At 65.4% G+C, this 55,620-nt stretch carries 50 protein-coding genes and 4 pseudogenes (2 of these 54 only partly in view); 27 read left to right on the top strand and 27 right to left on the bottom strand.

Translation table 11 applies throughout. The features are described from left to right. Nucleotides 1–32, bottom strand: a pseudogene (locus tag FOM02_RS23375) (NAD(P)/FAD-dependent oxidoreductase); it reaches 1,073 nt to the left of the window's first position. Nucleotides 33–234: 202 nt separating this feature from the next. Between FOM02_RS23375 and FOM02_RS23370 the strand changes: the two are divergent. The 7 genes and pseudogenes from FOM02_RS23370 to FOM02_RS23340 all read left to right on the top strand — a co-directional run bounded on the left by FOM02_RS23370 (nt 235) and on the right by FOM02_RS23340 (nt 10,616). Beyond that, complete coding sequence (locus FOM02_RS23370) at nt 235–2,922, top strand: EAL and GGDEF domain-containing protein (RefSeq protein WP_027561022.1); 2,688 nt, start codon at nt 235–237, stop codon at nt 2,920–2,922. 135 nt (nt 2,923–3,057) lie between these two features. Further along, the gene (locus tag FOM02_RS23365; protein WP_027561021.1) at nt 3,058–4,518 is read left to right on the top strand and encodes a glycerol-3-phosphate dehydrogenase; all 1,461 of its coding nucleotides are present in this window, start codon (nt 3,058–3,060) and stop codon (nt 4,516–4,518) included. 74 nt (nt 4,519–4,592) lie between these two features. Next, entirely contained in the window at nt 4,593–5,762 is a 1,170-nt protein-coding gene (locus FOM02_RS23360) for an ABC transporter ATP-binding protein (RefSeq protein ID WP_027561020.1), read from the top strand. Beyond that, nucleotides 5,759–6,673 (top strand): ABC transporter permease, encoded by a 915-nt coding sequence (locus FOM02_RS23355; RefSeq protein WP_027561019.1) that lies wholly within the window; start codon nt 5,759–5,761, stop codon nt 6,671–6,673. Before FOM02_RS23360 ends, FOM02_RS23355 begins: the two co-directional genes overlap by 4 nt. A 3-nt stretch (nt 6,674–6,676) precedes the next feature. Further along, complete coding sequence (locus FOM02_RS23350; RefSeq protein WP_092216839.1) at nt 6,677–7,489, top strand: ABC transporter permease; 813 nt, start codon at nt 6,677–6,679, stop codon at nt 7,487–7,489. Between the two features lie 100 nt (nt 7,490–7,589). Further along, nucleotides 7,590–8,573, top strand: a complete 984-nt coding sequence (locus FOM02_RS23345; RefSeq protein ID WP_027561017.1) for a TRAP transporter substrate-binding protein — start codon at nt 7,590–7,592, stop codon at nt 8,571–8,573. Between the two features lie 16 nt (nt 8,574–8,589). Continuing rightward, a pseudogene (locus FOM02_RS23340) lies at nt 8,590–10,616 on the top strand (methyl-accepting chemotaxis protein). Between the two features lie 59 nt (nt 10,617–10,675). Here FOM02_RS23340 and FOM02_RS23335 read toward each other — a convergent pair. The 4 genes and pseudogenes from FOM02_RS23335 to FOM02_RS23320 all read right to left on the bottom strand — a co-directional run bounded on the left by FOM02_RS23335 (nt 10,676) and on the right by FOM02_RS23320 (nt 16,006). Then, a complete protein-coding gene (locus FOM02_RS23335) occupies nt 10,676–11,527 on the bottom strand; it encodes a carbohydrate ABC transporter permease (RefSeq protein WP_027561015.1) in 852 nt (283 codons plus the stop codon). Then, a complete protein-coding gene (locus FOM02_RS23330; RefSeq protein WP_027561014.1) occupies nt 11,524–12,396 on the bottom strand; it encodes a carbohydrate ABC transporter permease in 873 nt (290 codons plus the stop codon). Before FOM02_RS23330 ends, FOM02_RS23335 begins: the two co-directional genes overlap by 4 nt. Before the next feature lie 94 nt (nt 12,397–12,490). After that, on the bottom strand, nt 12,491–13,876 hold the full coding sequence (locus FOM02_RS23325) for an ABC transporter substrate-binding protein (protein WP_027561013.1): 1,386 nt from the start codon (nt 13,874–13,876) through the stop codon (nt 12,491–12,493). A 207-nt stretch (nt 13,877–14,083) separates the two neighbouring features. Further along, nucleotides 14,084–16,006: pseudogene (locus FOM02_RS23320) on the bottom strand (AsmA family protein). Between the two features lie 272 nt (nt 16,007–16,278). Between FOM02_RS23320 and FOM02_RS23315 the strand changes: the two are divergent. From FOM02_RS23315 to FOM02_RS23300, 4 genes are read left to right on the top strand one after another with little or no spacing between them, the layout of a single operon-like run. After that, nucleotides 16,279–16,986, top strand: a complete 708-nt coding sequence (locus FOM02_RS23315; protein ID WP_027561011.1) for a CoA transferase subunit A — start codon at nt 16,279–16,281, stop codon at nt 16,984–16,986. 15 nt (nt 16,987–17,001) lie between these two features. Then, entirely contained in the window at nt 17,002–17,652 is a 651-nt protein-coding gene (locus FOM02_RS23310; protein ID WP_027561010.1) for a CoA transferase subunit B, read from the top strand. Nucleotides 17,653–17,674: 22 nt separating this feature from the next. After that, nucleotides 17,675–18,055 (top strand): hypothetical protein, encoded by a 381-nt coding sequence (locus tag FOM02_RS23305; RefSeq protein WP_265442152.1) that lies wholly within the window; start codon nt 17,675–17,677, stop codon nt 18,053–18,055. An 18-nt stretch (nt 18,056–18,073) separates the two neighbouring features. Then, entirely contained in the window at nt 18,074–18,325 is a 252-nt protein-coding gene (locus tag FOM02_RS23300; RefSeq protein WP_231164213.1) for a GNAT family N-acetyltransferase, read from the top strand. Between the two features lie 166 nt (nt 18,326–18,491). Here the strand turns inward: FOM02_RS23300 and FOM02_RS23295 are convergent, their stop codons facing one another. The 3 genes from FOM02_RS23295 to FOM02_RS23285 all read right to left on the bottom strand — a co-directional run bounded on the left by FOM02_RS23295 (nt 18,492) and on the right by FOM02_RS23285 (nt 20,990). Then, nucleotides 18,492–19,388, bottom strand: a complete 897-nt coding sequence (locus FOM02_RS23295; RefSeq protein WP_265442151.1) for an SUMF1/EgtB/PvdO family nonheme iron enzyme — start codon at nt 19,386–19,388, stop codon at nt 18,492–18,494. Between the two features lie 53 nt (nt 19,389–19,441). Then, nucleotides 19,442–20,539, bottom strand: coding sequence for a copper-containing nitrite reductase (nirK, locus tag FOM02_RS23290; protein WP_027561008.1), 1,098 nt, complete (start codon nt 20,537–20,539; stop codon nt 19,442–19,444). A 244-nt stretch (nt 20,540–20,783) separates the two neighbouring features. Continuing rightward, nucleotides 20,784–20,990 carry a hypothetical protein gene (locus FOM02_RS23285; RefSeq protein WP_027561007.1) on the bottom strand — a complete coding sequence of 69 codons (207 nt, stop codon included), beginning with the start codon at nt 20,988–20,990 and terminating at the stop codon, nt 20,784–20,786. A 159-nt stretch (nt 20,991–21,149) separates the two neighbouring features. On the opposite strand from FOM02_RS23285, the gene hemN reads away from it, so the two are divergent. Both hemN and FOM02_RS23275 read left to right on the top strand, forming a co-directional pair. Then, the gene (hemN, locus tag FOM02_RS23280) at nt 21,150–22,502 is read left to right on the top strand and encodes an oxygen-independent coproporphyrinogen III oxidase (RefSeq protein WP_027561006.1); all 1,353 of its coding nucleotides are present in this window, start codon (nt 21,150–21,152) and stop codon (nt 22,500–22,502) included. Between the two features lie 178 nt (nt 22,503–22,680). Next, the gene (locus FOM02_RS23275; RefSeq protein WP_027561005.1) at nt 22,681–22,878 is read left to right on the top strand and encodes a DUF1858 domain-containing protein; all 198 of its coding nucleotides are present in this window, start codon (nt 22,681–22,683) and stop codon (nt 22,876–22,878) included. A 293-nt stretch (nt 22,879–23,171) separates the two neighbouring features. Here FOM02_RS23275 and FOM02_RS23270 read toward each other — a convergent pair whose 3' ends face one another. After that, a complete protein-coding gene (locus tag FOM02_RS23270) occupies nt 23,172–23,882 on the bottom strand; it encodes a Crp/Fnr family transcriptional regulator (RefSeq protein ID WP_027561004.1) in 711 nt (236 codons plus the stop codon). Nucleotides 23,883–24,009: 127 nt separating this feature from the next. Here FOM02_RS23270 and FOM02_RS23265 point away from each other — a divergent pair, with 127 nt between their 5' ends. After that, on the top strand, nt 24,010–25,221 hold the full coding sequence (locus FOM02_RS23265; protein WP_027561003.1) for an NnrS family protein: 1,212 nt from the start codon (nt 24,010–24,012) through the stop codon (nt 25,219–25,221). A 1-nt stretch (nt 25,222) separates the two neighbouring features. Here FOM02_RS23265 and FOM02_RS23260 read toward each other — a convergent pair whose 3' ends face one another. Next, on the bottom strand, nt 25,223–26,239 hold the full coding sequence (locus tag FOM02_RS23260) for an AraC family transcriptional regulator (RefSeq protein ID WP_027561002.1): 1,017 nt from the start codon (nt 26,237–26,239) through the stop codon (nt 25,223–25,225). A 206-nt stretch (nt 26,240–26,445) separates the two neighbouring features. On the opposite strand from FOM02_RS23260, the gene FOM02_RS23255 reads away from it, so the two are divergent. The 3 genes from FOM02_RS23255 to FOM02_RS23250 all read left to right on the top strand — a co-directional run bounded on the left by FOM02_RS23255 (nt 26,446) and on the right by FOM02_RS23250 (nt 28,925). After that, on the top strand, nt 26,446–27,066 hold the full coding sequence (locus FOM02_RS23255) for a response regulator transcription factor (protein WP_027561001.1): 621 nt from the start codon (nt 26,446–26,448) through the stop codon (nt 27,064–27,066). A 174-nt stretch (nt 27,067–27,240) separates the two neighbouring features. Continuing rightward, a complete protein-coding gene (locus tag FOM02_RS47170; protein ID WP_416207779.1) occupies nt 27,241–27,417 on the top strand; it encodes a hypothetical protein in 177 nt (58 codons plus the stop codon). Further along, nucleotides 27,414–28,925: a mucoidy inhibitor MuiA family protein gene (locus FOM02_RS23250; protein ID WP_416207778.1), complete on the top strand. Its 1,512-nt coding sequence runs from the start codon at nt 27,414–27,416 to the stop codon at nt 28,923–28,925. The genes FOM02_RS47170 and FOM02_RS23250 overlap by 4 nt, the downstream gene beginning before the upstream one ends. 36 nt (nt 28,926–28,961) lie before the next feature. Here the strand turns inward: FOM02_RS23250 and FOM02_RS23245 are convergent, their stop codons facing one another. Genes FOM02_RS23245 through FOM02_RS23230 form a run of 4 tightly spaced genes read right to left on the bottom strand, consistent with a single transcriptional unit; the run spans nt 28,962 to nt 32,118 of the window. Next, nucleotides 28,962–29,867, bottom strand: coding sequence for a heme ABC transporter ATP-binding protein (locus FOM02_RS23245; protein ID WP_265442150.1), 906 nt, complete (start codon nt 29,865–29,867; stop codon nt 28,962–28,964). After that, entirely contained in the window at nt 29,864–30,958 is a 1,095-nt protein-coding gene (locus FOM02_RS23240; RefSeq protein WP_027560998.1) for a FecCD family ABC transporter permease, read from the bottom strand. The genes FOM02_RS23245 and FOM02_RS23240 overlap by 4 nt, the downstream gene beginning before the upstream one ends. Then, nucleotides 30,955–31,905 carry a heme/hemin ABC transporter substrate-binding protein gene (locus tag FOM02_RS23235; RefSeq protein ID WP_027560997.1) on the bottom strand — a complete coding sequence of 317 codons (951 nt, stop codon included), beginning with the start codon at nt 31,903–31,905 and terminating at the stop codon, nt 30,955–30,957. The genes FOM02_RS23240 and FOM02_RS23235 overlap by 4 nt, the downstream gene beginning before the upstream one ends. Before the next feature lie 6 nt (nt 31,906–31,911). Continuing rightward, on the bottom strand, nt 31,912–32,118 hold the full coding sequence (locus FOM02_RS23230) for a hemin uptake protein HemP (RefSeq protein ID WP_092216878.1): 207 nt from the start codon (nt 32,116–32,118) through the stop codon (nt 31,912–31,914). Nucleotides 32,119–32,378: 260 nt separating this feature from the next. On the opposite strand from FOM02_RS23230, the gene FOM02_RS23225 reads away from it, so the two are divergent. From FOM02_RS23225 to FOM02_RS23200, 6 genes are all read left to right on the top strand, one after another. Continuing rightward, entirely contained in the window at nt 32,379–34,721 is a 2,343-nt protein-coding gene (locus tag FOM02_RS23225) for a TonB-dependent hemoglobin/transferrin/lactoferrin family receptor (protein ID WP_027560995.1), read from the top strand. Between the two features lie 98 nt (nt 34,722–34,819). Beyond that, complete coding sequence (locus FOM02_RS23220; protein WP_027560994.1) at nt 34,820–35,155, top strand: antibiotic biosynthesis monooxygenase family protein; 336 nt, start codon at nt 34,820–34,822, stop codon at nt 35,153–35,155. A gap of 29 nt (nt 35,156–35,184) precedes the next feature. Continuing rightward, a complete protein-coding gene (gene hutX, locus FOM02_RS23215; RefSeq protein WP_027560993.1) occupies nt 35,185–35,688 on the top strand; it encodes a heme utilization cystosolic carrier protein HutX in 504 nt (167 codons plus the stop codon). Nucleotides 35,689–35,714: 26 nt separating this feature from the next. Continuing rightward, nucleotides 35,715–36,491, top strand: coding sequence for a tonB-system energizer ExbB (gene exbB, locus FOM02_RS23210; RefSeq protein WP_027560992.1), 777 nt, complete (start codon nt 35,715–35,717; stop codon nt 36,489–36,491). Nucleotides 36,492–36,495: 4 nt separating this feature from the next. Next, nucleotides 36,496–36,942, top strand: a complete 447-nt coding sequence (exbD, locus tag FOM02_RS23205) for a TonB system transport protein ExbD (protein WP_027560991.1) — start codon at nt 36,496–36,498, stop codon at nt 36,940–36,942. Further along, on the top strand, nt 36,942–37,769 hold the full coding sequence (locus FOM02_RS23200) for an energy transducer TonB (RefSeq protein WP_027560990.1): 828 nt from the start codon (nt 36,942–36,944) through the stop codon (nt 37,767–37,769). The genes exbD and FOM02_RS23200 overlap by 1 nt, the downstream gene beginning before the upstream one ends. 56 nt (nt 37,770–37,825) lie before the next feature. Here the strand turns inward: FOM02_RS23200 and FOM02_RS23195 are convergent, their stop codons facing one another. The 6 genes from FOM02_RS23195 to FOM02_RS23170 form a co-directional block, all read right to left on the bottom strand. Then, a complete protein-coding gene (locus FOM02_RS23195) occupies nt 37,826–39,181 on the bottom strand; it encodes an esterase-like activity of phytase family protein (RefSeq protein WP_027560989.1) in 1,356 nt (451 codons plus the stop codon). 163 nt (nt 39,182–39,344) lie between these two features. After that, nucleotides 39,345–40,316, bottom strand: coding sequence for an MBL fold metallo-hydrolase (locus FOM02_RS23190; protein ID WP_027560988.1), 972 nt, complete (start codon nt 40,314–40,316; stop codon nt 39,345–39,347). A gap of 99 nt (nt 40,317–40,415) precedes the next feature. After that, the gene (locus tag FOM02_RS23185) at nt 40,416–41,312 is read right to left on the bottom strand and encodes a carbohydrate ABC transporter permease (protein ID WP_027560987.1); all 897 of its coding nucleotides are present in this window, start codon (nt 41,310–41,312) and stop codon (nt 40,416–40,418) included. Then, nucleotides 41,305–42,261 carry a carbohydrate ABC transporter permease gene (locus tag FOM02_RS23180; RefSeq protein ID WP_027560986.1) on the bottom strand — a complete coding sequence of 319 codons (957 nt, stop codon included), beginning with the start codon at nt 42,259–42,261 and terminating at the stop codon, nt 41,305–41,307. Before FOM02_RS23180 ends, FOM02_RS23185 begins: the two co-directional genes overlap by 8 nt. Before the next feature lie 139 nt (nt 42,262–42,400). Then, nucleotides 42,401–43,750 (bottom strand): ABC transporter substrate-binding protein, encoded by a 1,350-nt coding sequence (locus FOM02_RS23175; RefSeq protein ID WP_027560985.1) that lies wholly within the window; start codon nt 43,748–43,750, stop codon nt 42,401–42,403. A gap of 86 nt (nt 43,751–43,836) precedes the next feature. Continuing rightward, nucleotides 43,837–44,880 (bottom strand): C-terminal binding protein, encoded by a 1,044-nt coding sequence (locus tag FOM02_RS23170; protein WP_027560984.1) that lies wholly within the window; start codon nt 44,878–44,880, stop codon nt 43,837–43,839. 260 nt (nt 44,881–45,140) lie between these two features. Between FOM02_RS23170 and FOM02_RS23165 the strand changes: the two genes are divergently transcribed. Beyond that, nucleotides 45,141–46,826, top strand: a complete 1,686-nt coding sequence (locus FOM02_RS23165) for a methyl-accepting chemotaxis protein (RefSeq protein ID WP_027560983.1) — start codon at nt 45,141–45,143, stop codon at nt 46,824–46,826. 191 nt (nt 46,827–47,017) lie between these two features. Here FOM02_RS23165 and FOM02_RS23160 read toward each other — a convergent pair whose 3' ends face one another. Beyond that, complete coding sequence (locus FOM02_RS23160; RefSeq protein ID WP_027560982.1) at nt 47,018–47,995, bottom strand: Bug family tripartite tricarboxylate transporter substrate binding protein; 978 nt, start codon at nt 47,993–47,995, stop codon at nt 47,018–47,020. A gap of 97 nt (nt 47,996–48,092) precedes the next feature. Next, entirely contained in the window at nt 48,093–49,028 is a 936-nt protein-coding gene (locus FOM02_RS23155; RefSeq protein ID WP_027560981.1) for a DMT family transporter, read from the bottom strand. A 105-nt stretch (nt 49,029–49,133) separates the two neighbouring features. Here FOM02_RS23155 and FOM02_RS23150 point away from each other — a divergent pair, with 105 nt between their 5' ends. Next, on the top strand, nt 49,134–49,523 hold the full coding sequence (locus FOM02_RS23150) for a DUF1330 domain-containing protein (RefSeq protein WP_181411704.1): 390 nt from the start codon (nt 49,134–49,136) through the stop codon (nt 49,521–49,523). A 135-nt stretch (nt 49,524–49,658) separates the two neighbouring features. On the opposite strand, the gene FOM02_RS23145 is transcribed toward FOM02_RS23150, so the two are convergent. From FOM02_RS23145 to FOM02_RS23135, 3 genes are all read right to left on the bottom strand, one after another. After that, on the bottom strand, nt 49,659–50,276 hold the full coding sequence (locus tag FOM02_RS23145; protein ID WP_027560979.1) for a TetR/AcrR family transcriptional regulator: 618 nt from the start codon (nt 50,274–50,276) through the stop codon (nt 49,659–49,661). Nucleotides 50,277–50,405: 129 nt separating this feature from the next. Beyond that, nucleotides 50,406–50,642: a hypothetical protein gene (locus FOM02_RS23140; protein WP_265442149.1), complete on the bottom strand. Its 237-nt coding sequence runs from the start codon at nt 50,640–50,642 to the stop codon at nt 50,406–50,408. 114 nt (nt 50,643–50,756) lie between these two features. After that, nucleotides 50,757–51,689, bottom strand: coding sequence for a DMT family transporter (locus FOM02_RS23135; protein WP_027560977.1), 933 nt, complete (start codon nt 51,687–51,689; stop codon nt 50,757–50,759). 426 nt (nt 51,690–52,115) lie between these two features. Between FOM02_RS23135 and FOM02_RS23130 the strand changes: the two genes are divergently transcribed. After that, entirely contained in the window at nt 52,116–53,408 is a 1,293-nt protein-coding gene (locus FOM02_RS23130; RefSeq protein WP_027560976.1) for an adenylosuccinate synthase, read from the top strand. A gap of 37 nt (nt 53,409–53,445) precedes the next feature. Next, nucleotides 53,446–54,718: pseudogene (locus FOM02_RS23125) on the top strand (hypothetical protein). Nucleotides 54,719–54,722: 4 nt separating this feature from the next. Here FOM02_RS23125 and FOM02_RS23120 read toward each other — a convergent pair. Next, a complete protein-coding gene (locus FOM02_RS23120; RefSeq protein WP_027560974.1) occupies nt 54,723–55,271 on the bottom strand; it encodes a hypothetical protein in 549 nt (182 codons plus the stop codon). A 129-nt stretch (nt 55,272–55,400) separates the two neighbouring features. Further along, on the bottom strand, nt 55,401–55,620 hold the 3' portion of the coding sequence (locus FOM02_RS23115) for a hypothetical protein (protein ID WP_231164214.1). The gene runs 53 nt beyond the window's last position; 220 of the gene's 273 nt are visible here — the last part of the coding sequence; its start codon lies beyond the right edge, outside the window; it ends in the stop codon at nt 55,401–55,403.

Below are 55,620 nucleotides of genomic sequence, written 5' to 3'. Positions count from 1 at the left end.
GCTCCGATGACGACACAGTCGACCCTATCCATGGTTGTGCAGCATGTCCGCTGGAAGCGCTGGTGGTATCAAACCCGGCTGCAACGGCGCGGGGCCGTTGTCCGTTAAGGAAGCATTTATCATGTCAGGGCAATTGCCGTATTTCACGTCACATTTTTCTGTTGCGCGTACAGGCGTTTACCCGATCCAAACCCGCGAGGCCAGACAATCCGACGTTGAAATCGCGGGTGGCTGATGGCTGAGAAGAACTGGCACGTGGGCAGCACGCTTCCGATTGCTGTGCAGGCCGTGCTGTGCCTGGCCGGCGCGGTGGCGCCCGCGCGCGCCTATGCGCTCTCGGACAGCTTCGCCCCGCCGAGCTATCTCGGCCAGCTCGATCCGAGCGTGGTCTGGGAGGCCCTGATCGCGGGCATCGCGATCTGCGCGTTCCTCGCCGCCATTGTGCTGTGGATCCATTCCTCGCTGCGGCGGACCAGGCGCCTGCAACTGCGGCGCAATGCCTTCGTCTCCTCCGCCATGAACAATCTCAACCAGGGCGTGGTGATGACGGATGCGCAGCGGCGCATCATCTTCTGCAACGACCGCTATCTGGAGATCTACGGCCTGACCCGGTCGGATCTCCGCGCCGGCATGACCGGCTACGACATCCTCGAGCTCAGGCGCAAGCGCGGCGTGCTCGGCGGCGTCTCCGACGAGGAGTTCTACGAAAAGGCGGCGAGCCCCAACGGCCTGGTCACCGAGCTGCCTGACAACCGAGCCATCCTGGTCAAATATTTCATCCTGCCGAACGGCGGGTCGGTGGCGACCCATCTCGATGTCAGCGAGCAGCGCAAGCTGTCGCGGCAGCTCGCCTCCACCAAGCAATTCCTGGAGACGGTGCTCGACAACGTGCCGGCCTGCGTCGCCGCCAAGAGCATCGAGGACGGCCGCTACATCTTCGCCAACAGCGCCTATGAACGCTTCTGGGGCTTTTCGCGCGACCACGTCGTCGGCAAGAACGCGCGCGAGCTGTTCGCGCCGAAATCGGCCGCGAGCATCGAGGCGACCGACCGGACCGCGCTGCTGGCGCCGGACGGGCAGTATCGCAACGAGTTCGAGGTCGAGCGCGGCGGCGAACGCCGCATGGTGGCCTCGATCCGGATCGTGGTCCGCAACGAAAGCAACAAGCCCGAATTCCTGATGCTGGTGTTCGAGGACATCACCGACCGCCGCTCGCTGTCGCAGGAGCTGGAGAGCACCAAGAAGTTCCTTGAGCTCGTGGTCGACAACATCCCGGTGGCGCTGATCGTCGAGCAGGTCAAGGATGGCCGCTATCTGCTCGCCAACCGCAGCGCCGAGACGATCCTCAACCGCAGGCGCGAGGAAGCCACGGGCCTGACCGCATCCGACATCTTCAATCCCAAGGAAGCCAAGCTGATCATCGCGCGCGACGAGGCCGCGATCAAGAAGCGCGGCATGATCACGGAAGAGCACCCGATCTCCACCAAGGACGGCCTGCGGCTGTTCCTGACCCGCCGCGCCACCGTGCTCAGCGATGCCGGCGAGCCGCAATACCTGATCAAGACCCACGAGGACGTCACCGACCGCCGGCAGACCGAGTCGCGCATGGCGCATATGGCCTATCACGACGGCCTGACGGACTTGCCGAACCGCGCCGCCTTCCTGCAGGCGCTGACCCAGATGATCGAGGCCTGCGAAGGTACCGGCGAGGAGTTCGCCGTCCTCTGCGTCGATCTCGACGGCCTCAAGGAGGTCAATGACGTCTTCGGCCATGCGCTCGGCGACAAGCTCCTGATCGAGGTGGCCCAGCGGCTCCAGGACTCCGCGCGCGGCGGCGTGGTGGCACGCCTGTCCGGCGACGAGTTCGGCCTCATCATCGACGGCAAGCAGCCGGAGGCGGGCCTCGCGCTGGCGCGGCAGATCGGCGAGGCCGTCGCCCAGGAATTCCAGATCGACGGCCGGCCGGTTCGCGCCGGCGTCACCACGGGCATGTCGATTTTCCCGCACAATGGCGCTGACGCGGCCTCGCTGCTCGCCAATGCCGGTGCGGCGCTGTTCCGCGCCAAGCAGAAGTCGCGCGGCACGATCAGCCTCTACCAGCCGGAGATGGACCAGCAGATCCGCGACCGCCGCGTGCTGCACCAGGACCTGTCGATGGCGATCAAGAACGGCGAGCTCTCACTCGCCTTCCAGCCGCAGGGCGTCGCGCGTCACAGCGTCGCCGAAAGCGACATCATCGGCTTCGAGGCGTTGGCGCGCTGGCAGCATCCGGTGCGCGGCCAGGTCTCGCCGGCCGAATTCATCCCGATCGCGGAAGAGAGCGGCCTGATCGTCGAGATGGGCGAGTGGATCCTGCGCGAGGCCTGCCGCGAGGCGGCATCCTGGCCGAATCCGCTCCAGGTCGCAGTCAACCTGTCGCCGGCGCAGTTCATGCACGGCGACGTGGTCGGCCTCGTCCATTCGATCCTGATCGAGACGGGCCTTGCGCCCGGCCGGCTCGAGCTCGAAATCACCGAGGGCGTGCTGATCGAGGACTTCGATCGCGGCCTGGCGCTGCTCCGCCGGCTGAAGGCGCTCGGAGTGCGCATCTCCATGGACGATTTCGGCAGCGGCTATTCCTCGCTGAGCTATCTCCAGGCGTTCCCGTTCGACAAGATCAAGATCGACCGCGCCTTCATCATCAATCTTGGTCGCAATCCGCAATCGGCCGCAATCGTGCGCGCCGTGATCGATCTCGGCCACGGCCTCGAAATGTCGATCATCGCCGAGGGCGTCGAAACCGTCGAGCAGCTCGCCTTCCTCGCCAAGGAAGGCTGCGACGGCGTGCAGGGTTATCTGCTCGGCAAGCCGCTGCCGATCGAGAAATATGCCGGCCTCGTCGGCCGCGCCGAGGCCATGGAGCTTGCGCTCAAGACCGGCTAGAGCGTTTTCGAGCGAAGTGGCCGCCGGTTCGCGTCAAGAAAACGCGTCAAAATAAGAATCTAGAGCCCCGTTCTGATTTCATCGGAACGGAAATGGCTCTAGTGATGGTGAGCTTCGCTCCCACCCGACGGCTTCATGGCGGATTACGACCTTGCGATCATCGGCGGCGGCCTGAACGGTGTCAGCCTCGCCCGCGATGCGGCCGGCCGCGGCCTGCGCGTCATTCTGCTGGAGCAGGGCGATCTCGGCGGCGCAGCCTCGTCGGCGACGCCGCGGCTGGTCCATGGCGATCTGTCGGTGCTGGAGCGCCGCGGGTTCTGGCGGGTGCGCCGGGCGCTCGCCGAGCGCGGGATCTGGCTTCGGATTGCGCCGCATCTGGTGCGGCCGATGCGTTTCGTCATCCCCGCCCATTCCGAGGAGCGCCCGCCCTGGCTGCTGCGTGCCGGCCTGTATGTCTATGACGGACTCACGAAGCGAGGCGGCCTGCCGCCGTCAGCGACCCTCGACATCACACATCATCCCGTCGGTAACGCGCTGAAACGTCCGTTCGGCATGGCGTTCGAATATTCGGACTGCGTGGTCGACGATTCCCGCCTGGTGGTGCTCACGGCGCTGGACGCCGCCGAACGCGGCGCCGCGATCTGTACCGGGGCGCGCTGCGTGCGCGCCGACAGGACCGACACCTGGCGGCTCGCGGTGGTCGATCGCGGCCACCGCCGCATCATTACGTCGCGCGCTCTCGCCAACACCACCGGCGCCTGGACCTCGATGGTCGCGGACACCGTGCTGCGGCAGCCGCAGCCTGCGATGGCGGCCACGCAGATGAGCCAGATCATCGTGTCGAGGCTGTTCGAGTCAGACAATGTCTACGTCTTCCAGAACAGCGATGGACGGCTGATCTTCGCACAGCCCTTCGAGCGCGACTTCACGCTGGTCGGCACGGTCACGCACGCGTTCACCGGCGATCCCGCCATCGTGGCGATGCCGGGTGCCGATGTCAGCTATCTCTGCGAGGCGGCGAGCCGCTATTTCCGTGAGCGTGTTGCCCCGACCGACGTGGTCCGGACGGTCTCGGGCGTCAACCTGACGCTGGCGTCCGCACGCGGGCGCGACGGCACCACGCTGTTCCACGCACGCCGGCGCAAGGCGCCGCTGATCACGATGTTCGGCGGCGACGTCACCACCTCGCGCCTGCGCGCCGAGCGCGCGGTGACGCGGCTGACGCCGTTCTATCCGATGTCGCGACCCTGGACGGCAGGTGCACCGCTGCCCGGCGGCGATTTCGCCTGGGATCGTTTCGACACCGAGGTCGACCTCGCGCGTGATCGCTGGCGCTTTCTTACCGAGCCGCAGGCCCAGCGTCTCGTTGCGGCCTATGGCTCGCGCCTATCGACGGTACTCGGCGAGGCGCACACCGGCGACGATCTCGGCCCCGCGTTCGGACCCGAGCTGACCGGCGCCGAAGTGCGCTATCTCATGACCCACGAATGGGCGCGCTTCCCGGAGGACATCCTGTGGCGTCGCTCCAAGCTTGGCCTGACCATGCCTCAGGCGGACCGCGATGCGCTGGCGGCGTTCATGGCGAACGTGATGTGAGGATCCATCCCGAACCGGTTGAGCAAAGGCCAATCGGCCGCTAGCGTGCAGCGGAATCGGGGTTGGCAGGGACCATGACGGACGAGTTGCCCAGAAGGGATGCCGCGGCGGCGGCCGGCGGAAATGCGCTTCCTGGGGCGGGCCAGCCGCTATTGCGCATTGAGAACGTCGCCAAGACCTTTGGGACGTTCCGGGCCGTGGACGGCGTCTCGCTGGATATCAAGGCCGGCGAATTCTTTGCGCTGCTCGGGCCGAGCGGCTGCGGCAAGACCACGCTCTTGCGCATGCTCGCCGGCTTCGAGGCACCGGACGAGGGCCGCATTTTGCTCGGCGGCAAGGACATCGCGCAGGCGCTGCCGCATGAGCGTCCCATCAACATGATGTTCCAGAACTACGCGCTGTTCCCGCACCTCTCCGTGCGCGACAACATCGCCTTCGGCCTGAAACGCGCCGGCATGGCGCGCGCCGAGATCGCGACGCGCGTTGCGGAGATGGTCGCGCTGGTGAAGCTTGGGGGTCTTGAGAAGCGCAAGCCCGACCAGCTCTCCGGCGGCCAGCGCCAGCGTGTGGCGCTGGCGCGTGCATTGGCGCGCCGGCCGCAACTCCTGCTGCTCGACGAGCCGCTCGCAGCGCTGGACAAGAAGCTGCGCGAGAGCACGCAAGGCGAGCTGATGGAGCTGCAGCGCCGGCTCGGCATGACCTTCATCATCGTCACCCACGACCAGGAGGAGGCCATGACGATGGCGAGCCGGATCGGCGTGATGAAATCAGGCAAGCTTGCCCAGGTCGCGCGTCCCCGCGAGCTCTACGAGGCGCCGCGCTCGCGCTGGATCGCGGAGTTCGTCGGCGACATCAACCTGTTCGACGGCGAGACCAGATTGCGCGACGGTCATCGTCTGGTCATCGGCACGCGTGATGCGGGTCCGCTGGTGGTGGCCGAGCCGCGCGAACCGGTCGGCGCAGGAAAATTTGCGGTCGCGATCCGCCCCGAGAAGGTCAAGCTGTCGCGGCGTGCACCCGTGAGCGAGGCCGGTCGTGAAACCGCGATCAACGCTCTCGACGGCGTGATCGACGACATCTGCTATCTCGGCGGCACCACCACCTACAAGGTGAAGCTCGACACCGGCGGGCTGATTGAGGCGTCTGTCGCCAACAGCGCGCGCCTCGACGTCGACGCCTACAGCCTGGACCAGCGCGTTGTCGCCTGGTTCACGCCCGACGATTGCATGGTGCTGCCGTCATGAGCTCGCGCCGCATCTTCGCAAGGCCTGCGCGCTTCGCCGCGATCGCGCCCTATGTCTGGATGGTGCTGTTCTTCCTGGTGCCGTTCGCCTTCGTGCTGAAGATCAGCCTGTCGCAGACCGCAATCGCGCAGCCGCCTTACGAGCCGGTGTTCGACCTGACGGCGGGATGGGAGGCGCTGAAGTCCGCCTTTGCCGCGCTGTCGATCGATAACTTCAAGCTGCTCGGCTCTGACGACATCTACGTGTTCGCCTATGTGCGCAGCCTCACTGTCGCCGTCACGGCGACCGCGCTGTTGCTGCTGATCGGCTATCCCATCGCCTATGGCATGGCGCGATTGCCCAAGCGCTGGCAGGCGGTGGCGATGGTGCTGGTGATCGTGCCGTTCTGGACCTCGTTCCTGATCCGCATCTATGCCTGGATCAACATCCTCCAGCATGACGGCCTGCTCAACCAGATCCTGCTGGCGCTGCATCTGGTCAGCCAGCCCGTGGTCTGGCTCTCCACCGACGGCGCGATGTATATCGGCATCGTCTATTCCTATCTGCCGTTCATGATCCTGCCGCTCTACGCCACGCTCGCCAAGATGGAGCCGGCGCTGGAGGAGGCGGCCTCCGATCTCGGCGCACCGCCCTGGCAGGTGTTCTGGCTCGTCACCTTTCCGTTGTCGCTGCCCGGCGTCGGCGCCGGCGTGCTGCTCTGCTTCATCCCGATCGTCGGGGAGTTCGTCATTCCCGACCTTTTGGCCGGCTCCAATTCGCTGATGATCGGCCAGACCCTGTGGCTCGAATTCTTCACCAACAAGGACTGGCCGGTCGCCTCCGCCGCGGCGATCGTGCTGCTGGTGGTGCTGCTGCTGCCGCTGCTGCTCTACGAGCGGCTGCAGAAGCGGCAGCTGGAGCAGGGGCGCTGAGCCATGCGCAAGGTCTCCCGCCTGTCCCGCTTCAACGTCGCCTCGCTCGCGCTGGGGCTGGCGTTCCTTTATCTGCCGATCCTGATCCTCGTCATCTATTCCTTCAACGCCTCGCGGCTGGTGACGGTGTGGGGCGGCTGGTCGCTGCGCTGGTACCGCGAGTTCTTCAATGACCGCGCCATGATCGAGGCGGCCTGGATGAGCTTGCGGGTCGCGGTCGCCTCCGCGACCATCGCGACGCTGCTCGGCACGCTCGCGGCAGTGGCGCTCTCGCGCGGCGAGCGGTTCCGCGGCCGCACGCTGTTCTCAGGCATGCTCTATGCGCCGCTGGTGATGCCGGAGGTGATCACCGGCCTGTCGCTGCTGCTGCTGTTCGTGGCGCTGAATGCAGAGCGCGGCTTCTGGACGGTGACGATCGCGCATACCACGCTGACGATGTGCTTCGTCGCGGTGGTGGTGCAATCCCGCCTCGGCTCGCTCGACCGCTCGCTGGAGGAAGCGGCGATGGATCTCGGCTGCAACCCGGTCCGCGCGTTCGTGTCCGTGACGCTGCCGCTGATCGCGCCCGCGATCGTCGCAGGCTGGATGCTGGCGTTCACGCTCTCGCTGGACGATCTCGTGATCGCCAGCTTCACCACCGGCCCAGGTTCGGCGACGCTGCCGATCCGGATCTATTCGGAGGTGCGGCTCGGCGTGAAGCCCGAGATCAACGCGATCTGCACGCTGGTGATCGGCCTGATCGCGGTCGTCATCGTGATCGCCTCGCTCGCCTCGAAACTGTCGAGCTCGCAGGGCGAGAGCGCGGCGCCGCTGTAGCCGTCCAACACATCATATATGGTGCTCAGGCACCACCTGACATAGTTAACAATTCATATAGCTTATCTGGCTATCGTCACCTCGCTTGGGGAAGAGGGCGATGAAGCGGCTTTATATTGGTGTGGCCAGCACGGTTCTGGCGTTACTCTGTCTCACTGTTCCGCCGTCGGCTGCTGCGACCCAGATGGTGTCGCTGGTGTACAACGGTTCGCCGCAGTCGCCGCAGCAGATCGGCTCCGACGAATTCCGCCGCAAGCTCGCCGAGACCGCACAGGGCCGCATCATCCTCGATGCACGCGCCGGCAACGCGATGGGCAGTGAGACGGCGATCCTGGCCGCCATGCGCAGTGGCGTGGTCGACATGGCGACGCTGTCGGGCTCGGTGGTCAGCTCCGCCGTGCCGGAGTTCGGCGTGTTCGACGTGCCGTTCCTGTTCCGCGATGCCGCGCAGGCCAAGGCTGTCGCGGAGGGGCCGGTCGGCGCGCTGTTCGCCAAGCATTTCGCCGACAAGGGATTGGTGCTGCTCGCGATCGGCAAGCAGGGCTTTCGCAACGTGACCAATTCGAAGCGGCCGATACAGACACCCGCGGATCTCCGGGGCCTGAAGATCCGCGTGCTCCCGAACGAGGTCTATCAGATGACCTTCAAGGCGCTGGGCGCCGAGGTCGTGCCGATGGAATTCACGCTGGTGTATTCCGCACTGAAGGACGGCCGTATCGACGGGCAGGAGAACCCGGTCGCGACGATTGCCGCCAGCCATCTCGAGGAGGTGCAGAAATATGCCAGCCTGACGGGCCATTTCTTCGCTCCCATTGCTTTCGTTGCCAATCGCGATGCGTTCCAGGCTCTCACGCCCGCGGACCAGGTCGCGATCATCGCCGCGGCAAAGGCCGGCGCGGAGGCGACCTGGAAGAGTGGCGTCGCGGAGGAGACGAAGAAAATCGAGGAGCTTCGCAAGGGCGGCATGGAGATCATCGAAAAGGTCGACCGCCAACCCTTCATCGATGCCGTGAAGCCTCTCGAGCCCGAGTTCGAGAAGCGCTTCGGCAAGGATCTGCTCGCCCGGATCCGGGCGACGCCGTAATCGCGCGGGAAACATCATGAACCTGTCATTGATCCTGTCACGCATCGGCATTCGCCCGCGCATCTTCGGCGGCTTCGCGCTGGTGCTGGGTTTCCTCTGCGTGCTGGCGCTGCTCGCCGTCATGCGGCTGTCCGAGATCGGCGGCACCGTCGGAGAGCTCGTGACCAGCGCCGACGGCGATGCCGGCATGGCGCGCGTGCACGCCGCGCTGCTCACGGCGAACGTCACCGTTGAGAAATTCGTCCGCACACGCAATCTCGGCGACCGCGATAGCGCCATCAAGGCGATCGACGGCTTTGGCCAGACCTTTGATCAGGTCGATCAGCAGTTCGGCCGCCTGCCGGCGATCGCCGCCGGCCGCGCCGCTCTGGTGGATGCGCTCGGGACCTATCGAAAATCCTTCACGGCAGTCGCGGGCGCTGTCGACCGTTTGCGCAACGCAAGCACCAAGAGCGAGGCGCTCGGTGCCACGGCTGGTCTCGATGTCGGCGCGATCAATGTCGCGCTTGTCAACCAGCCCGACCGTCTGCTCCAGCCCCTGCGTCTGGCCGGCACGGTGGATGCGATGCGGGTCTCGGTGCTGCGTTACACCATCACCCAAGCCCAGGTCGATGCCGACGATGCCGGGCTGACGATTGGCTATGTGCTGGCCGCGGTGGCCGATAGCGAGGCGGAGATCGCCGACGTCGAGGCGCCGCGACTGAAGAATCTGATCGCGGCCCTGAAGAAGGTGCTCACCGATCAATCGGCGACGCTGACCGAGCTGTCTGCCGCGATGGGCGAGTTGCGCAAGGCGCAGGCCGATCTGGTTAAATCCAGCAGCGCGATCGACGCCAAGGCGCCGAGATCAGCAGGGCTCTGGGTGCGACGCGCACCGAGCAGAGCCGGTTGACGGCTGGGTCGGTCGATCAGACGCGCAATCTCGTGTTCACGGTCGCAGCGTCCGCGCTCGTGCTGGGTGCATTGCTGGCCTGGTTGATCGGACGCAGCGTGTCGCGGCCCATTGGCCAGATGACCTTGCGCATGCAGAGCCTCGCGGCGGGCGAGCTCGACGAGGCAATCCCGGGCGGCGGGCGCGGTGACGAAATTGGTCACATGGCTGGCGCTGTCGAAGTGTTCCGCCGGAACGCACAGACCGTACGACGCATGGAGCAGGAGTCTGCCGCGCAGCGTGCCGCAGCAGAGACGGAGCGTGCGGCGATGATGGCGCAGCTTGCCGATCGCTTCGATAGCGGCATGGAGGGCGTCATTGGCGGCGTCTCCAGCCGTGCCGAGGAGATGGGGCAGAGCGCCGCGAGCCTCGCCCGCGTTGCCGAGCGGGGCCGCTCGCTGGCCGAGCAGGTCGCCGCGACATCGGCCCAGGCGTCCTCGAACGTGCAGACCGTTGCGGCGGCGACGCACGAACTGGCAGCCTCGATCAAGGAGATTTCCAGCCAGGTCGCGCGCTCCGTATCGGTGTCGGACCAGGCCAAGGAAGAGGCCTCGCGGACCGAGGCCCTGATGCGCGCGCTGTCGGATTCCGCCGAGCGGATCGGCACGGTGGTGCAGCTGATCCAGGCGATCGCGAGCCAGACCAACCTGCTGGCGCTCAATGCGACGATCGAGTCGGCGCGGGCCGGCGACGCCGGCAAGGGCTTTGCCGTGGTCGCCAACGAGGTGAAGAGCCTCGCGACCCAGACCGCGCGCGCCACCGAGGAGATCGCAGGGCTCGTCGCCGAGATTCAGAACTCGACCGGACAGTCGGTCGCCGCGATCGGTCAGATCGGCAGAACCATCGCCGAGATGACGGAGATCGCGACGACGATTGCCTCCGCCGTCGAGGAGCAGGGTGCGGCAACCAGCGAGATCGCCCGCAATGTCGAGCAGGCGGCGAACGGCACGACAGCCGTGACCGACCAGGTCGGCGCCGTTCGCACCGTGGCGGGTGAGACCGATGCCGGCGCCGAAGCCGCGCTCACGGCCGCGTCGGCGTTGCAGGATCAGGCCCGCGCGCTCAAGAAGGACGTCGCGGAGTTCCTGCAGACGGTGCGCAAGGCGGGGTGAGAGCATCTCCCCGCGGCCGCCCTCCTATGGGCGCACCGCGGGAAGTGCACATCTGACATTCAGGACTTCACCGCACCCGCGGTGAGCCCGCCCACCATGTAGCGGCGGAAGGCGTAATAGACCGCGGCTGGCGGCAGCGCGTAGATGAAGCCGGTGGTCATCAACAGCTCCCACGGCGAGTCGTCGGCGGCGAGGAAGTTGCCGAGCGCCACGGGCAGCGTGATCTCGCGGTCGTTCGAGAGCAGCAGGAACGCGTAGAGGTACTCGTTCCAGGCCAGCAGCACCGCATAAGTGCCGATCGCGACCAGCGAGGGCATCATCAGCGGCAGGTACACCAGGCGGAAGATCTGCAGCGTGGTCGCGCCGTCCATCACCGCGGCCTCATCCAGCTCGACCGGGAGCTTGTCGGAGGCCTGCTTGAGCACCCAGATCGCATAGGGGCTGGCGATCGTCACCATCGCCAGGATCAGCGACCAGTGATTGTTGAGCAGGCCGTAATTGCCCATGGTGCGGTACATCGGCACGGCGAGGAACGCCGCGGGGATGAAATAGGTGAACAGCGCGAGGTTCAGCACCATGCGCCCGCCCGGCACCTTCAGCCGCGAGATCGAGAACGCCGCGGCCGTGGCGACGAACAGCGTCAGCACGCCGACCGCGGCTGCGATCAGCGTCGAATTCCAGAACTGCACGTAGAAGTCGCGCAGGAAGTAATGCTGCTGCTTGAACACGATCTCGAAGTTGTGCAGCGTCGGGTGGTCCGGCCACAGCTTGCCCGAGAACGCGTCCTCCTTCGGGGAGATCGCGAACAAGAACATGTGATAGATCGGAATCATCGTCCACAGGAAGACGGGAATGCCGATCAGGAGCAGCCGCGCTTCCGTCGCGACGTCACGGAGAGAGGGAAGCTTCATCGCGACAACCGTTTCATCATGAAGTACACGAGCGGCAGGACGAACGGCATCGCGCAGACGATGGAGGCCATCGCGAGCGAGAGCTGGTCTAGCCGGAGATAGCGGATACCGAGCGTCGCCAGCACATGCGTGAGGTCGGCCGGACCGCCGCCGGTGAGCAGATAGACGCTGTTGAAGTCGCCGAGCGTCCAGATCATCGAGAGCAGCGTGCAGGTGATGTAGAGCGTCTGCATCGACGGCCAGGTGATGTAGCGGAATTTCTGCCACCAGCTCGCGCCGTCGACCTCGGCGGCCTCGAACAGGTCGTGCGAGATCGCAAGGCGTCCGGTGATCAGGATCAGCGTCCAGAATGGCAGCGACTTCCAGATGTGCACGCCGATCGCCATGCTCAGCGCCACAGTCGGGTCGTTCAGCCAGTTCGGGCCGTCATCGCCGGTGAAGGAGAAGATGAGGTGGTTGATCACGCCCCATTCGGGGTTGAGCATGAAGCGCACCGACAGGATGGTCGGGATCGACGGCACTGCCCAGGGCAGGATGAAGATCACCGAGAGCCATTTGATCCAGGTGCGCTGCATGGCGAAGAAGCCGGACAGGAACAGCGCGATCAGCATCTTGATGTTGATGCCGATGACCAGAAAGATCAGCGTGTTGACTGCGGCACGCGCGAAGATCGGGTCGTTGTACAGCGCGACATAGTTCGCCGGAGCGCGCGCCAGCCATAGCCCGTAGCAGACGGGATAGACGACGAAGGCGAGGAAAACCAGCAGATAGGGCGCGAGCAGGATGATGCCCCAGACCTGCGCCGGGGTCAGCCGCGACGACAAGGGTGGGCCGGGGAGTGCCTGATCGCCAGAGAGCGTGATCGCCATTCTTTCGGACTCTTTGAAAGGACTTCCGGCCGCACGAGGCGGCCGGTGTTGGTCTTACACCTCTCCCCGCAAGGCGGGGAGAGGTGAGGACGAGTTAACCCGCGACCTGCTTGATGCGGGCGATCAGCTCGTCCACGGCCTTGTCGACCGGGACCTTCTCGCTGACCACACGGTTCATCGCCTTCGCCCACACGTTCTCGTTGTTGAGAATGGTGAACTTCCAGTTCTTGGTGAAGTCGAACGCGGCGGTGCCGCCGGTGAACTGGGCATAGACCGCCTTGCGATGCTTGTCGGCCTGCCAGAACGGGCTGGCCTGGCTTTCCTTCGTCACCGGGAACCAGCGGCCGAGCGCGCCCTCGATATAGGGACGGACATTCTCTTCCTGGAGCAGGAAGCTGATGAACTGCTTGGCCTCGGCCTTGTTCTTGGCCGCGGTGAAGATCAGCCCGGTCTTGACGTCGGAGCGGTAGCGGATGGTCGATCCATCGGGCGCCTTCGGGAAGGACGCCGTGACGATGTCCTGCTCATAGGCCTTCTTGCCGGCGTCGCGCTGCTCCTGGGTCAGCGCCTGGTTCTGCGAGTCCTCGAACCACTTCGCCGCGATCGAAATCGTGAAGTTGTGGGTCATCACGATGGTCTTGTTGTGGAAGGCGACGTTGTTGTCCGGATCCTTCCAGGTGGTCGAGGACGGCGGGGTGCAGCCCTTGATGTAGGTGTCGGTGTAGTCCTTCAGCGCACTGATCAGGTTCTCGCGCACCTTGGGATCGTCGACCAGCAGCTTGCCGTCGTCGTCGACCAGCTTGACGTGGTAGGCGTCCATGAAGGTGTAGAACGACTGGAAGGCGTCGGTGGACTCCACGCCCATCGGCTGGCCGACGCCGTAGATGCGCTGGCCGGTCGCCTTGCGGATCGCCGGCTGCACCTTGTCGCACCAGAACGTCCAGTAGCCCGCCCAATCGGTCGGGATGTCGGAAAGCTTGAAGCCGGCCTTCTCCAGCATGTCGTTCCAGATCTCGACATGCATGCTCTGCTGCTTCAGCGGGAAGCCGTAATAGGCCTTCTTCTTGGCGACGTCGTTATAGAGGATCGAGGCATCCAGCGTGTTCTGCACGAACCGGTCCTTGATCGGCTCCATGACATCGCTGAGGTCCTCGAGCTTGCCTTCATAGGCCCACTTGCCCTGCGCCTGCACGTCATAGGAATCGGAATAGGCGACATCGGGCACGGTGCCGGCATCGAGCGCGGCGACCGTCTTCGGAATCATGTCCTGGATCGCGTATTGCGACAATTCGACCTTGATACCGGTCTTGGCTTCGAATTTCTTGATCGTCTCGATCAGCGCGTCGTCTTCGGAGCGGTAGAAGCCCTTGCCCCACCAGACCGTAATCGTCTTCTGCTGCGCAAAGGCAGGTGCAGTGGCGGCAAACAGCCCAGCCGCAGCGACCGCCAATGACACTGCGCCAATAACCTTGGATCTCACGTTTTTCTCCCTCAAACGGCCGGAGTTTTTAACCGGTCGTATAAAACACTAGCGCATGGCGGTGAGCCGATCTAGCGGCATCTTGTCAGACCTAGGTCGTGGGGTCGCGGGCGGGATGAGATGCTTAATGCGTGCATCGATCCAATCGCCGCATCAATTCGGCCGGATCAATTCGCAGCCGATCGGCCGATGTCGGCCGATCCGTCCTCAATTGGATTTCGCGTTCTCTTTGGTGTTCTCGGCCGTCGGCGAGTCCGCCGGCGCGGGGCGCTTGACGCCGGTGATCTTCTCGATGACCGAGCGCACCGTATCGCCGCTCTTGTCGTCCTTGCCCTTGAGCAGCGGCGCGGCGAAGGGCGAGCGGCGGATCAGGACTTCCGAATCGGGGAAGATCAGGGGATCGTCCCAAGGGCCCTGCACCACGAAGGGCAATTGGAAGCCCGAGGACGTGTTGAGGCTCGCGACGCCCTTCATGTCGTATTCGCGCGTCGGCACCGACGCGGTGCCGGTCAGCGTGATTTTCGCCGACGGTCCCTCGATGCGGATGTCCTCGGCGGTCGCAACCCCGTCGGCGAATTTCAACGCGATGGTGAGGTTGTCGTAAGGCGTCGAGCCGTTGCGGAAATTTCCGCCGCCCGACAGCGGCCGCCGCTCCAGCCGCTTCAGCAGCTGCTCGGCGTTGATGCCGGCGATCGCACCGTCATGCCCGGTCACGGTGGCGGTGCCGTCGAGCGACTGCACGAGGCCGAACGGCTCGAGCCCGAGGCGACGAGGGAGACGTTGATGTTGCCACGGCCGGACAGCTTGTTGAGGCCGAACAGCTCGGAGGCGCAGGCCTGGAGGTCGACATCGGTGAACTGGAATTGCGCTTTGACGTCGGCGACGGTGTCGGAGCGCGCGATCCCGAACGAGCCCTTGGCGATGCCGCCATAGACCTGGGCCTCGCCGACCGAAAGCGCCAGCGTGCCGTTGCGCAAATTGGCGCCGATCGCGGTACGGCCGAGCCTCGATGCGCCGACCGTCAGCCTGGCTGCCGACAGGCGCATGTCGAGGTCGGTGGTCGAGAGGCCGTTGAGATCGAACAGCTGCCTGTTCCAGTCGCGCGCGCCGCTCGCGAGCAGGCGGAAGGTGGAGATATAGGGCGTGAAGTCGAGCGCGTCGGCGGCGAGCGTCGCCTGCAGTGTCTGCCTTCCGTTGTTGGCGTAGGTCATGACGCCCTCGGCGGTGTTGCCGTCGAGCTCGACATTGACGTTGGTGAGCGCGATCGAGGCGCCCACGACGTTGGCGCGCGCCTTCAGCGCGAAGCGGCCGAAGGCCGCCGCTGCCGGGCTGCGGCTGGCCGGTCCAGCGCAGCGCGCTGCGCAAGGACGGGCTGTCGATGGTGAGCGTGCCCTCCATCATCGGGCTGGTGCGGTTGGCGACGCTGCCGTCGAAGGCGAGCTTGAGCGGGGTGCTGGCGATCCGCGCCTTCAGGCCCGAGCGGTCGCCGGAGAGGGCGGCGACGAAATCGGAAAAGCTGATCGAGCCGTCGACGCGTTCGCCGCGCCAGTCGAATTGTCCGGTCGCGGCGAAGGAGCGCGAGATCGAGGGCCAGGCCAGCGACAGGTCGATGTCCTCGAACTTCTCGGTGGCGTGGGTGGCAGCGTCCTCGTAATTGAGCACGCCGTCCTGGATCCGGATCTCGGAGAACGAGACCTGGTTGTCGGCGCCCGGCTTCATGGTCCGCGCGATGGTCTGGATGAAGGGCGTCCAGTTGCTCTCGCCGTCCGGCTTCAGGCTGACATGGATGCGCGGCCGCAGCAGCGTCAGGTCGGCGATCTCGAACCGTTGCAGCAGCAGGGGCAGCAGCCGCAGATTGGCGGTGAGCACGTCGACATGGAGCGCGGGATCGCTGGTGCCGCCGCCCTTCAGGCCGACGTCATGGAAGGAGATGTAGCTCGCCGGCAGCACCGAGATGTCGATGTTGCCCGTGACATTGAGCTCGAGCCCGGTGACGTCGCGGATCTGCGCCTCCACGGCCTTGCGCAGCGCGTCGCGGTTGATGAGCCATGAGGTCGCGATCAGGGCGATCAGCGCGACGCCGAGCAGCGCCGCGATCGGCGTCCCGAGGCGCTTCATTCCTTGGGCCATGGTCAATGGCATGTCCTGGTCGGGTTGGTCGTTGGAGCCAGAAGGGCGGGCCGGGAAACCTGCGTACCCACTCCCAACCCCCGCAACTTGATCGGTTTTCTTGTCGCTTTCAAGGCCGCGGGCGGGTCTGCCCACGGTGTGGGCAGCTTCTAGCACCGGTGACCTGAACGGAGAACCCCGTATCATTGACGGCTTCGGAGGATTTCGCCTAATAATCGCCGCCAATAAGGCGCGACGCCTGCCAGCCCAAGGTTCAGTCGAAGGTTTTTTGCATGAACAAGGTCTATCCCGACGCCAAGTCGGCTCTCTCTGGCATTCTCAAAGACAACATGATGATCATGTCGGGCGGCTTCGGCCTCTGCGGCATCGCCGAGGAGCTGTCGGACGCGATCCGCGAGTCCGGCGTCAAGGGCCTGACGGTGGTGTCCAACAATGCCGGCGTCGACGGCATCGGCCTTTCCCGCCTGCTGGAAACCCGCCAGATCAAGAAGATGATCTCGTCCTATGTCGGCGAGAACAAGCTGTTCGCCCAGCAATTCCTCGCCGGCGAGCTGGAACTCGAATTCAATCCGCAGGGCACGCTGGCCGAGCGCATCCGCGCCGGCGGTGCCGGCATCCCGGCCTTCTACACCAAGACCGGCGTCGGCACGCTGATCGCCGAAGGCAAGGAAGTGAAGGAGTTCGACGGCGAAAAGTACCTGATGGAGCGCGGCCTGTTCGCCGACCTCGCCATCGTGCACGCCTGGAAGGGCGACGCCGCCGGCAACCTGATCTACCGCAAGACCGCGCGCAATTTTAACCCGATGATGGCGACGGCCGCGAAGATCACCGTGGCCGAGGTCGAGCATCTGGTTCCGGCCGGTGAACTCAATCCCGACCACATCCACACGCCCGGCATCTTCGTGAAGCGCATCGTCGAGGTCGGCACGGCCAAGAAGCGCATCGAATTCCGCAACACCCGCCCGCGTACCGCCGCCTAAGCGCAGGAGACTCACATGGCCTGGACCCGTGAACAGATGGCTGCGCGCGCCGCGAAGGAACTGCGCGACGGCTACTACGTCAATCTCGGCATCGGCATCCCGACGCTGGTCTCGAACTACATCCCCGAGGGCGTCGACGTCAGCCTGCAGAGCGAAAACGGCATGCTCGGCATGGGCCCGTTCCCCTATGAGGACGAGGTAGACGCCGACCTCATCAACGCGGGCAAGCAGACCGTCAGCGAGCTGCCCTCGACCTCGTATTTCTCGAGCGCGGATTCGTTCGGCATGATCCGCGGCGGCCACATGGATTTGTCGATCCTCGGCGCCATGCAGGTGGCCCAGAACGGCGATCTCGCCAACTGGATGATCCCGGGCAAGATGGTCAAGGGCATGGGCGGCGCGATGGATCTCGTCGCCGGCGTCAAGCGCGTCGTCGTGGTGATGGAGCATTCGGCCAAGGACGGCTCGAAGCTCCTCAAGAAGTGCAATCTGCCGCTAACCGGCGAGCGCGTGGTCGACATGGTCGTCACGGATCTTGCCGTCTTCACTATCGACAAGCACGGCGACGGTGGCATGGCCCTGATCGAGCTCGCCGACGGCGTCACGCTCGACGAGGTCAAGGCCAAGACCGAAGCCGAATTCCGCGTCGCGCTGAAGAATACGTAAGGCGATCGCGAAGGGGGCGCGCATGACGATACGGTCTGCGCGTCCCGACGACGCCGCTTTCATCGCAGTGACCATCCTGCGATCGATGCGCGGCTACCGGCCGCACGGCTGGTTCGACGTTGCGCTCGGCTGGCCCGAAGCGGAATGCCTCGATTTCATCGCGCGCGTCGCGGTCGCGCGCGCAGTGTCGATGTGGCACGTCTCGCAGTTCTGGATCGCAGAGGTCGATGGCAAGCCGGGCGCGGCGCTTTGTGCCGTGCCTGCGGCCGGCACCGGTCCTGCGGCCTGGCGTCCTGCGGCCTGGCGCGCGATCGAGGAGGTCGCTTCCGCGACCGGGCTCCCTGCTTCCGAGCTCGACGCCATCCGCCGGCGCGGCGCCTACACGCGCGCCTGCTGGGTTTAGGGCGGCGAGGGCGACTGGATGATCGAGCATGTCGCAACCGATCCCGCCTATGGCGGCCGCGGTCTGGTGCAGGCGCTGATCGCGCACGCGCTGGATCAGGGGCGGGCGGCCGGATTTGCCCGGGCGACCGTATCGTTCCTGATCGGCAACATGCCTGCCGAGCGCACCTACGCCAAGGCCGGCTTTGCCTTCGCGGAAGAGAAGCGCGATCCCGCGTTCGAGGCGATCATCGGCGCGCCCGGCTTTCGCATGTTTGCGCGCGCGATTTGATCGCGGGTAGTTTCGGCACGCGACGCTGTCATGCCCCGGCTTGACCGGGGCATCCAGTACGCCGCGGCTTCTCGAATCTTTCGCTGACGTCTCGGAATACTGGATCGCCCGATCAAGTCGGGCGATGACACCGAGCGTGTGGTACCCGCGCCTCAACGGCGCGTCGCTACGACCTCGCCGCCCACACCTTGCCCCAGCGCGCCGACACGCTGGCGACCCACGACGGCTCCTCGCGCACCAGGCGGAAGCCGAGATTGGCGGGTGGCACGCCCTGCGCGCAGCCGCCGGCGCGAGCGTCGCGGATGAAATCGGTGACGTAGGCGCGGTGCGCGCCCTCGGCGACGCGCACGCCGCAATTGACGGTCGGACGTCCGGCATTGCCGGCTTCGTCGATCCGCGCGCGCACGAAGCAGGTCGAGGTCCACTCCCAGACATTGCCGGCGATATCAGCGATGCCGTGCTCGTTCGCGCCGAACTTGCCGAACGGATAGGCCGTGGTGTCGGAGAGGTCGCGCTCGGACTCGCGCTCGTAACGGCTGAGCCAGCGCTTTGAAGGGTCCTCGGCGTCCACCGGCGCGCCGTCGTCCTTGAATCTGGAGCCCGCGGCAAAGGCCCATTCCGCATCGCTCGGCAGGCGATAGGTGTGGCCGGTCTTGCGCGACAGCCAGGCAGCGTAGGCTTCGGCATCGTGCCAGTTCACCTGCACGACGGGGTGATCGAACGCGATCGCGACGCCGCGATCGAGCGCGCGGCAGCCGCCGTCCTGCACGCAAAGCTGATAGTCGGATGACGAGACCTGGTGCCGCATGATGTGCAGCGGCCGGTTGAAGCGCAGTGCGCGCAGCGGCACTTCCGCCTGCTGCCCGGCGCGGGTGAAGTCGCCTGCCTCGCGATAGGCGAAGCTGCCCGGCGCGACCCTGACGATGGCGGCGACCCTGACGATGGCGGGCTCCGTCGCCGTGCCGTGCACCGCCATGTCCGAGACCAGTGGCGCCATAGCGATCGGCCCAGCGAGGCCAGCGGCGCAGGCCAGCGCTAACTTCAGATTGAATGCGATCAACATGGTCGTCCCCCGAAAGGAAGAAGGGGCCGGTGATGACCGGCCCCTTGTCGTCTCTAGTTGGTGTTGGGAGCCGGTATCTCCGCGGGCGCCTTCACCTGGGTCATCAGGTCGTCGTTCCACTTGCCTTCGACCTTGAAGTGCGCGGTGGCACCGAGGTCGGCCGCTTCGATCAGGTTATGCGTGACGTAGGCATAGATGCCGGGCTGCAGGAACTTGTACAGCGCAGCGCCGGCTGAGCCGCCGCGGATGAACCAGGTCTCGAGCCCGGTCTCAGGCGCGTTGGAGAACTTGCCGGTCTCCCAGACATAGTCGCCATGGCCGCCGATCAGATGCGGACGGCTGTCGCGATTGGCCTGCGAATGCACGATCAGCACGTTCTCGCCGACCTTGGCCGTCAGCGCGTTCTTGCCGGTGAGCGCGCCGACCTTGCCGTTGAACACGACATGGGAGGGGATCAGCTTCTTCATCACCTCTTCGGTCTCGGTGAAGGCCTCGCCCGGCGAGTCGTAGGACTTGAACTTGCCGTTTTCGTCGCGCGGCACATACATGTCCTGCTCGCCGATATAATAGACCTTGTCGTATTTCAGCGCGTGGCCCTTGCCGTCGTTCAGCCCGTCGCGCGGCAGCACCATCACTGCGCCGTTCATGCCGGAGACGACGTGCCAGGGGATCATCGGGCCGCCCGGGGCGCAGTGATAGACGAACACACCGGTGCGCGTTGCCTTCCAGCGCAGCACGACTTGCTCGCCGGGATTGACCAGCGTGAGCTCGGCGCCGCCGAGCGCGCCGGTCGCGGAGTGGAAGTCGATGTTGTGCGGCATGGTGTTGGTCGAAGGATTGACCAGCGTCAGCTCGACATAGTCGCCTTCATGCACGACCATCAGCGGGCTCGGCATCGAGCCGTTGAAGGTCATGGCCTGGAAGGTCGTGCCCTTGTCGTCGATGACCACCTTCTTCTCCTCGATGGTCATCTTGAATTCCATGATCTTGGGGCCTTGCGTCGTGGCCTGTTCGTGAGGGTGCACGAAGGGCGGAGCGACCAGCTCGACCTTCTGCCGCGGCAGCTTGAGATCGCTGGCAGCAAAGGCGGGTGTCGCGAGCATCAGGGCGGTCGCGGCGGCGCTGATCAATGCGGCTCTGCGGGTGAACATCGGAAAGCATCCTTCATGTGAAAGGGTTTTTGATGACGGATGCAGTGTGCGCCGATCTACGCAAGCGTGTTTGCGCTGCGACAAGCTTTTGCCGGATTCGGCTCCGGTGAATTCCTTAAGAGGTTTGCCGAGGCGATGTCGGCGGTGTGGAGAACACGACGACACTCGCGCGACATCGGCCGCGCCAGCGGCAAGTCGTTCGCATGTTCAGTCGCGTCTGATCGTGAATGGGTGGATGCGCGGGCTAGAGCAGATGGATCGCAATCCAGACCGTGCCCCAGACCGCAAGGGAGAGCGCGGCGAAGACCGCCGCCATGACGGCCAGCACGCGCACGAGATGACCAGCGCCGGCAGAGGGAGCCGCCGGCACGGGACGAAAATCGTCGAAGCGCGGGATATGGCCGCGAATGCCGATCAGCCAGAGAACGAGATCGAGCGCGAACGACGCCATGGCCTATCTCCTGGAAGCGATGATTAAACGTCATCATCGGCCAAATCCGGCGCTCAGACTTTGAGCAAGCGCAAGGTGGCTCATCCGGAAACGGGTAATCCAATGCCATCCGGGACCTGCCGCGCCATGGCGCGGCATTGATTTACGAATGGATAAGACATGAGGACCGATCTCGCAGCGAGCTACGGCGAAGAACGTCTGCCGCGCTACACCAGCTATCCGACCGCGCCGCACTTCTCGCCGGCGATCGGCGCGGACACCTATGCAAGATGGCTGTCCGAATTGCCCGCAGGCGCCAGCGCGTCGCTTTATCTGCACGTGCCGTTCTGCCGCGAGATGTGCTGGTATTGCGGCTGCCATACCCAGATCGTCCGCCGCGACGGGCTGATTGCCGCCTATCAGCGCACGCTGCGCAGCGAGATCGCAGAGGTCGCCGAAACCATCGGCCGTCGCATCAAGGTCGAGCACATCCATTTCGGCGGCGGCACGCCGACGATCATGGCGCCCGAGGCCTTTGCGGAGTTGGTGGCGGCGATGCGCCATTCGTTCTTCGTGCTCCCGTCGGCCGAGATCGCGGTCGAGATCGATCCGCGCACGCTGACCGCCGAGATGGTCGACGCCATGCGGCTCTCCGGCGTCAACCGGGCCAGCCTCGGCGTGCAGAGTTTTGATCCCATCGTGCAGCGCGCGATCAACCGGGTGCAAAGTTATGAGCAAACGGCTGTTGTCGTCGACATGCTCCAGCGTGCCGGCATCAAGGGGATCAATTTCGATCTGATCTATGGGCTGCCGCACCAGACTGTCGCTTCGTGTCTGGACACCGTGCGACGCTCGCTCGAGCTCGGGCCCGATCGCTTCTCGGTGTTCGGTTATGCGCATGTGCCAGCTTTCAAGAAGCATCAGCGCATGATTGACGAGAACCATCTGCCTGACGGTCTTGCCCGTCACGACCAGGCCTGCGCGATCGCCAATGCGTTGAAACAAGCCGGCTATGTGCAGATCGGCCTCGACCATTTCGCGCGGCCCGACGATGCCATGGCCGTGGCCTTCGAGGACCGGACGCTGCGACGCAATTTCCAGGGCTACACCACCGACAAGGGCGAAGTCCTGATCGGCTTCGGTGCCAGCGCGATCGGACATCTGCCGCAGGGCTATGTCCAGAACGAGGTGCAGATCGGCGCTTATGCGCAGAGCATCGCATCGGGCCGCCTCGCCACCGCGAAGGGCTACGGGCTCACCGACGACGACCGGCTGCGCGCCGACATCATCGAGCGCATCATGTGCGAGTTCAGTGCCGATCTCGGCGACATCTGCGCGCGCCATGGCGCCGAGCCGAAGGCGATGCTGCAATCGGCCTCGCGCCTGAAGCCGCTGATCTCGGACGGCGTGGTGCGGCTCGACGGCGACCGCCTTGCGGTCGCAAGCGACTCGCGCTTCCTGGTGCGCAGCGTTGCCGCCGCGTTCGACGCGCATCTGGATCCGGGCAAGCAGTTGCACAGCCGGGCGGTGTAGCTCCGTCATTCCGGGGCGCGCCTCTTGGCGCGAACCCGGAATCCATTTCACCGTATGACCTGCTGCCCGATGGATTCCGGGCTCGCGCTTCGCGCGCCCCGGAATGACAGCCCAGCTTGCGCTCCAGCAAAGAAGCCTAACGCCGCTCCGCTATCGTCGCTTCGGAACGGAGTTGTCCATGCCTTTCCGATCCGACGATCTGGTCGATGACATCATGCGTACGGCGCCGCACACGATCCGCGTGTTCCTCGCCTTCAGGATGGCCTGTGTCGGCTGTCCGATCGCGACCTTCCACACCGTGGAGGACGCCTGCCGCGAGCACGGTATCGACCAGGACAAATTCCTCGCCGCGCTGTGCGAATGCGTGCCGGCGTGAGGCGGGCTGGAGTTCGCGCGGGCCGCGCGCGATTCCCGGGTGAGGGCGGTCTATCGCCGTAAGCGGAAGCGCCCTCACCCCTAATTTCCGAGCTCGAGGTGGCGTTCACCTCTCCCCGCTTGCGGGGGAGAGGTCGGATCGCCTCGGCGATGCGAAGCATCGTCCGGTGCGATCCGGGTGAGGGGGTACAGGTCCCACCGCGATCTCACGTATGGATAGAGCCCCTCACCCCAACCCTTCCAGCGCGAGCGTAGCTCGTCGCGGCCCCGTAAGAACGGGGAGAGGGAGAGGAGCTACGCCGGCCCGCTGTCCACCGTCCGTTCCGACAGCAGCACGATCCGGTGCGGGTCGCGCAGGATGATGCGCTGGCGGCCGCTCTCGACGAGGCCCTGGCTCTCCCAGCCGCTCAGGATGCGGCTCACCGTATGCAGCGTGGTGCCGGTCATCTGCGCGATGTCCTGGCGGCTGATCGGGAAATCGATCTCGATGCCGTGGTCGAGCTTCTTGCCGGATTGCTTTGCGAGCCGCAGCAGCGCATGCGCCACGCGCTGCTCGACCTGCTGGGTCGACATTTCCAAAATGCGGGTATGGCTCTCCTGCAGCCGCGCACCGACGGTTTGCAGCGTGTTGGCAGCGAGCGAGGGAAATCGCTCGACCAGCCGCGGCCAGGCCGAATTCGGCCAGATCAGGACCACGCTGTCATCGACTGCCATCGCGGTCGCGGGATAATGCGCGGCGCCGATCGCCATCGCGAGCCCAAAAGTCTCGCCCGGCGCGACATAGCGCACCACGATCTGCTCGCCGGTCGGCGTGGTCTTGGCGGCGCGGACATGGCCGTGCAGCAGCAGGAAGAAGGATTGCGCGTCCGCGCCCTGCTCGAAAATGGCGGCGTTCTTGGGATAACGCGCCGAGCGGGCCTCGCGCAGGATCTCCTCGAGGTCCTCCGGCTTGACGCCGGCGAATAGCGGCAAATGCGCAACCAGCGATGTGTCGACCTTGGCCATTCTGCCTCGTTGGCATCAGGGAGTGTGATGGCACCTGCAATCGTCAGGCAGTTTGCGATAGCGCAAAACGGCCGGCCGGACGGCAGTATTTTTCCAGACAACGGTCCGAATTCACAGGAGTTGTCCCATGGCTGGCGCCCGATCCCGTAATTTTCAGGGCTCGCCGCTGTTTGCGAACAGTTTTCGGCCCTTTTTCCTTTTGGCCGCGATCCAGGCGGGGCTGTCGATCCTGGCCTGGCTGCCAATGTTCTATGGCGAGCTGTCCGTGAGTTCGGCCTTCGCGCCGCGCGACTGGCACGTCCACGAGATGCTCTACGGCTTCCTGCCGGCGGTCATCACCGGCTTCCTGTTCACCGCGATCCCGAATTGGACCGGGCGACTGCCGATCCAGGGCACGTCGCTCGGCGCGCTGCTGGTGGTCTGGCTTGCCGGACGTGTCGCGGTGACGTTGTCCGCCGAGATCGGCTGGGCCTTCGCGCTCGTCGTCGATGCCGCCTTCCTGGCGCTGATCGTCGCAGCCGCAACGCGCGAGATCATCGCGGGCGGCAATTGGCGCAATCTGCCGGTGGTGGTGCTGGTGCTCGTGCTGCTCGCGGGCAACGTCGCCTTTCATCTCGAAGCGCATTATGAGGGCGCGGCCGATGTCAGCATCCGCGTCGGCATCAGTGTGGTGATGCTGCTGATCGCGCTGATCGGCGGCCGCATCATCCCGAGCTTCACGCGCAACTGGCTGGTCAAGTTCAATCCCGGCCGCCTGCCGGTGCCGTTCGGACGTTTTGACGGCGCGGTGATCGGATTGAGCGCGCTGGCGCTCATCTCGTGGATCGTGGCGCCGCTGAACATGATCACCGGCGTCGCGATGGCGCTCGTCGGCGTGCTGCATCTGGTTCGGCTCGCACGCTGGGCCGGCGATCGCACCACGCGCGAGCGGCTGCTGCTGATCCTGCATGTCGGCTACGTCTTCGTGCCATCGGGCTTCATCCTGAATGCGCTGGCCACCTTCGGCGAGCTGCCGCCGAGCGCGGGCATTCACGCCTGGATGGCCGGTGCAGCCGGGACCATGACGCTCGCTGTGATGACGCGTGCGAGCCTCGGCCATACCGGACAGGCGCTGACGGCCTCGCCGGCGACGCAAGGTATCTATGTCGCGATCATCGTCGCGGCGCTGGCGCGGGTTGCCGCCGTGGTGCTGCCGGCGCATGGCGATGTGCTGCTGCACATCGCCGCCTGCGGCTGGATCGTCGCCTTCCTCGGCTTTGCAGTCGCGTTCGGACCGTTGCTTGCCGGCAGCCCGCGGCGCGCGCTTGCCATCATGGGCGTGCCGGCTCCGGCACGCTAAGTCAGGCTGCGTTCGCCGCCAGCGGCCGCGCGCCCTTGCGCCATTCGGTGATGCTGCAGCCGAAGCGGCCGCGGAACCAGCGCGCCATCGCGCTCTGCGCGGAGAAGCCGAGTTGCGTGGCGATATCGGCCAGCGGCCGGTCGGGATCGTCGATCAGCTGGATCACGAGATCGGCGCGCTGCGCATCGAGGATGGCGGAGAAGCTGGTGCCGCCTTCGGCGAGATGCCGGTGGATGGTGCGGCGGGTGCAGGCGAGATGCTCGGCCACCCGCTCGACCGTACAGTCGCCGCTGGCGAGCAGGCTGCGCACGACCTCGTCGACCTTCCCTTCCCAGCTTGCCGGCCGGGTCTCGATCGCCTCGATGCGCTTGCGCAAGTAGCTCGCGATCAGCGGATGCGCGCTCGGGATCCGCCGCTCCATGTCGTGCGCCGACAGCAGGATCGCATCCTCGTCGGCATTGAAGACCACACGGCAGCCGAAGAAATCGCGGTAGCGCTTGCGGTCATGCGGCGGCGGATAATGCAGATGCACCTCCTGCGGCCGCCAGTCGCTGCCGAACAGCGACTGGATGATGCGGTGGATGCTGCCGAGCGCCATGTCGATCGACTGTCGCGGCGCAGTCGGCCGCCGGCCGCGCAGATGCAGGGTGAGGGTCACCGTCTGCTTGTCCTTGATGACGTCGAGCTTCATGCCGTCGTGATGGACATGAATGAAGCGCGAGAACGCCGCGATGGCCTCGCCGACGGTCGCCTGCTCGCGCACGATCAGGCCGACCGCGCCGAAATTGGTGAGGCCGCCGCGCTCGGCGAGCCGCAAGCCGAAATCTTCGGCACCGGAAGCTTCTGCCGACAATTCGAGCAACCGGCGCAGGCTCGTCACGGCAATGGGGGTATCGGGCTTGTCGAGCACGGCCAGCGGCAGTCTGACCTTGCGCATCATCTGCTTCGGGTCGAGCCCGACCGACCGGGCGACCTCCGCGTAGTAGCTCAAGCCTGCGCTGCGAATGAGATCGGCCATGTGAACCGCTCGTGCCAGCCATTCCAGCAGATGTCCCGAAATGTAAAGTTTCTGTCCCGATCCGTCAAATCCGGGAACACGATGGAACATACATAAGGGAAACCGAAAGCACCGGCGTGAATGCCGTGCTCACGACGGTGTGGCAGGGCGATGCGGCCCGCTTCCGTCTCGGACCCATTTGACCAAGACATTGCTGGATCGGGATTATGCCTGGGAACATGCTTTCCAAGGGTGAGGTATTCGTCATCGACACCGACGCCGCCTCCCGCGAACAACTTGCCAACGCGCTCCAGCAGAGCGCGTATGACGTGATCTGCTTTGCCGATGGCGCATCGCTGCTGTCGGAAGCCAAGGCGCGGATGCCCGCCTGCGTGCTCCTGGAGATGCCGCCGGATCGCTCGGCGCTCGACGTGCTCAAGCGCCTGCGCGAGGAAAACTGCATGGCGCCGGTGCTGGTGACCTCGGCGAACGGCAGCATTTCCATGGCGGTCGACGCCATCAAGAGCGGCGCGGCCGACTTCATCGAAAAGCCATTTCGCACCCACGACATCGTCGGCCGGATCGATGCCGCCATCGACGAGTTCGGCCAGCCTGCCTCGAACCGCCAGCGCTGGCTGCCGGGCTGCGAGCCCCTGACCGGGCGTGAAGGCGACGTGCTCGAGCATCTCGCCGCCGGCCTCACCAACAAGGAGATCGCCCGGCGCATGCATCTGAGTGCGCGGACGATCGAGGGCTATCGCGCCAGCATCTTGAAGAAGGCCGGCGCGAAGAACGTGACCGATCTGCTCCGCCGCATCTTCGGCCAGAGCTCGTCCGCTCAGGCCTGATGGCCTTCCGCCGCGGGGCAATGACTTGTTCCGCGGCCATGGTGCGGCCGCAGGCGCGCCCCATGGAAACCTCAATCGAACCGGTTCCTTCGCTGCCGCGTCCAACCATGTTGGCGAGGCATTTGATCGCGCGCGTCCGGCTGGCGGCGCGGCGATACCGGCAGAGAGGAATTCATGCGCATCACCGCAAGATGTTTGGCAACGACGAGCCTGGTTCTGGTGACCGCGGCGTTCGCGTCGCATTCATGGGCCGCCGATGTGGACGCCACATCGGCCATCGACGTCGTTACCGTGTATCCGGATGGCGCTACGGTCACCCGTGTCATCGCGCTGGACCTCGCTTTCCGGTGATTCAACGTTGGTCGGCCAGGGACTTTCCACTTTCGCTCGATCCGTCCTCGCTCCGCGTCGAAGGCGAAGCGGGCGCAAAAATCACCATTGGCGCCATCGACGCGCGAACACCACGCGCGGCGCCGGTCAACCTGCCCGAGCTGGAAAAACGCATCGAGGCCTTGAACGACCAGCGCGCCGATTTGCAAGGCGCGATTGAATCGGCCGCCGCGCGGCGCAAGTTCGCCGAACATTTTGCGGAGGCGTCTCCCGTGGGCATCGGCGAGAAGGGCGAGGCGCGGCCGATCGCCGAGTGGCGCGCGGCCTTTGCCGCGGTCGGCGAGGAAATCGCCAGCGCCGATACCGCCAGCCGCGAGGCCACGCGCAAGATACGCGAGCTCGATCGGCAGATCGCCCAGCTCGAGGTGGAACGCAATGCCAAGCCGCCGAGCAAGCTCGAGGTGCGCATGGACATTGCCGCGACGGCTGCGACCAAGGCGACGCTGCGGGTGACCTATACCGTGCGCAATGCGCGCTGGTTGCCGCTCTACGACGCCCGGCTCGACACCGGCGCGAAGGATCGCAAGCCGCAGCTCGAACTGGTCCGCCGCGCCGAGGTCACGCAATCGACCGGCGAGGACTGGTCGAACGTTGCGCTTGGCGTTTCCACGGTCCGCCTCGGCCGTGGCGGTAGCGCGCCGGAGCTAACTTCGCTCGTTGCGCAATATCCGCAGGTGCCGAAGCCGTTGGCCGGCAAATTGTCGGAGAGCGCACCGGTGCGCTCCGCAATGGCACCTCCGCCGGCTGAGCCTGCGCAAGCCGATCGGGTCCAGCAGTTCCGCTTTGGTGGAGGAACGAGCTTCGGGGAGCTAGAGGCAACCGCCGAAATCGGTGGCTTCCAGGCCACTTTCAAAATTCCCGGCCGCGTCAGTCTCGGCGCCACCGAGGGCGCCAAGAGCCTGCGCATCGCTTCGATGACGGTGCCGGCCGATCTCGCGGTGCGCGCCGCGCCGGTGGCGGATCCTACCGCATTCCTCGAAGCCAGCTTCAAGCAGACCGACGACACGGCGCTTTTGCCGGGCAAGGTCGCGATCTATCGCGACGGCGTTTTTGTCGGCCGCGGCAAGCTCTCTGCCTCTGCCAAGGACGACATCGTGCGGCTCGGCTTCGGCGCCGACGACAAGGTTAGAATCGAGCGTGCCGTGCTCAAGCGCAACGAAGGCTCGGCCGGCCTCCTCGTGACGACGTCGAAGACCGACGAGCGTTCGTTCAAGACGACGATCCGCAACGGCCACGACTTCCCGATTCGCGTGGCGATCGAGGATCAGCTGCCGGTCAGCGAGAACGAGGACATCGTCGTCGAGATGCTGCCCGCGACCACGCCGCCGACCGCAAGCAACATCCGCGACAAGCGCGGCGTGCTGGAATGGTCGTTCGACGCCAAGCCTGGCGAAGTCAAGGACATCAACTTCGCCTGGCGCGTCCGCTGGCCGAAGGACAAAGGCATGGTGATCGCGCCGGCGGGGTAGGGTGCTAGGCGCGAAGGAAGTGCGCTCCCTCTCCCGCTAGCGGGAGAGGGCGGGGTGAGGGCTCTGTCCTCTAGGGGATTGTCCCGTTGCGGAGACACCTCTCCCACCCTCCCCCGCAAGCGGGGGAGGGGGCGCACCGTCATCATGGTCTGCCGCCGCCTGCATCGATTGCGGCAGCACGTAAGGCACGCCGTCATCGCCCGTGTGAACGACGGCGTCGATCTCGAAAATATCGCGAATCCTCTCGCGCGTGACGATGTCCGCGCGCGGGCCGTCGGCGGTGAGCCGGCCGCCATTCAGCACGACGAGCCTATCGGCGAAGCGGATCGCGAGGTTGAGGTCGTGCAGGATGGCGATCACGGCGGTGCCGGCGGCCGCGCGGCGGCGCGCTGCTTCGACGAGGTCGATCTGGTGGCGCAGGTCGAGGCTCGAGGTGGGCTCGTCCAGCAGCAATAATCCCGGTCCGTGCTCGGCCTCGCCGCAGGCGAGCTGCACCAGCACTCGGGCGAAATGGGCGCGCTGCTGCTCGCCGCCCGACAGCGTCGGCAATTGCCGGTCGCGGAAATGCGCAAGACCCACCTCGTCCAGGGCAGCATCGACGAGCGCGCCGGCCTCGCGCGCGCTGCGCTCGCCCGCGCCCATCAGCACGATCTCCTCGACCGCGAAGGGGAAGGTGACGTTGATGTGCTGGGACAGCATCGCGCGGCGCCCCGCAAGCTCACGCGGCGTGTAGCTGCTGATGTCGCGCTGCTTCATCAGCACCTCGCCCGCGCTCGGGCGTAGATCGCCGGAGAGCAGCCGGAGCAAGGTCGATTTGCCGGCGCCGTTCGGGCCGATGATTGCGACCATCTCGCCGGCCGTAACCGTCAGACCGACGTTATCGAGCAGCGTTGCGCGACCGGCGCGCTTGCTTAAGCCCCGCGCCTCGATCACGGCGCTCATAGCGCGGCGAGCCCGCGCTGTCGCAGCAGGATGCCGAGGAAGACCGGTGCGCCGACCGCCGCGGTCAGGATGCCGATCGGCATCTCCGCGGGCGCCACGATGGTGCGCGCCAGCGTGTCGGCACCGACCATCAGGATCGCACCGAGCAGCACTGAAGCGGGCAGCAGCAGGCGGTGCGCCGGCCCGATCACGAGGCGCAAGAGATGCGGCACCACGATGCCGACGAAGCCGATCACGCCGCTGATCGACACCGCAGCACCGGTCATGGCGGAGACCATCACAATCGAGATTTTCTTGAGACGCTCGACATCGACGCCGCCGTGAAAGGCGTCGGCCTCGCCGAGCACCAGCAAATCGAGACCGCGCGCGATGAACGCGCAGGCGGCAAGCCCGATGACGAGGACCGGCGCGAGCACGGCGGCCTTGGTCCAGGTCGCGCCGCTCATCGAGCCCAGCAACCAGAACGTGATGTCGCGCAGTTGGCGGTCGTCGGCGATGAACACCAGGAGCCCGATGCCGGCATTGGTGATGGCGGTGATGGCGACGCCGGCGAGCAGGAAGATCGCGATCGAAGTCCGTCCAGCGCGGCTGGAGATGCCATAGAGGATCGCAGTCGTTGCCAGCGATCCCGCGAAGGCCGCGAGCGGCAACAGCTCGGCCTGGAGGAAGCGCAGCGTCTCGCCGAAGCGCGAATCGGTGAAGACGATCGCGCTTGCGGCCGCCAGCGCGCCGCCGCTGGAGACACCGACCAGCGCGGGATCGGCGAGGGGATTGCGGAACAGGCCCTGCATGATTGCCCCGGCCGCAGCGAGCAGCCCGCCGACCATCGCGGTCGCCGCGATCCGGGGAATGCGGATCGACCATAGCACGAGCTGGTCGCGCGCGGTCATGGCATCGGCGGGTGTGCTGCCGGCAAAGCCGAGCGCCGCCGGCAGACGGGAGAGGGGAATGCCGGCCGCGCCGACCGTTAGCGCAACAACTGCGGTGACGACCAGCACGGCGAGAAGGAGGGGGATCGCGACCGATGTGAACCGACGGCCCGCACCAGCCCGTCGCGAGCTCCGCGCGTCCGCTCCGAACGCCACGCTCATTGGCGGCAATTCGCCGCCGACAAAGCCGACGTGAACGCGCCGCCCTCGGCCAATGTCGGATAGAGTTTGACGGAGAGATCACGCGCCGCCGCCGCCGTACGCGGCCCGAAGCCGAGCAGATAGAGCCCGTCCATGGTGATAAAGCTCTTGTTGGCGGCGACCGGCGTCAGCGCGAAGCCGGGATGGGCATAGACCGCATCGGCCTGGAGCGAATCCTTGCCGCGTTCGATCGAGAGGACGACATCGGGCTTGGCTGCCACGATCGCCTCGTCGCCGATGATCTTGTAGCCGTCGTAATCGTCGACCGCATTGGCAGCGCCCGCGAGCTGGATGATCTCGTCGGCCGCGGTCTTGTGACCGGCAACCATCGCTCGCCCGTTCTGGAGCGACATCACGAACATCACGCGGACCGGCTTGGTCACCTTGGCGCGCAGTGTGCGAAGCTGGGCGAGATCGGCGCCGACTGCGGCGCTGAGGCACTCGGCGCGGGCATCGACGCCCATGGCGTGGCCGACCAGCTTGATCTTCTCGAGCAATCCTTCTTCGGAGAAGGTTTCCGGCACCAGCACCAGCGGCACCTTCGCGGTCTCCAGGATGTCCATTGTCTCGCGCGGCCCTGAGCCCTGGATCGCAAGGATCAGCGTCGGATTGAGCCCGAGCACGCCCTCGGCCGAGATCTGGCGCATGTAGCCGACATTGGGTTTGTCGTGCAGCGCCGCCGCCGGATAGAGGCTCGTGGTGTCGACGCCGACCAGCCGGCTCTCCAGCCCGAGCGCGTAGAGAATCTCGGTGATGGCGCCGCCGATCGAGACCGTGCGCGCATCATCGGTAACCGCAACATCGCGATTGCGTGCATCATGCACCGTGATACCGGCGGCGTGCGCTGAGGAGGCGAGCGCGATCGCGCCTGACAGCAGGAGGTTTGCGAGGGTGCGACAAAATGTCATTGCGATCTACTTCGTCAGGATCAGCTTGTTCTGCGAGGTCAGACGAAGGCGATAGCTGTCCTCGCCATGGGCGATGATGATCTCGCGCTCCGCCGCAAACAGCTCGCGGCTGTCGATCCGGCTCCCTCGCATGGTGAGGGTTCTCGTTGTTGCAGAAGGGCTTTGGGTCGGCCCTGCCGCATCGCCGCTATTGTCTCCGGACGCTGCCGACATGGTCGTGTGATGCGCTTTCGAATGCTTGAGTGCTGCCTGTTGTATAAGCGGCGCGAAGCGCATTCCAACGGCCGCAATTTACAATCGATATAAACTGCAACCTGATGTCATTGACCGCCTGAGTGTTGCCACGTAACCAATTGTGACAGCGGACAGCAGGTCCGCGACTCGAGAAAATCAGCCAGCCAGTCGTTCGCTTTGCGAACGCACGCCAGCCAAACGACTCCAAAAACTGAAGTGAAGTGCAGGCTGGGGCTGATATGGCTGACGGGGCTAGGTATTCGCGCGCCCTGATTTTGGGCGCGTCGGTGGTTTCAATGGCGGCGGTGATGCCGGCAAGCGGCTTTGCGCAGACCGCATTGGCGCAGACTGAAAACGCGTCACCGAAGCAGGCCAAGCGCAAGCCGTCCAAGCCGCAAGTTGCGCAGCAGGCAACCCCCGAGGCCTTGAACGCCCGCGCCCAGGCCGGCGGCACGGCGCCGGTTCAGGTGCTCGATACCATTACTGTCGCCGCAACGAAGACCAAGGAGCGCGCGATCGATGCGCTCGCGCCGGTCAGCTCGATCTCGCTCGACCAGATTCAGGGGCTTCAGCCGAACCGGCTGTCGGATATCTTCTATGCCGTGCCCGGCGTGTCGTTCCAGGAGCGCGGCGATGATCCCGCGACCGTCATCAACATCCGTGGCTTGCAGGATTTCGGCCGCGTTGCCGTCGTCGTTGACGGCGCGCGGCAGAACTTCCAGCGCACCGGCCACAACGCCAACGGCTCGTTCTTCCTCGATCCTGAATTGATCGGCGGCGTCGACGTCGTGCGCGGCCCGACCGCCAACATCTACGGCTCGGGTGCTATCGGCGGCCTGGTCTCGTTCCGCACCAAGGACATCAACGACGTGCTGCGTCCCGGCGAGCGCTGGGGCGTCGATCTCTCCGGCTCCTACGGCACCAACAATGCGCGCGGCCTCGGCTCGGTGTTCGGCGGCGTGCGCGCGACGCCCGACGTCGACATCTTCGGCGGCGCGGTCTACCGCACGCAGGGCAATTACAAGGACGGCAACGGCACCGAGATCGGCAACACCGGCAACCAGGTCGAAGCCGGGTTGCTGAAGCTCACGGTGCGCCCCGCGCTCGGTCACGAGGTCAAGTTCGGCGCCACCTTCCAGGACTATCAATACAATATCGGCCAGTTCAACACCGGCCCGGTGGCGACCGCGGCCCAGCGCGCGCTCTTCCAGGGCTCGTCGGTCTATGCGTCCGACGTCAAGAACTACACCGGCACGCTGACCTGGAACTACTCGCTGCCGAGCGACAATCTGTTCGACTCGCACGTGTCGGTCTATGGCAACCGCACCGATCAGGATCAGACCAAGACTTATCACTATTCGACCGCGGGCGCGGCCTTTTGCGGCGCCGGCAATTTCGGCAACAACATCTCGGGCTGCGTCGGCGACAAGCGCGGCTACACGCTGAACACGGTCGGCTTCGACGCCAACAACACCACGCGCTTCAACGTCGGTGACTGGCGCAATGCCGTGACCTACGGGGTCGATGCGTTCCAGGACGACGTGATCACGACCGACAGCCGCGGCAACTCCAACATCACGACGCCGAGCGGCATCCGCACCGTGTCGGGCGGCTTCCTGCAGCTCAAGCAGAACTACAGCACGTGGTTCGAGGCGGTGAGCGCGATCCGCTATGACCGCTACAATCTGCAGTCGGGCACGACCAATACCGGCGGCGACCGCTTCTCGCCGAAGATCACGCTCGGCGTCACGCCGGTCGCGGGCTTCCAGCCCTATGTCAGCTATGCCGAAGGCTATCGCGCGCCCTCGATCACCGAGACCGTGATCTCCGGCGCGCATGCCACCGGTGGCAGCCCGGCCTTCTTCCCCTGTCCGGATGGCACAAGTGGCCTGTTCTGCTTCCTGCCCAACCCGAACCTTCGCCCCGAGGTCGGCAAGAACAAGGAAGTCGGCTTCAACCTGAAGTACGACAACATCTTCACCGCATCCGACTCGTTCCGCGGCAAGATCAATCTGTTCCGCAACGACGTCAGCGACTACATCGATCTCGTCGCCTCGGCGCCGGTCCCGGTGCCGCCGTTCGGCTCGTTCAGCCAGTACTACCAGTACCAGAACATCGCCAATGCCCGCATCGAGGGTTTCGAGGCGGAGACCATGTACGATGCCGGCGACTGGTTCATCGGCGTCGCTGGTCACTACATCAAGGGCAAGAACGTCCAGACCAATATCGGGCTCGCTACCATCACCCCGACCAAGGTCGTGACGACCGGCGGTGTCCGCCTGCTCGACCGCAGCCTGGTGCTGTCGGCGCAGTGGGCGTCCTACGGTCCGAACAACGACATCCCCGCCGGCTATGTGCCTTCGACCGGCTACGATCTGATCAACCTCTACATGACTTACGCAGCGACCAAGGACATCGTGTTCTCGGCCTCGATCGACAATCTCCTGAACCAGTACTACCGGCCTTACGCCATTCCCGGCAGTTCGACCGACGGCACGTCGCAGAACGACGTGCTGTGGACCAGCCCTGGACCGGGCAGGGTCTACAAGGCCGGCTTGAAGATCCACTTCGGAGGTGCGTGAGCCAAGAGGCGCCGCAACATCGCCAATTCCGCCGGGCCGCGCTGATGCTCCAGCGCGGCTTCGGCGCGTTTTCGTCTTGAGAAGAAGGAGAGACTTTTATGTTCATCGCCATGAATCGCTTTCAGGTGAAGCTCGGCTCGGAAGCCGCATTCGAGACCGTGTGGCGCACCCGCGAGTCCTATCTCGGCAGCATGGCCGGCTTCGTTGAATTCCATCTGCTCAGGGGACCGGTCCTCGAGGACCACACGCTGTACTCCTCCCACACGGTCTGGGTCGACAAGGCCGCCTTCGAGGCCTGGACGCGGTCGGAGGAATTCCGCCGCGCTCATGCCCGCGCCGACAACAAGACCGGCGAAAGCCTCTATCTCGGCCATCCCAAGTTCGAAGGCTTCGAGGTCATCATGACCGAACGCAAGGCCAACGCGGCCGCTTAAGTTGCGGCCAGCTTGATGAGGAGCCGGACATGCTGAGCACCGATCTCGCCGAGCTCAAGGCGTATATGGCCGACAATCCCGGCGCGGTGATCGAGGACGTTGCGCGCGAGCGCAAGGTCACGCCGCGTGCGGTGATCGAGGCGCTGCCGTCCTCCATGGTCCGCATCGGCGGCGGCGCGCATTTTGCCGCCGCCATGCAGGACATCGCACAATGGGGCGAGGTCACGCTGATCGTCCACACGGACGATGCGATCTTCGAGTTCACGGGCAGCATTCCCGCGGGCGAGATCGGTCGCGGCTATTTCAACCTAATGCAGCCGAAGGGCCTGCACGGCCATCTCCGCCACGAGCGCTGCGCCGGCGTCGCCTTCGTCGAGCGTCCCTTCATGGGCAAGACCTCTGCCTTCGTCGCGTTCGTCAATGCCGACGGCGGCATCATGTTCAAGGTGTTCGTCGGCCGCGACGAGACGCGGGCGCTGCGAGGCGATCAGCTCGCGCGGTTCCGGCAGCTTGCGGACCGCATCGCGGCGTAGCCTCTTTCTATCCACGGGAGATCAGGATGCAGGGCATGTCCAGGCTTCGGCAAATGATCGTAACAATCGCGCTGGCGCTTGCGCCGGCACCGGCCTTCGCGATCGACGAGGCGCTGCTGCCGCGCAATCTGTCGCCCTGGGGCATGTTCCTCGGTGCCGACATCGTCGTGAAGACGGTGATGGTGGGGCTGGCCGTCGCCTCGCTGGTGACGTGGACGGTTTGGCTCGCCAAGAGCATCGAGCTGCGCCGCAAGGGCGCGCTGGCCCTGTGGCGCACGCGCGCGCTCGAAGGCAATATCAGGCTGGCGGAGGCCGCCGAACGGGCCGGCGATGCGCATGACGCGGTCGCCCAGCTGATCCAGTCCTGCGCAAAAGAGGCGGAGCTCTCCGGCGGCGTCCTCGACGACGGCCTTCAGGAGCGCGTCGCGCTGCGGCTGGAGCGGGTCGAGGCGGCGATGTCGAGGCAAATCGCGCGCGGCACCGGCGTGCTTGCGACCATCGGCGCCATCGCGCCGTTCGTCGGCCTGTTCGGTACCGTCTGGGGCATCATGAATTCCTTCATCGGCATTTCCGAGAGCCACACCACCAGCCTTGCGGTGGTCGCGCCCGGCATCGCGGAGGCGCTGCTCGCCACCGCGCTCGGTCTCGTCGCCGCGATTCCGGCGGTCGTGATCTACAATCACCTTGTCCGAGGCATCGCCAACTACCGCGCGCTGCTTGGGGACGCCTCGGCGCAGCTGATGCTGCTGGTCAGCCGGCAGCGCGACCACCGGGAATTCCGTTTGGCTCGGGCGGCGGAATAGGGCCATGGCTGCGAAGCTCGGCGCGCGCACCGGATCGTCGCTGAGGCGCGGCGACCCCGGCGATCTCGACGTCACCCATGAGATCAACGTCACGCCGTTCATCGACGTGATGCTGGTGCTCTTGATCATCTTCATGGTGGCGGCCCCGCTCGCCACCGTCGACATCGGCGTCGAGCTGCCGGCAACCGCCGCCGAGCCGCAGCCGCGGCCGGACAAGCCGACCTTCGTCACGGTGAAGCCGGATCTCACCGTCGCCGTCGGCGAGGACACCATGGCGCGCGAGGGTCTCGCCGCGGCGCTCGAGGCCGCCACCAAGGGACGCAAGGACGAGCGCATTTATCTCCGCGCCGACAAGGCGGTGAGCTATGGCGACCTGATGGAGGTGATGAACACCTTGCGCAATGCCGGCTATCTCAAGGTCGCTCTGGTCGGCCTCGACGGACGCAGCTGATGGCCGCGAACGCCTTTGCCCTGCACGAGCCGCTTGGCGAGCGCGAAACCGCGCGGTGGGGAGCATCGGCTGCGGTGATCGTGGCGTTGCATGTCGCCGCCGCGCTGATCGCGATGAACTGGATCAGGTCGCAGCCGGAGCAGGGCGTCAGCCTGCCGGCCATTCTGATCGACATGACGCCGGAGACGTCGGCGCCGCAGTCGACGCCGCTGGACATCGCGCCTGGGCCGCTGATGCAGCAGGCGGATGCGTCGCCGCCGGAGCCGATGCAGCAGCAGGTCGTCGAGGAGATGATTCCGCAGACGCCGCCGCAGGAAAAGCCGGACGTGGTTGCGCCGCCGGAAACGAAGATCGAGCCGGTTCCGCCGAAGCCGGAGCCGGCGAAAGTTGTGCCTGTCGAGAAGCCGTTGCCGGCGAAACCCAAGGTGGTTCGCCCCGACGCAAGGAAGCCATCGGATGCGACGCCCGCGCCGCGCACCAGCGCACCACCGCGCGCCGAGCGCGAAGCTCCGATGGCATCAGCCGTCAATGCGGGCTCGGTCGCTTCGGCGATCGCAACCTACAATCAACGGGTTCGCGCGCACCTGATGCGCTTCCACCAATATCCGGCAAGCGCCAATGGCCAGAAGGGCGTGGCCAGGCTGAGCTTCACCCTTGGCCGTGGTGGGCAGGTCTTGTCCAGCCGTCTCGGTGGCTCGTCTGGCGTCGCGGTCCTCGACGCCCAGGCCATGGCGATGTTGCGCCAGGCGCAGCCGTTTCCGCCGGTCCCGCCCGAGATCACCTATGCGACGGTCCCGATCAGCATCGGCGTGGCGTTCGGGTACTAGGTGACTGTCGGTAAGCTCCTCTCCCGCGCCTAGCGGGAGAGGAGCAGGGTAGTGCCTTACTTCGCCTTCAGGAAATCGGCGACTTCGAGCAGCATGAATTCGTCGTCGTCGGCCTTGTTGGGATCGCGGCTGGACGAGAACGGCAGATTGTTGTCGTTGCCGACGATGATATGGGTGTCGTCGACGCGATCGACGTTCTCAATGGTGAAGAACGGGAAGGTGTAGACGCCGTCGTTGAGCGGCTTCCTCGCCTTCTTGTCGGGGTCCTGGATCTTCAACAGGTCGATATAGCCGATCTTGCGCACGGGCTTGCCGACATTGGCGTCGGAGAGCTCGATCTTGTAGATGCGCTTGAACTTGGCGATGTCAGGGAAGCAGTTCTCGCCGCGCTGGCCTTGCGGGCAGGCCTTGTCGGCGGTGCCTTCGCCATTGTCACGTTCGATGATCAGGCCGGCCGTCGGGTCGATCATGTTGAAGTCGCCGATGGCGTTGCCGTTCTGCTCGAACACATATTGCCAGTAGCGGCCGGTGAACTTCTCGGCAGCGACGTCGAATTCGAGGATGCGGGAGGCTTCCTTGCCGTCGACCTTCTCCCAGTCCTTCTTCTCGGCATCCCACAGCGGCCCCTCGAGCAGGCCGTAGAGGAACTTGCCGTCCTTCGAGGACGCAAAGCCCTCATAGCCCTTGGAGCGGCGCAAATTGACGTTGGTGTAGGTCTGGCCCGGCGCGCCCGGCGTTGCCACCGCCCAATTGTCGGGCGAGCGCACCGGCTTGCCGTCGGCAACCGTCTCGAACACGCCGAGGATCTTGCCGGTCTTGTCCGCCTTCAGGATGTAGGGGCCGAACTCGTCGCCGATCCAGAAGACGTCGCCGATGATCTGGAAACCTTCGGTGTCAAAGTCGGAGCCGGTCAGGTAACGCTTCTGGGTGTCCTCATGCACGATGCGGAACGGCACCTTCTTGTCGGGATCGTGCAGGAAGACGGTCTCCTGGCGCTCGATCTTGCCGCTGGCCCAATCCATCTTGTAGCGGTTCAGATACAGCATCGAGTCCGGCGAGTTGGCGCGCGCCCCCATGCCGTTGTCGGTGATCACCCAGTAGCTGCCGTCGGCCATGTGCTTGATGCCGGAATGGCCCTGGAGAGGCTGGCCCTTGAACGGCAGCGAGACGCCGGTCGGACGCTCATAGGACTTGCCCATCACGGTGCCGAGCGCGTCGACGCGCTTGCCGGTGGTGTACTTGCCGGAGGTCTTGAGGTCGGCGGGCGCATCGGCCGGCGCGTCGATGAACGACTCGGCCGGCATGACCACGTGGCCGGCGAGCTTGGCCGGGAATTCGCCCTCGTTCTGGGCGAGCGCGGTGCTCGCGGTGAGAATGATCGTTGCGACGGAAGCAAGAAAGGTCGCGCGCATGTGCGTCTCCTGTTAGCGGACGACGCCTTATGCGGATCGCATATTGCAGTTTTGTGAAGCCGGACCAAACGCCGCAGCGCGCGTTTACTCCCTTACCGCGCGGCGCGCGATGGGCTGTAACAGTCGGTCGCAACGAGCGCGCGGCGCGCCATCGTGGCCATCTCTACACGCCTTCATAGACCAGTCGGGTGAAGAAGCCGGGATCGATGACGAACTGGCCCCATTTCGCGTCGAACGCGGCGGTCGGCTTGGCGGCAACGGCCTCGTCACGCGTTTTTCCCTGTTGCTTGAGATTGCCGACATTGTCCCGGATCGCGACCAGCATGTCGCGGAATTCCTGCAGTTCGGCCTTGTTGCTGACGGGCTTGCCGTGACCGGGAATGATGATGGTGTCGTCTTTGGCCACTGCCAGATTGGCGTCCGACGCCGCAATCATGCCGTTGATGCCGCCACCGGTCGAATAGTCGATAAACGGATAGATGCCGTTCCAGTAGGTATCGCCGACATGAAGGATGTTGGCCTCGGTGAACATCACGGAGATATCGCTATCGGTATGCGCAGGCCCGTAATATCTCAGCGCGAGCGACGCGCCGTTGAATGTCAGATCCTGGTTCTTGGTGAAAACGTCGACCGGCACAGCGTCTGACGGTGACGGCAGGAAGACGTAGTCCCAGTCCTCGACGCGCTGGATGCTGGCGAGATGCTTGCGGGTGTTTTCGTGGGCGATGATCTTCGCGCCTGCGGCATGCAGCCATTCATTGCCGTCGGCGTGGTCGAAGTGCCAATGCGTATTGATCAGTCGCGCGACCGGCTCGCTGCCGAGCTCGGCCAGCGCCTTGCTGAGCTGCGGGCGAGAGACGCCGATGCCGGCATCGACCAGGAGCTTGCCGTCGGGTCCGGTGAGGACCGCGATGTTGCCGCCGGATCCTTCGAGCACGCTGACATTGCCGCGCAGCTTGTAGGTCGTGATTACAGCCTTTGCCGCGCTGTCCTTGATCAGGCTGACGATGCCGCGGGCTTCCGCGAAGGCCTGCCGCGGCGTGAGCCATCCGGCACCGGCGGCGAACGCCGCGCCGCCGAGGCAACACATGCAAAAGCCGCGACGCGACAAGGAGTGGAGCTTTTGCGGTCCCATGCAATCCTCGCCTTCTCAAGCGACGATCAATGGTGCCAGTATTGGATACCGCCGTCTATCAGGATTGCACGATCGAATGCGTTCCTGCGCAGCCGCGGTTTACTCCTTTACCGCACCGGTCAGCGAGGACACGTAATAATCCACGAACAGCGAGTAGAAGATCGCGACCGGCAGCGAGCCGAGCAGCGAGCCCGCCATCAGCGCGCCCCATTGGTAGACGTCGCCGGTGACCAGCTCGGTCAGGATCGCGACCGGTACGGTCTTGTTGGCGCCACTCTGGATGAAGGCGAGCGCGTAGATGAACTCGTTCCAGGACAGCGTGAAGGAGAAGATGCCGGCCGAAATCAGGCCGGGCACGGCGAGCGGCAGCGTGATCCGGCGCAGGATCTGCAGCCGCGTGGCGCCGTCGACCAGCGCGCATTCCTCGAGCTCGTAGGGGATCGACTTGAAATAGCCGATCAGCAGCCAGGTGCAGAACGGCACCAGGAAGGTCGGATAGACCAGGATCAGGGCAAGCGGCGAGTCGAACAGGCCAAACTGCACCACGACGGTGGCCAGCGGAATGAACAGGATCGACGGCGGCACGAGATAGGCGAGATAGATGCCAAGGCCGACATAGGGACTGCCGCGGAAGCGCAGGCGCTCGATCGCATAGGCGGCGAGCGTGCTCGCGACCAGCGACAGCGTGGTCGAGCCGACCGCGACCAGCATCGTCGTCTTCAGCCAGCGCGGGTAGGAGGTGTTGAACAAGAGGTGCTTGATATGCGCCAGCGTCGGCGAGGAGATCCAGAACGGATTATGGTCCTTGTAGTTGAGCAGCTCCGCGTTCGGCTTGAACGAGGTGATCGCCATCCAGTAGAACGGAAACAGCAGGATCAGCACGAAGCAGCCGAGCGGCAGGTAGATCATCATCAGCCGCCGCAGCCCGGAATCCCAGGCCATGGTGTCGGGAGCGGCCTTGGCGACGGCAGAGCCTTGCGCGACGGTATCAGTCATTGCTCTCTCCCTGCTGCCATTTGCGGCGCGCCAGGCCGAAATAGGAGAACACCGTCGCGAACACCAGGAACGGGATCATCGACACCGCGATCGCGGCGCCTTCGCCGAGCTCGCCGCCGGCGATGCCGCGCTGGAACGCCAGCGTCGCGAGCAGATGGGTCGAGTTGACCGGGCCACCGCGGGTGATGGCGTAGACCAGCTGGAAGTCGGTGAAGGTGAAGATGATCGAGAAGGTCATGACGATGGCGAGGATCGGCATCATCATCGGGAAGGTGATGTAGCGGAAGCGCTGCCAGGCGCTGGCGCCGTCGAGCATCGCGGCCTCGTAGAGCGAGGGCGAGATGGTCTGGAGGCCCGCCAGCAGCGAGATCGCGACGAAGGGAATGCCGCGCCAGATGTTGGCGGCAATCAGCGAGAACCGCGCCGGCCAGGGCGAGCCGAGGAAGTCGATATTGCTCGATCGCCAGTGCAGCACGTCGACCAGCAGATAGGAGATGATCGAGAATTGCGGATCGTAGATCCACCAGAACGCCAGCGCCGACAGCACCGTCGGCACGATCCAGGGTAGGAGCACGATGGCGCGCAAGAGGCTCTTGAATGGAAAATGGTTGTTGAGCAGCAGCGCGAGCCAGAAGCCGAGTGCGAACTTCCCGAAGGTCGCCACCGCCGTGTAGAACACGCTGTAGAACACCGCGTTCCACCACAGGGGATCGGTGAGCAGGTACTGGAAGTTCTCCAGCCCGATGAAGATGCCGCGCTTGCCGATCGTGGTGTCGGTGAAGGCGAGCCAGATGCCGAGGCCGAGCGGATAGGTCAGGAACACCGCCAGCAGCCCGATCGCGGGCGCAAGGCACATCACGATTAGGAACGGCTTGTAGTCGAACAGCCGCACCAGCCAGGACGGCTGCCGCTGCGCGAGGGCGGAAGAGTGAAGGGTGGTCACGGACATCAGGTCGTTGTCCTGTCGTTGAAGATCACCACACCGTCATTGCGAGCGAAGCGACGCAATCCAGGCTGTCGCCGTAGCTACAGTCTGGATTGCTTCGTCACTTTGCTTCTCGCAAAAGCGGTTGCCTTGTCGTACGGCACTACCGGCCCTGCCGCCGGAAGTACCGCTTGCAGCGCTGTTCGGCTTCGGCGGCCGCAGCTTCCGGCGTCGCCGCACCGGTGGCGACCGAGGCGAACATCTGCACCGTCACATAGTCCGCGCGAACAGCGCCGGTGGCGGTCGAGATCGGACCCTTGTAACCGGCGTAATAGGTGCTGTTCATGGTGTCCTTGAAGATCGCGACCTTTGGATCGCCCTTCCACACCGCCGCATCGGCATAGGCCGCGAGCGGTTGCGACCAGTAACCGCTGTTGGCGTTGAGCCACGGCTCATACTGGTCCTTCTCCAGCATGAATTGCAGGAAGGCCTTTGCCGCGTTGGGATAGGGGCTGTGCTTGAACACCATCGCGTTCAGCGTCAGTCCCGACATCGGCGACCTCGGCGCAAGACCTTTCGGCAGCAACTGATGCTCGGAGTCTTCGGCGATGGCAGCGGTCGCCGGATCGTTCTTCAGCGAGAAATACAGCGAGACGCCGTTCGCGGTGAGCGCGATTTCCTGCGAGGAATAGGCGCGGTTGTTGCTGACGTCGTTCCAGGACGGCGTGCCGGCGATGAAGTTCGGAAAGAGCTCCTTGACGTAGTTCAGCGCCGCGATGGTTTCCTTGCTGTTGATGGTGACGTTGCCGTCCTCGTCCAGCAGCGCGGCGTTGTGCGACCACATCATCCAGTCGGCAAAGCCGTTGCCGTCGCCGACGGCGTTGCCGAGCGCAAAGCCGGCAGGCTTGCCGGCCTTGTGCAGCTTCCTGCAGAGATCCAGGAGCCCGGCATGGTCTTCCGGCGGCTTGTCGAACCCGACGGATTTGAGGATCGACTTGCGATAGATCAGGGGACCTGCGGTGGCGCCGAACGGGAGCCCGATCCAGGTATCGCTCTTGGCCTTCTTGCCATAGGCCTTCGCCAGGTTCTGCCAGCCGCCATATTTCTTGCCGAGATAGTCGGCGACGTCGGTGAGCTCGATCAGCTTGTCGATATAGATGTGCGGCGCGTCGGAGAAGCCGATGATGATGTCGGGGCCGGCGCCGGAATTCGAGGTCACCGCGGTCTGCTGGTTGATGTCCTCCCAGCCGACGAAGTCGACCTTGACCTCGACGCCTGTCTCCTTGGTGAATTTCGCCGCGTTGGCGCGGAACACGTCCTCGTCGGCCTGGACGAAGCGCACCGGGCGCAGCATGCGTAGCGATGCGCCTTTCTCGATCTCGAGCTTGGGTGCCGGAACATCGGCAGCTTTGATAGTGGATGGCTGTGTTTGCGCTGCAGCACCGGTGGCAGCGAGCGTTGCGGCGGACAGGCCCAGCGCCAAGGCGTCACGACGTGTAAGGTCGTTCCTCATCAGTTCCTCCCTGTTGTCGTCCCTTCCCGGCGTTGATCGCCGGTGAAGGGTCTCTTCCGTCTGTGGCGCCTGTGCGCGCCGTCCGCCTAGCTGTTCGGCCCGCGATCCATGCTGACGGGCTGCCAGCGGCGGAGCGCGGTGTCTTGCAGCACCGACGGATTGACACAGCTTACCGGCCACATGCCCTGAAGCACCAGTGACAATTCGTAGCCCACGCGGCGCTTGCGCGCCTCGTCGAACCGTGCCGAGGCCGAGGCGACATGGGCGGTCAGGGTCACGTTCTCCATGCTGAGGATCGGGTTGTTGTGCGAGGGCGGTTCCTTCTCCAGCACGTCGAGCGCGGCGTGCGCGATCCAGCCCTCCTGCAGCGCCTTGATCAGGCTCTCCTCGTCGACCGTGGCGCCGCGGCCGGTGTTGATGAAGATCGAGCCCTTCTTCATCTGCCGAAAGTGCTTCTCGGTCAGCATGTGATGCACCTCGGGCCTTGCCGGAGCGTGCATCGAGACGAAGTCGGATTGCGACAGCACCTCGTTCAGCGTCGCCGGGATGACGCCGTGGTCGTACATCAGCGTCTCCTGGATGAAGGGATCGTAGGCCATCATGCGCAGGCCGAACGGCGCTGCGCGTTTCGCAACCGCGCGCGCGACGCGGCCGAACGAGACGAAGCCGAGCGTCTGGCCCATCAGCCGCGGAATCTTCAGGAGCGCCGGCCGGCCCTCGGCCCAGCGGCCGTCGCGCACCATGCGGTCCTGCTCGACCAGACGGCGGAACCCCGCGAGCAGCAGCATCATGGCGTGGTCGGCGACCTCCTCGATGAAGGTGTCGGGGATGTTGGTGACGGGAATGCCACGGGCGGTGGCGGCCTTGACGTCGACGCTGTCGACGCCGACCGAGCCGAGCGTGATGACCTTGCAATTGTCCAGCGCGTCGATGATCGACTTGGTGATCGGGATGCCCTTGGCGTAGATGGCGTCGGCGGTCTTCGCGGCGGCGATGAATTCGGCCTCGTTGGCGGGGGCCTCGACGATCTCGGCGTCGATCGGATCGAGCGCCTCGCGCTCGTAGGAATAATCGCTGCCCGCGACCGTGAAGCTCGCGCCCTTCGGCGTCACCACCCTGTATTTCGGCATGTCTTGCTCCCGATTTGGTTTGTCGGTTCTTGTTGCGACCCGGCCTTCTTGAGCGGGCCTTTGCGTCTTTTACGCGAAATCGATGCGAGCGCGTACAATTCCCGGTTGTCCGTCGCGAGGATTTTTGCCGATTTCAGCGGCATGTTCCGGGCTTCTACGGAGGCACGTAAGTAACTTGCTAAGGGGTCTCACACTAAAAGTTGATTCAATTTGTATCGATTCACTCGCGTGCCGTATCCCTTTCTCGCCGGAGCCATCCCGTGAAGTTGAGCAATCTGAAGATCGCCCCCAAGCTGGGCATCCTTGTCGGCGTCACCCTGTTCGGTCTGTGCATCTCCGGCGTTCTGGCCGGGTACCTGATGAAGCAGGAGATGCTGAGCGCCCGTATCGAGCAGACCAAATCGATCGTCGATCTCGGACGCAATTATGCGGCCGCGCTGAAGAAGCGCGTCGACGCCGGCGAGATGACGAAGGACGCGGCCATGGCCGAGCTTCGCCGCTACGGCAACGCGATGACCTACGACAACGGCGCCGGCTATCTGTTCGGCACGTCCTATGACGGCATCACGCAGCTCGCGCCCGATCCGAAGCAGATCGGCACCAACCGCATGGACGTCGTGACCAACGGTCGCAAGCTGTCCGTCGAGCTGATGGACGGCGTCAAGGCCAACGGCTCGATCCTGCTGCATTATGAATATGTGAAGCCCGGCCAGGAGAAGCCAATCCGCAAGATCGGCTATGCCGTGGCCGTTCCCGGTTTCGACATGTATCTCGGCACCGGCGCCTATCTCGAGGACATCGATGCCAAGATGGGGCCGGTCTACTGGATGCTCGGCTTCGCCATGCTCGGCATCGTCATCGTCGCCGGCAGCGTCGCCTGGATGATCGGCCGCAGCATCAGCCGTCCGCTCGCTCTGCTCGGCGCCCGCATGAAGGACCTCGCCGACGGCAAGCTCGAGGGTGATATCCCCGGCGTCGGCCGCGGCGACGAGGTCGGCGCGATGGCGTCCACCGTCCAGATCTTCAAGGACAACGCAGTGCGCATCCGCGACCTCGAGAAGACCGAGGCGGACGCCAAGGAACGTGTCGCGGCGGAACGTCGCAGCGCGATGGAGGGAATCGCCAACGACTTCGAACGCAGCGTCAACGGCATCGTCCGCTCGGTCTCCTCGGCCGCGGCGGGCATGCAGTCGACGGCGCAGTCGATGACCGCGACCGCGAGCGATGCCTCCTCGCGAGCGGCCACCGTCGGCGCGGCCTCGTCGAAGGCCTCCGGCAATGTCGGCACGGTTGCCGCCGCCGCGGAAGAGCTGTCTAGCTCGGTTGCGGAAATCTCCCGCCAGGTCACCCGCTCGACCGAGGTGGCGAGCAAGGCCGTCAACGACGCCGAGCGCACCAACGCCACCGTCCAGGTGCTCTCCTCCGGCGCCGAGAAGATCGGCGAGGTCGTCAAGCTGATCCATTCGATCGCGGCGCAGACCAACCTGCTCGCGCTCAACGCCACCATCGAGGCGGCGCGCGCCGGTGAATCCGGCCGCGGCTTCGCCGTCGTCGCCTCCGAGGTCAAGGCGCTCGCCAACCAGACCGCGAAGGCGACCGAGGAGATCTCGGCGCAGGTGGCGGCGATGCAGACCTCGACCAGCGACGCGGTCGCGGCCATCACCGGCATCACGCAGACGATTGCCGAGATGAGCGAGATCACCGCCGGCATCTCCGCCTCGATCGAGCAGCAGGGCGAAGCCACCCGCGAGATCGCCCGCAACATCCAGTCGGTCGCGGCCGGCTCGAGCGAGATCAACGCCCATATCGGCAGCGTCACCTCGGCTGCGGAGGCGACCGGCACGGCGGCCACCGACGTGCTCACCAACGCCCGCGAGCTGGATCACCAGTCCGGCGCGCTGCGCAGCGCGGTGGACGGCTTCCTCGCCAAGGTCCGCGCGGCGTAAGTTCTTGCACTGAATTCGTAGGGTGGGCAAAGACGCGAAGCGTCTTGCCCACCTTTTCTTTTTGAACTTTGTCAGCTGTCATGCCCCGCGAAGGCGGGGCATCCAGTACGCCGCGGCCCATCGGGTCAATCACTGCCGTCTCGGAATACTGGATCGCCCGCTTTCGCGGGCGATGACACCTTCCTAGAACGCTACTGCTTCTCGATCCCCGCGTCCCGGATCAGCCGTTCCCACAGCACCAGCTGCTCGTTTACGAACGTACCGAGCTCCTCCGGCGTGCCGGAGAACGCGTCCATGCCGAGGATGGCAAGCTGGGCCTTGATCTCCGGCTTCTCGACGATCTTGCGGATCTCGGCATTGAGCCGCGTCACGATCTCCTTGGGCATGCCGGCGGGGCCGAAATAGCCCTGCCATGAGGAGATGTCGAAATCAGGCACGCCGGCCTCCTGCATCGAGGGCAGGCTCGGGATCAGCGGCGTGCGCTCCTTGGTGGTGACGGCGAGCGCGCGCAGCGCGTTGCCCTGGACGTGGGGCAGGCCGGTGAGGATGTCCACGAACATCATCGAGACGCGGCCGCCCATGACGTCGTTGAGCGCCGGCGGCGAGCTCTTGTAGGGCACGTGCAAGAGGTCGAGCCCGGCATTGTGCGCAAAGGTCGCACCCGACACGATCGCCGAGGACGAGCCCGAGGCGTAACTCAGCTTGCCCGGATTGGCCTTGCCGTAGGCGACGAGCTCGGCGACCGTCTTGGCCGGCACGTCGGGGTGGATCACCAGCATGAAGGGCAGATCGCCGGTCCGCGCGATCGGCGTGAAATCCTTGACGGGATCGTAGGTCAGGCTCTTGAGCAGATAGGGATTGGCCGAATGCGTGGTGTTGGTCGTCACCAGCAGCGTGTAGCCGTCGGGCGCGGCGCGCGCGACATAGGTCGCGGCGATCATGCCGTTGGCGCCGGCCTTGTTCTCGATCACGATGCCGACGCCGAGCGCCTGCGACAAATGCTGCGAGATCAGCCGCGTCGTGGTGTCGGTGCCGCTGCCGGCCGCGAACGGCAGCACCAGCGTGATGTTGCGGCTCGGCCAGGTATCGGCCTGCGCGGTGGACGCGGCGGCGAGGCACAGCGCGGCGGTGCCGATCGTGCGCAGGTTTCGAAGCAGCCCTGAAAGCATGTGTGGTCGTTCCCTCATTTTCGTTGGCGGGGAACCTAGCCGGTCCACATCAAAATCGGAAGACGGCAGGCAGGCGCAGCGCGCCCGCGGCGCGGAATTACTTCACCGCAGAGCCCTGGCGCGAGGCGATCACGACGCCGGCGAGCACCAGAACGTAGCCGATCAGATGAAACGGCTGCAGCTTCTCGCCGAGCAGCAGGATCGCCATCGCCGAGCCGAACACCGGCACCAGATGGAAGAACGGCGCGGCGCGGTTCGGGCCGATCAGCGCGACGCCGCGGTTGAAGAAGAGATAGGCGAGCGTCGAGGGGAAGATCAGGATGTAGCCCAGCGTCGCCAGCGTCACGGTGTCGAATTGCAGCACGCTGCCGCTCCAGGTCTCCCAGATGGCGGCCGGCAGCAGCATCGTCGCGCCGCAGCAGGTGGTGAAGGAGAGAAAGGAGAGCTGGTGGATCTTCGGCCGGCGCGGGATGAAGGCGGAATAGAGTCCGAACGCCACCAGCGAGGAGGCGAACATGAGGTCGCCCCTGTTGAAGCTGATGCCGGCGAGCGCGGCGAGATCGCCGCGCAGGATGATGATCAGTACGCCGAGCAACGAGATCGCGATGCCGGCGAGCTGTCCGCCGGTCAGCCGCACGCCGAACAGCACCAGCGACCACAGCGCCACGAACAGGGGACCTGCCGACTGGATCAGCAACGCGTTCAGCGCCTCCGTGTACTGCATCGCCCAGTACGAGATCGCGTTGTTGAAGGCAAAGCCGACCAGCGACAGGAACAGCATCAGGGGCAGGCTGTTGCGCAAGGCGGGCCAGTCGCGCTTCAGATGCGGCCAGGAGAATGGCAGCAGGATCAGGAACACGCCGAACCAGCGGATCGTGGTCACTGTCAATGGCGGCACATGCGCGCCGACATGGCGCGCGAGCACGATGTTGCCGGCCCAGAACAGCGAGCTCAGGCTGAGCAGCAGGTAAGGCTGGTTGTTGAGCCAGCTGGCCGGATTGGCGGCCGGTGGCGCGGGCGAAGCAATCGTCATGGGCGTTCGATACGAGCTTGCGCCGGATCGCCGTCATGACACAAGTCACGCCGCCGCAATGCTACAATGCGCGCACCAGCTGAGGAGGTGTCATTGGCGGTTAATATGTTGAACATCGAAGGCCTGGAACGCCTCGACCGGAACGCGCCTGTGGTGATGCTGAACCTGATGCGTTTCCACGCGCGCTCGCGCGACGGCGACGGTTCGGGCTGGGATGCTTATCTCCGCTACAGCGCGGTGACAGTGCCGATGATCAAGGCGCGCGGCGGCACGCTGCTGTGGACCGGCGAGGCCAAGGCGATCGCGCTCGGCCCGCATGCGGGCAATGCGTGGGATTTCGTCGCGCTGGTCTATTATCCGACGGTCGCGGCGTTCCTGGACATGATGACGTCGCAGGCCTACGAGCTTGAAGCCGACCCGCACCGCGTCAACGGCTGCGCCGAGCACGTCATCATCGCGACGAGCGAGGCCTACAGCAAGTTCAAGATGAAGTAGCTTATGTCTCCGCGAGTCCGAAATCGTAGGGTGGGCAAAGGCGCACTTGCGCCGTGCCCACCACCTCTCAATTATTACCAAAGAACGTGGGCACGCTTCGCTTTGCCCACCCTACGATATCTGTACGCTCGGCACTCATTTCTTCGGCTCCACCACCGCATCCACGGCGTCACGACAGGTCTTCTGCAACAGGCGGCAGACCTCCTCCACCGATCGCTGCCGGCTCAGCGATGCAAAGGTCGGATAGCTTGTCAGCACGAAGATCAGATCGACCGCATCCTGCACGGCGCCCTTTGCTGCCTGCTTGCCGACGATCCGCGGCAACAGCGCAGCCAGCAGCTCGCGCCGGCGCTCGTTGCGTCCGCGCAGGGAGTCGCCGAATTCGGGATCGGTCGCGATCGCCTGGTTGAGCCCGCCAATGGCAGGATCGTGCGACCAGAACCGACAGAAGATCGCGACCACCCGGTCGAGTGCGGCCCGCGGGTCCGCCATCGTCATCACCTCGGCCAGTTCGAACAGGCCGCCCTCGCGGGCAATGTGGTCGAACACGGCTTCCAGCAAGCCGCCCCGCGATCCGAACTGGTTGTAGACGGTGAGCCGCGTGACGCCGGCCGCCTTCGCCACGACGTCGAGGGAGAAGTTCGCGATGCCGGCATCCTTGCGCAACAGACGCGCGCCCGCCGCGATGACGCGCGCGCGTGTCTCCGCGGCCGCGGAGGCCCTCGCCGGGCTGACGTAGTTGCGCTTCGTCACGGCCTTGCGGTGTCCATAAATTGACTATACAATATGTATATCAAAATTGGAAAGCCGGAGCGTGCCATGCAGACTGCCCTCGTGATCGCCCTGTCGCTTCATGTCTTGTCGTCCGTGTTCTGGGCGGGATCAAGCTTCGCACTGGCGCGCACCGGCGGTGCCGGCGGGGAGCAACTCGTCTTTCCACAGCTTGGCGCAGCCATGATCGCAATCGTGACCGGAGGCTATCTCGGCCATCTCGTTCATGCCGGCAGCTTCGGCACGACGGAGCAGGTGCTGGCGCTTGGCGCGGCGTGCGCCTTGATCGCCGTCGGCGTTCAGGCGGCGATCCGGCCCTCGCGCGGTCATCACCTTGCGTCGTGGCACCGGCGATCTCCAGGGCGTGCGTTCGCGCATTGCGACCGCGCAGCGCGTGGCGGCGGGGCTGCTCGGCATCACCGCGCTCTGCATGGGCGCCGCGCGCTATATCTGAGGGCGACCTTACGTCGTCTGCTTCCTTGACGCCACGAACACGCCCGACAGCACCAGCGCAAATCCGATGAAGTGGAACGCCTGCGGGTGCTCGCCGAGGAATGCCATCGCCATGATCGAGCCGAACACCGGCACGACGTGAAAGAACGGCGCGGCGCGGTTGGCGCCGATCAGGCGGACGCCGCGATTGAAGCAGAGATAGGCGAGCGTCGAGGGGAACACCGCGACATAGAACAGCGTCAAGAGGTTCGGCCCGTCGAGCTTCATCACGGGGCGCGCTGACAGCTCCCAGATCTCCAGCGGAATGAGACAGGCCGCGCCGGCGCCGAAGGTGAAGGCGAGGAACGACAGGCCGTGCATCGGCGGCCGCTTCAGGGTCAGCACCGAATACAGCGCGAAGATGATCAGCGCGCCGATGAAGATGAGGTCGCCCTTGTTGAACGCGATGTTCGACAGCGCGGTGAAATCGCCGTGCAGCAGGATGGTCAGCACGCCGCACATCGACAGCAGGACGCCGAACGCCTGGCCTGCGGTGAGGCGGACGCCGAGGATGGCCAGCGACCACAGCGCCACGATCAGTGGTGCGGCCGACTGCAGCAAGAGCGTGTTGAGGGCCTGAGTGTGCTCCAGCGCCCAATATTGCAGCGTGTTGAAGGCGCCGATGCCGGTGATCGAGAGCGTGATCATCAGGCCGAGCCGCCCCCGGATCGCGGGCCAGTCCTGGGCGAGGTGCTTCCAGGCGAACGGCAGCACCAGCAGGAAGGCGAAGGTCCAGCGCAGGAACGACAGTGTCACCGGCGGGATGTGGCCGGCGGCCAGCCGCCCGACGATGGCATTGCCGGCCCAGCACAGCGCGGTGATGCTGAGCAGCAGATAAGGCTGGTTGGCGATCCAGTTGTGGCGGGAGGTCTCGGTGGCTGTGGTCTGCCCGGTGGCGGTCATTGTGATTGTTATGGCCCCGCGTCATGCGCCGAGGCCCCGGCCCAGCGATATCAGGGCCGGCTGATAGCCCAGCCTGGCTCAAAGACACGGAAATCGCGGCTGCATCAACGGGGGGCGGACGCATCGCGACCATGCAGCGGCGAAGGCGGCTTCTCACGCTTTGGTCGAAGCCATGGCGCCGGCCGCCAAGGTTGCGAGATTTTAAGGGGATATCAAAGGCTTGGAGGGGCTTCCGAGCCCCGAAAAAGCCCCGTTCTTGCTTGCCTAGAAGGGCCGCTTCCTTTATCCGGTTGGGCTGCCTCGCGTGCGAACGGCCTTGGGCCGGGAATTGGGCTGGGCGCTAGGCGCGATCTTAGGAAAAGTGGATTCCGGTTTTCCGTTCGGATCGTGCCACCTACAGATAAATCTTCGAAGGATTACCCGCGAATGGCCAATGTTGTCGTCGTCGGCGCCCAGTGGGGCGACGAAGGGAAGGGCAAGATCGTCGACTGGTTGTCGGAGCAGGCGGACATCGTCGTCCGCTTCCAGGGCGGCCACAATGCCGGCCACACGCTGGTGATCAACGGCAAGACCTACAAGCTCGCGCTCCTGCCCTCGGGCGTGCTGCGCGAGGGCAAGCTCTCCGTGATCGGCAACGGCGTGGTGTTCGACCCCACCGCCTTCCTCGACGAGGTGACGAAGCTGCGCGCGCAGGGCGTTGCGGTCTCGCCAGAGAATCTGCGTGTCGCCGAGAACGTCACCCTGATCCTGCCGTTGCACCGTGAGCTCGATGCGCTGCGCGAGTCCTCCAACGCGGCGACCGCGATCGGCACCACCCGCCGCGGCATCGGCCCGGCCTATGAGGACAAGGTCGGCCGCCGCGCCATCCGCCTGATGGACCTCGCCGACCTCAACACCCTGCCGCACAAGATCGACCGCCTGCTGGCGCATCACAACGCGCTGCGCCGTGGTCTCAACCTGCCGGAGTTCGACGGCAAGGAGATCCTGAAGGAACTGAGCGCGCTGGCGCCGCAGCTGTTGCCCTACGCCGAGACGGTGTGGCGGCTGCTCGACATCGAGCGCCGCGCCGGCAAGCGCATGCTGTTCGAGGGCGCGCAGGGCGCACTGCTCGACGTCGATCACGGCACCTATCCCTACGTCACCTCGTCCAACACGGTGGCGGCGCAGGCCGCGACCGGTGCCGGCCTCGGGCCGGGCGCCGTCGGCTATGTGCTCGGCCTGTGCAAGGCCTACACGACCCGTGTCGGCCAGGGCCCGTTCCCGACCGAGCAGGACAATGAGATCGGCCGCAAGATCGGCGAGCGTGGCCGCGAGTTCGGCACCAACACCGGCCGTCCGCGCCGCTGCGGCTGGTTCGACGCCGTGCTGGTCCGCCAGGCGGTTCGCACCTGCGGCATCAACGGCCTGGCGCTGACCAAGCTCGACATCCTCGACGGCTTCGACACCATCGAGGTCTGCACCGGCTACAAGCTCGACGGCAAGGAGATCGACCATTTCCCGGCCGGCGAGGGCGCCCAGGCCCGGGTCGAGCCGATCTACGAGACCATCGAGGGCTGGAAGGAGCCGACTGCCAATGCACGGTCTTGGGCGGACCTGCCGGCCCAGGCCATCAAATATGTCCGCCGGATCGAGGAATTGGTGGGGTGCCCGGTGGCGTTGCTTTCCACCAGCCCCGAACGTGAAGATACTATCCTGGTGCAAAATCCGTTTGAGGCTTAACGAAATCTTACTGGGACGCGCGTATAGTTGAGTAGAAATGGCTGATTACTATCCGCTGATCGCCCGCGCTATTGCTGCCCTGGACCCGAACGCTCCCGGCGAGAGCCGTCGTGCGCTCTATGAGCGCGCGCGCACGGCGCTGATCGCGCAGCTGCGCAGCGTGCAGCCGCCGCTCTCCGAATCCGAGATCACCCGCGAACGGCTGTCGCTGGAAGAGGCGGTTCGCAAGGTCGAATCGGAGGCTGCCCAGCGCGCCCGCGAGGCCTCGCGGCCGGGTGGCGGCGGCACTGGGCGCAGTGGCAGCGGCGATGCGTTCCGGAAAGCAGCACCGCGCCGCGCGCCGCACCTACGCCAACGTGCCCTCGCCCTCGCCGGAATTCGACCGGCTGGAGCCGAGCCTGGAAAACCGCGCCGGCGGCGAGCAGGATCCGCCCTATTCCTACGACGAGTCGATCGAGGAGGCCGAGCGCTACGCGCCGCAGCCGCCGTCGCCGCGTCCGCGCATCGCGCCCGAGCGCGAGGCCAAGAAGCGCGCCCGCACCGGCTCGATGTTCCCGTTCAAGAGCGCGATCGCGGTCGGCATCGTGCTGATCCTGGTCGGCGCCGGCATCCTCTGGGGCAAGCAGCTGGTCCAGACCGCGACCAATCTGTTCAAGTCCTCGCCCACCCAGGTGGTGGAGGCGCCGAAGGATTCCTCGCAGCCGCAGAGCAAGCCGAAGATTCCGGACCGCGTCGGCCAGCCCTCGGCCAGCGACCAGCCGGTCGCGCCGGTGGCGCAGAAGGTCGTGCTCTATGACGAGGATCCGTCGGATCCCAAGGGTAAGCAATATGTCGGCTCGGTGGTGTGGCGGCTCGAGCCGATCAAGGCGTCGGGCAACCAGAAAGCCGACGTCGCCGTGCGCGCCGACATCGAGATCCCCGACCGCAAGTTCAAGATGACGATGTCGTTCCGCCGCAATACCGACTCCTCGCTGCCGGCGAGCCACACGGCGGAATTGACCTTCATCCTGCCGCCGGATTTCCCGGGCGGCAGCGTCTCCAACGTGCCGGGCATTCTGATGAAGTCGAACGAGCAGGCGCGCGGCACGCCGCTTGCCGGCCTCGCGGTCAAGGTCACCGACGGCTTCTTCTTGGTCGGCCTCTCCAACGTCGACGCCGACCGCGCCCGCAACGTCCAGCTCCTGAAGGAGCGCTCGTGGTTCGACGTGCCGCTGGTCTATGCCAACCAGCGCCGCGCCATCATCGCCATCGAGAAGGGCGCCCCGGGCGAGCGCGCCTTCAACGACGCCTTCGCGCAGTGGGGCGACTAGCCCGTTACCTCGACGTCGAGCCGATCGGATGCTCCGGCGAGCCAAGGCCCGAGCCGGAGCTGCCAATAGGCTGCCCGTTGGCGGTATGACCGACGCCGACACCGGCCGCGCCGACGGCGCCGGATGACTGGTCCGCTCCCGGTGCCGTGTTCGAACCGTTGATGGCCGTACTCCTCTGAGCGGACGCTGTCGCGCTCGGACCAATGAGTGACGGATCGGACGGCACGAAATAGTTCGTCGCCTTCCTCGGCGTTGGGACTAGGCCTGGGGTGCCTGTCGTTCCCACCGTGCTGCCTGTTGTTCCGCTCGTGCTGCCGGTCGGTCCCAGATTGGTCGCAGGCCGGATGGTGCCGGTCCCGCTATAAGCGCCGTAACCACCGGCACCATAGGCGCCGTTCCCGTAGGCGCCCGTCGAACCCGCTGCAGCGGCCGCGGCCGCGGAACCGGTGCCGCCCGAGCCGGCGGCAGCTCCGCTTGTGCCTTGCGCAAGGGCCGGCGTGACGATGCCGGCAAGGACGATCGCGACCAGCGTTCCAGATGTCCATGAAGCCATGATCCCCTCCGATGCTCGTTCGAAACGGATCAATGTCGGGAACCCGACAATGGTTTCCCTTGATGTCCAAGCGCGCGGCGCGCGCGTTGTCGCACCCGCCGCTGCTCGACGCTGTCGCCGGCGGAGCGCTTATTGCGCGGCTGCCTCCCGCTTGCGCGCGGCTGCGGCCGCGGCGTGCTCGCGGTCCATCACGGCGCGGCAGCCGGGGCTGACATGCGACTTGTTCCGGACCATGCAGGCGGTGATCCTGGGGATGTCCGGGATCTCGCTGGAGCACAACCGCATCGCGTCGGCGGAGCACATCTGCTGTGCTTCCGACGAGAAGGCGAGGCCGGGTGATGTCTGGAGT

This window comes from Bradyrhizobium sp. SEMIA, from assembly GCF_014844175.1.
GTDB lineage: Bacteria > Pseudomonadota > Alphaproteobacteria > Rhizobiales > Xanthobacteraceae > Bradyrhizobium > Bradyrhizobium arachidis.
Note: the sequence above shows the minus strand (reverse complement) of the source record. Positions and strands in the feature narration are given on the sequence as shown.

What these genes read in the sequence shown, in the direction of transcription:
- FOM02_RS23200 (WP_027560990.1), top strand. Translation starts at nt 36,942, where the DNA reads ATGGCCGCGAACGCCTTTGCCCTGCACGAGCCGCTTGGCGAGCGCGAA.
- FOM02_RS23370 (WP_027561022.1), top strand. Translation starts at nt 235, where the DNA reads ATGGCTGAGAAGAACTGGCACGTGGGCAGCACGCTTCCGATTGCTGTG.
- FOM02_RS23270 (WP_027561004.1), bottom strand. Translation starts at nt 23,882, where the DNA reads ATGGCCAAGGTCGACACATCGCTGGTTGCGCATTTGCCGCTATTCGCC.
- FOM02_RS23150 (WP_181411704.1), top strand. Translation starts at nt 49,134, where the DNA reads ATGTTGAACATCGAAGGCCTGGAACGCCTCGACCGGAACGCGCCTGTG.
- FOM02_RS23350 (WP_092216839.1), top strand. Translation starts at nt 6,677, where the DNA reads ATGCGCAAGGTCTCCCGCCTGTCCCGCTTCAACGTCGCCTCGCTCGCG.
- FOM02_RS23225 (WP_027560995.1), top strand. Translation starts at nt 32,379, where the DNA reads ATGGCTGACGGGGCTAGGTATTCGCGCGCCCTGATTTTGGGCGCGTCG.
- FOM02_RS23185 (WP_027560987.1), bottom strand. Translation starts at nt 41,312, where the DNA reads ATGACTGATACCGTCGCGCAAGGCTCTGCCGTCGCCAAGGCCGCTCCC.
- FOM02_RS23335 (WP_027561015.1), bottom strand. Translation starts at nt 11,527, where the DNA reads ATGAAGCTTCCCTCTCTCCGTGACGTCGCGACGGAAGCGCGGCTGCTC.
- FOM02_RS23305 (WP_265442152.1), top strand. Translation starts at nt 17,675, where the DNA reads ATGACGATACGGTCTGCGCGTCCCGACGACGCCGCTTTCATCGCAGTG.
- FOM02_RS23240 (WP_027560998.1), bottom strand. Translation starts at nt 30,958, where the DNA reads ATGAGCGTGGCGTTCGGAGCGGACGCGCGGAGCTCGCGACGGGCTGGT.
- FOM02_RS23310 (WP_027561010.1), top strand. Translation starts at nt 17,002, where the DNA reads ATGGCCTGGACCCGTGAACAGATGGCTGCGCGCGCCGCGAAGGAACTG.
- FOM02_RS23360 (WP_027561020.1), top strand. Translation starts at nt 4,593, where the DNA reads ATGACGGACGAGTTGCCCAGAAGGGATGCCGCGGCGGCGGCCGGCGGA.
- FOM02_RS47170 (WP_416207779.1), top strand. Translation starts at nt 27,241, where the DNA reads ATGCGCATCACCGCAAGATGTTTGGCAACGACGAGCCTGGTTCTGGTG.
- FOM02_RS23260 (WP_027561002.1), bottom strand. Translation starts at nt 26,239, where the DNA reads ATGGCCGATCTCATTCGCAGCGCAGGCTTGAGCTACTACGCGGAGGTC.
- FOM02_RS23295 (WP_265442151.1), bottom strand. Translation starts at nt 19,388, where the DNA reads ATGTTGATCGCATTCAATCTGAAGTTAGCGCTGGCCTGCGCCGCTGGC.
- FOM02_RS23275 (WP_027561005.1), top strand. Translation starts at nt 22,681, where the DNA reads ATGCCTTTCCGATCCGACGATCTGGTCGATGACATCATGCGTACGGCG.
- FOM02_RS23180 (WP_027560986.1), bottom strand. Translation starts at nt 42,261, where the DNA reads ATGTCCGTGACCACCCTTCACTCTTCCGCCCTCGCGCAGCGGCAGCCG.
- FOM02_RS23120 (WP_027560974.1), bottom strand. Translation starts at nt 55,271, where the DNA reads ATGGCTTCATGGACATCTGGAACGCTGGTCGCGATCGTCCTTGCCGGC.
- FOM02_RS23135 (WP_027560977.1), bottom strand. Translation starts at nt 51,689, where the DNA reads ATGACCGCCACCGGGCAGACCACAGCCACCGAGACCTCCCGCCACAAC.
- FOM02_RS23300 (WP_231164213.1), top strand. Translation starts at nt 18,074, where the DNA reads ATGATCGAGCATGTCGCAACCGATCCCGCCTATGGCGGCCGCGGTCTG.
- FOM02_RS23245 (WP_265442150.1), bottom strand. Translation starts at nt 29,867, where the DNA reads ATGAGCGCCGTGATCGAGGCGCGGGGCTTAAGCAAGCGCGCCGGTCGC.
- FOM02_RS23220 (WP_027560994.1), top strand. Translation starts at nt 34,820, where the DNA reads ATGTTCATCGCCATGAATCGCTTTCAGGTGAAGCTCGGCTCGGAAGCC.
- FOM02_RS23175 (WP_027560985.1), bottom strand. Translation starts at nt 43,750, where the DNA reads ATGAGGAACGACCTTACACGTCGTGACGCCTTGGCGCTGGGCCTGTCC.
- FOM02_RS23170 (WP_027560984.1), bottom strand. Translation starts at nt 44,880, where the DNA reads ATGCCGAAATACAGGGTGGTGACGCCGAAGGGCGCGAGCTTCACGGTC.
- FOM02_RS23265 (WP_027561003.1), top strand. Translation starts at nt 24,010, where the DNA reads ATGGCTGGCGCCCGATCCCGTAATTTTCAGGGCTCGCCGCTGTTTGCG.
- FOM02_RS23160 (WP_027560982.1), bottom strand. Translation starts at nt 47,995, where the DNA reads ATGCTTTCAGGGCTGCTTCGAAACCTGCGCACGATCGGCACCGCCGCG.
- hutX (WP_027560993.1), top strand. Translation starts at nt 35,185, where the DNA reads ATGCTGAGCACCGATCTCGCCGAGCTCAAGGCGTATATGGCCGACAAT.
- FOM02_RS23155 (WP_027560981.1), bottom strand. Translation starts at nt 49,028, where the DNA reads ATGACGATTGCTTCGCCCGCGCCACCGGCCGCCAATCCGGCCAGCTGG.
- FOM02_RS23345 (WP_027561017.1), top strand. Translation starts at nt 7,590, where the DNA reads ATGAAGCGGCTTTATATTGGTGTGGCCAGCACGGTTCTGGCGTTACTC.
- FOM02_RS23365 (WP_027561021.1), top strand. Translation starts at nt 3,058, where the DNA reads ATGGCGGATTACGACCTTGCGATCATCGGCGGCGGCCTGAACGGTGTC.
- FOM02_RS23130 (WP_027560976.1), top strand. Translation starts at nt 52,116, where the DNA reads ATGGCCAATGTTGTCGTCGTCGGCGCCCAGTGGGGCGACGAAGGGAAG.
- FOM02_RS23355 (WP_027561019.1), top strand. Translation starts at nt 5,759, where the DNA reads ATGAGCTCGCGCCGCATCTTCGCAAGGCCTGCGCGCTTCGCCGCGATC.
- nirK (WP_027561008.1), bottom strand. Translation starts at nt 20,539, where the DNA reads ATGTTCACCCGCAGAGCCGCATTGATCAGCGCCGCCGCGACCGCCCTG.
- exbD (WP_027560991.1), top strand. Translation starts at nt 36,496, where the DNA reads ATGGCTGCGAAGCTCGGCGCGCGCACCGGATCGTCGCTGAGGCGCGGC.
- FOM02_RS23230 (WP_092216878.1), bottom strand. Translation starts at nt 32,118, where the DNA reads ATGTCGGCAGCGTCCGGAGACAATAGCGGCGATGCGGCAGGGCCGACC.
- FOM02_RS23315 (WP_027561011.1), top strand. Translation starts at nt 16,279, where the DNA reads ATGAACAAGGTCTATCCCGACGCCAAGTCGGCTCTCTCTGGCATTCTC.
- FOM02_RS23195 (WP_027560989.1), bottom strand. Translation starts at nt 39,181, where the DNA reads ATGCGCGCGACCTTTCTTGCTTCCGTCGCAACGATCATTCTCACCGCG.
- hemN (WP_027561006.1), top strand. Translation starts at nt 21,150, where the DNA reads ATGAGGACCGATCTCGCAGCGAGCTACGGCGAAGAACGTCTGCCGCGC.
- FOM02_RS23190 (WP_027560988.1), bottom strand. Translation starts at nt 40,316, where the DNA reads ATGGGACCGCAAAAGCTCCACTCCTTGTCGCGTCGCGGCTTTTGCATG.
- FOM02_RS23330 (WP_027561014.1), bottom strand. Translation starts at nt 12,396, where the DNA reads ATGGCGATCACGCTCTCTGGCGATCAGGCACTCCCCGGCCCACCCTTG.
- exbB (WP_027560992.1), top strand. Translation starts at nt 35,715, where the DNA reads ATGCAGGGCATGTCCAGGCTTCGGCAAATGATCGTAACAATCGCGCTG.
- FOM02_RS23235 (WP_027560997.1), bottom strand. Translation starts at nt 31,905, where the DNA reads ATGACATTTTGTCGCACCCTCGCAAACCTCCTGCTGTCAGGCGCGATC.
- FOM02_RS23255 (WP_027561001.1), top strand. Translation starts at nt 26,446, where the DNA reads ATGCCTGGGAACATGCTTTCCAAGGGTGAGGTATTCGTCATCGACACC.
- FOM02_RS23285 (WP_027561007.1), bottom strand. Translation starts at nt 20,990, where the DNA reads ATGGCGTCGTTCGCGCTCGATCTCGTTCTCTGGCTGATCGGCATTCGC.